General features: G+C 46.3%; 57 protein-coding genes and 3 tRNA genes (2 of these 60 running past the window's edge). 42 read left to right on the top strand and 18 right to left on the bottom strand.

Features of this window, described 5'->3' with window-relative positions:
- Positions 1-813, bottom strand: partial view of an amidohydrolase family protein gene (locus tag XMG59_RS00830; protein WP_173480899.1) — the 5' portion only. 195 nt of this gene lie to the left of the window's left edge; only the first 813 of its 1008 coding nucleotides appear in the window; it begins with the start codon at positions 811-813; its stop codon lies beyond the left edge, outside the window.
- 143 nt (positions 814-956) lie between these two features.
- Here XMG59_RS00830 and XMG59_RS00825 point away from each other — a divergent pair, with 143 nt between their 5' ends.
- Positions 957-2168, top strand: coding sequence for a LysR family transcriptional regulator (locus XMG59_RS00825; protein ID WP_173498054.1), 1212 nt, complete (start codon positions 957-959; stop codon positions 2166-2168).
- A 126-nt stretch (positions 2169-2294) separates the two neighbouring features.
- Positions 2295-3239 carry a Gfo/Idh/MocA family oxidoreductase gene (locus tag XMG59_RS00820; RefSeq protein ID WP_173482466.1) on the top strand — a complete coding sequence of 315 codons (945 nt, stop codon included), beginning with the start codon at positions 2295-2297 and terminating at the stop codon, positions 3237-3239.
- Between the two features lie 175 nt (positions 3240-3414).
- Here XMG59_RS00820 and XMG59_RS00815 read toward each other — a convergent pair whose 3' ends face one another.
- Positions 3415-4350, bottom strand: a complete 936-nt coding sequence (locus XMG59_RS00815; protein WP_173498053.1) for an AEC family transporter — start codon at positions 4348-4350, stop codon at positions 3415-3417.
- Between the two features lie 110 nt (positions 4351-4460).
- On the opposite strand from XMG59_RS00815, the gene XMG59_RS00810 reads away from it, so the two are divergent.
- The 3 genes from XMG59_RS00810 (at position 4461) to XMG59_RS00800 (ending at position 8456) form a co-directional block, all read left to right on the top strand.
- Positions 4461-6266 carry an EAL domain-containing protein gene (locus XMG59_RS00810; RefSeq protein ID WP_173498052.1) on the top strand — a complete coding sequence of 602 codons (1806 nt, stop codon included), beginning with the start codon at positions 4461-4463 and terminating at the stop codon, positions 6264-6266.
- An 80-nt stretch (positions 6267-6346) separates the two neighbouring features.
- Positions 6347-7972, top strand: coding sequence for an alpha-D-glucose phosphate-specific phosphoglucomutase (locus tag XMG59_RS00805; RefSeq protein ID WP_173488878.1), 1626 nt, complete (start codon positions 6347-6349; stop codon positions 7970-7972).
- Between the two features lie 43 nt (positions 7973-8015).
- Positions 8016-8456, top strand: a complete 441-nt coding sequence (locus XMG59_RS00800) for a VOC family protein (protein WP_173498051.1) — start codon at positions 8016-8018, stop codon at positions 8454-8456.
- 139 nt (positions 8457-8595) lie between these two features.
- Here XMG59_RS00800 and XMG59_RS00795 read toward each other — a convergent pair whose 3' ends face one another.
- Together XMG59_RS00795 and XMG59_RS00790 are read right to left on the bottom strand one after the other, a co-directional pair.
- On the bottom strand, positions 8596-9174 hold the full coding sequence (locus XMG59_RS00795) for a 2-hydroxychromene-2-carboxylate isomerase (RefSeq protein ID WP_173498050.1): 579 nt from the start codon (positions 9172-9174) through the stop codon (positions 8596-8598).
- Between the two features lie 63 nt (positions 9175-9237).
- Positions 9238-10446, bottom strand: a complete 1209-nt coding sequence (locus tag XMG59_RS00790) for an MFS transporter (protein WP_173498049.1) — start codon at positions 10444-10446, stop codon at positions 9238-9240.
- Between the two features lie 96 nt (positions 10447-10542).
- Between XMG59_RS00790 and XMG59_RS00785 the strand changes: the two genes are divergently transcribed.
- From XMG59_RS00785 to purK, 3 genes are all read left to right on the top strand, one after another.
- On the top strand, positions 10543-11436 hold the full coding sequence (locus XMG59_RS00785; protein WP_173480907.1) for an AEC family transporter: 894 nt from the start codon (positions 10543-10545) through the stop codon (positions 11434-11436).
- Between the two features lie 103 nt (positions 11437-11539).
- The gene (gene purE / locus XMG59_RS00780; RefSeq protein WP_173480908.1) at positions 11540-12028 is read left to right on the top strand and encodes a 5-(carboxyamino)imidazole ribonucleotide mutase; all 489 of its coding nucleotides are present in this window, start codon (positions 11540-11542) and stop codon (positions 12026-12028) included.
- A gap of 2 nt (positions 12029-12030) precedes the next feature.
- A complete protein-coding gene (purK, locus tag XMG59_RS00775; RefSeq protein ID WP_217363654.1) occupies positions 12031-13101 on the top strand; it encodes a 5-(carboxyamino)imidazole ribonucleotide synthase in 1071 nt (356 codons plus the stop codon).
- 75 nt (positions 13102-13176) lie between these two features.
- Here the strand turns inward: purK and XMG59_RS00770 are convergent, their stop codons facing one another.
- The gene (locus XMG59_RS00770; protein WP_173480909.1) at positions 13177-13674 is read right to left on the bottom strand and encodes a phasin family protein; all 498 of its coding nucleotides are present in this window, start codon (positions 13672-13674) and stop codon (positions 13177-13179) included.
- Between the two features lie 189 nt (positions 13675-13863).
- Here XMG59_RS00770 and murI point away from each other — a divergent pair, with 189 nt between their 5' ends.
- Positions 13864-14676 (top strand): glutamate racemase, encoded by an 813-nt coding sequence (murI, locus tag XMG59_RS00765; protein WP_173480910.1) that lies wholly within the window; start codon positions 13864-13866, stop codon positions 14674-14676.
- Positions 14673-14966: an HlyU family transcriptional regulator gene (locus tag XMG59_RS00760; RefSeq protein ID WP_173480911.1), complete on the top strand. Its 294-nt coding sequence runs from the start codon at positions 14673-14675 to the stop codon at positions 14964-14966. The genes murI and XMG59_RS00760 overlap by 4 nt, the downstream gene beginning before the upstream one ends.
- On the opposite strand, the gene XMG59_RS00755 is transcribed toward XMG59_RS00760, so the two are convergent.
- On the bottom strand, positions 14944-15924 hold the full coding sequence (locus tag XMG59_RS00755) for a diguanylate cyclase (protein WP_173488875.1): 981 nt from the start codon (positions 15922-15924) through the stop codon (positions 14944-14946). The genes XMG59_RS00760 and XMG59_RS00755 overlap by 23 nt on opposite strands.
- A gap of 142 nt (positions 15925-16066) precedes the next feature.
- Here XMG59_RS00755 and XMG59_RS00750 point away from each other — a divergent pair, with 142 nt between their 5' ends.
- From XMG59_RS00750 to XMG59_RS00730, 5 genes are all read left to right on the top strand, one after another.
- Positions 16067-17122 (top strand): efflux RND transporter periplasmic adaptor subunit, encoded by a 1056-nt coding sequence (locus XMG59_RS00750; RefSeq protein WP_173480913.1) that lies wholly within the window; start codon positions 16067-16069, stop codon positions 17120-17122.
- Entirely contained in the window at positions 17112-20327 is a 3216-nt protein-coding gene (locus XMG59_RS00745) for an efflux RND transporter permease subunit (RefSeq protein WP_173498048.1), read from the top strand. The genes XMG59_RS00750 and XMG59_RS00745 overlap by 11 nt, the downstream gene beginning before the upstream one ends.
- A gap of 110 nt (positions 20328-20437) precedes the next feature.
- Positions 20438-20686 carry a hypothetical protein gene (locus XMG59_RS00740; protein WP_173498047.1) on the top strand — a complete coding sequence of 83 codons (249 nt, stop codon included), beginning with the start codon at positions 20438-20440 and terminating at the stop codon, positions 20684-20686.
- Positions 20687-20882: 196 nt separating this feature from the next.
- Entirely contained in the window at positions 20883-21695 is an 813-nt protein-coding gene (locus XMG59_RS00735) for a sensor histidine kinase KdpD (protein ID WP_173498046.1), read from the top strand.
- Positions 21696-21749: 54 nt separating this feature from the next.
- A complete protein-coding gene (locus tag XMG59_RS00730; protein WP_371743715.1) occupies positions 21750-22115 on the top strand; it encodes a response regulator in 366 nt (121 codons plus the stop codon).
- A gap of 118 nt (positions 22116-22233) precedes the next feature.
- Here XMG59_RS00730 and XMG59_RS00725 read toward each other — a convergent pair whose 3' ends face one another.
- The gene (locus XMG59_RS00725; RefSeq protein WP_173495650.1) at positions 22234-22590 is read right to left on the bottom strand and encodes a phasin family protein; all 357 of its coding nucleotides are present in this window, start codon (positions 22588-22590) and stop codon (positions 22234-22236) included.
- A gap of 169 nt (positions 22591-22759) precedes the next feature.
- Here XMG59_RS00725 and XMG59_RS00720 point away from each other — a divergent pair, with 169 nt between their 5' ends.
- Entirely contained in the window at positions 22760-23488 is a 729-nt protein-coding gene (locus tag XMG59_RS00720) for an RluA family pseudouridine synthase (RefSeq protein WP_173495651.1), read from the top strand.
- Positions 23489-23539: 51 nt separating this feature from the next.
- Positions 23540-24328 (top strand): 5'-methylthioadenosine/S-adenosylhomocysteine nucleosidase, encoded by a 789-nt coding sequence (gene mtnN, locus XMG59_RS00715; protein WP_173480920.1) that lies wholly within the window; start codon positions 23540-23542, stop codon positions 24326-24328.
- A 19-nt stretch (positions 24329-24347) separates the two neighbouring features.
- Here mtnN and XMG59_RS00710 read toward each other — a convergent pair whose 3' ends face one another.
- Positions 24348-24839, bottom strand: coding sequence for a TlpA disulfide reductase family protein (locus tag XMG59_RS00710; protein ID WP_173480921.1), 492 nt, complete (start codon positions 24837-24839; stop codon positions 24348-24350).
- Between the two features lie 40 nt (positions 24840-24879).
- On the opposite strand from XMG59_RS00710, the gene XMG59_RS00705 reads away from it, so the two are divergent.
- Both XMG59_RS00705 and XMG59_RS00700 read left to right on the top strand, forming a co-directional pair.
- Positions 24880-25755 (top strand): NAD(P)-dependent oxidoreductase, encoded by an 876-nt coding sequence (locus XMG59_RS00705; protein ID WP_173480922.1) that lies wholly within the window; start codon positions 24880-24882, stop codon positions 25753-25755.
- An 81-nt stretch (positions 25756-25836) separates the two neighbouring features.
- Positions 25837-25977 (top strand): hypothetical protein, encoded by a 141-nt coding sequence (locus tag XMG59_RS00700; protein ID WP_173480923.1) that lies wholly within the window; start codon positions 25837-25839, stop codon positions 25975-25977.
- A 39-nt stretch (positions 25978-26016) separates the two neighbouring features.
- Here XMG59_RS00700 and XMG59_RS00695 read toward each other — a convergent pair whose 3' ends face one another.
- On the bottom strand, positions 26017-26883 hold the full coding sequence (locus XMG59_RS00695; protein ID WP_173498044.1) for a DUF1853 family protein: 867 nt from the start codon (positions 26881-26883) through the stop codon (positions 26017-26019).
- Positions 26884-26981: 98 nt separating this feature from the next.
- Here XMG59_RS00695 and XMG59_RS00690 point away from each other — a divergent pair, with 98 nt between their 5' ends.
- The 7 genes from XMG59_RS00690 to XMG59_RS00660 all read left to right on the top strand — a co-directional run bounded on the left by XMG59_RS00690 (position 26982) and on the right by XMG59_RS00660 (position 30573).
- Positions 26982-27302, top strand: a complete 321-nt coding sequence (locus XMG59_RS00690; protein ID WP_254445616.1) for an excinuclease ABC subunit C — start codon at positions 26982-26984, stop codon at positions 27300-27302.
- Positions 27303-27306: 4 nt separating this feature from the next.
- A complete protein-coding gene (uvrC, locus tag XMG59_RS00685; protein ID WP_173488868.1) occupies positions 27307-29130 on the top strand; it encodes an excinuclease ABC subunit UvrC in 1824 nt (607 codons plus the stop codon).
- Between the two features lie 14 nt (positions 29131-29144).
- A complete protein-coding gene (gene pgsA, locus XMG59_RS00680) occupies positions 29145-29711 on the top strand; it encodes a CDP-diacylglycerol--glycerol-3-phosphate 3-phosphatidyltransferase (RefSeq protein ID WP_173480926.1) in 567 nt (188 codons plus the stop codon).
- Positions 29712-29820: 109 nt separating this feature from the next.
- A tRNA-Gly gene (locus XMG59_RS00675) sits at positions 29821-29896 on the top strand.
- Positions 29897-29900: 4 nt separating this feature from the next.
- A tRNA-Cys gene (locus XMG59_RS00670) sits at positions 29901-29975 on the top strand.
- Between the two features lie 57 nt (positions 29976-30032).
- Positions 30033-30119, top strand: a tRNA-Leu gene (locus XMG59_RS00665).
- A gap of 82 nt (positions 30120-30201) precedes the next feature.
- Positions 30202-30573: a response regulator gene (locus XMG59_RS00660; protein ID WP_173498043.1), complete on the top strand. Its 372-nt coding sequence runs from the start codon at positions 30202-30204 to the stop codon at positions 30571-30573.
- 22 nt (positions 30574-30595) lie between these two features.
- Here XMG59_RS00660 and XMG59_RS00655 read toward each other — a convergent pair whose 3' ends face one another.
- The 3 genes from XMG59_RS00655 to XMG59_RS00645 all read right to left on the bottom strand — a co-directional run bounded on the left by XMG59_RS00655 (position 30596) and on the right by XMG59_RS00645 (position 36826).
- A complete protein-coding gene (locus tag XMG59_RS00655; protein WP_173498042.1) occupies positions 30596-32317 on the bottom strand; it encodes a GGDEF domain-containing phosphodiesterase in 1722 nt (573 codons plus the stop codon).
- A 66-nt stretch (positions 32318-32383) separates the two neighbouring features.
- The gene (locus tag XMG59_RS00650; RefSeq protein ID WP_173498041.1) at positions 32384-34156 is read right to left on the bottom strand and encodes an EAL domain-containing protein; all 1773 of its coding nucleotides are present in this window, start codon (positions 34154-34156) and stop codon (positions 32384-32386) included.
- A complete protein-coding gene (locus tag XMG59_RS00645) occupies positions 34157-36826 on the bottom strand; it encodes an ATP-binding protein (protein WP_173498040.1) in 2670 nt (889 codons plus the stop codon).
- Positions 36827-36949: 123 nt separating this feature from the next.
- Between XMG59_RS00645 and XMG59_RS00640 the strand changes: the two genes are divergently transcribed.
- The 6 genes from XMG59_RS00640 to XMG59_RS00615 all read left to right on the top strand — a co-directional run bounded on the left by XMG59_RS00640 (position 36950) and on the right by XMG59_RS00615 (position 41841).
- Positions 36950-37819, top strand: coding sequence for an NAD(P)-dependent oxidoreductase (locus XMG59_RS00640; protein ID WP_173482491.1), 870 nt, complete (start codon positions 36950-36952; stop codon positions 37817-37819).
- 30 nt (positions 37820-37849) lie between these two features.
- Positions 37850-38185, top strand: a complete 336-nt coding sequence (locus XMG59_RS00635; protein ID WP_173480932.1) for a hypothetical protein — start codon at positions 37850-37852, stop codon at positions 38183-38185.
- 57 nt (positions 38186-38242) lie between these two features.
- On the top strand, positions 38243-39733 hold the full coding sequence (locus XMG59_RS00630; RefSeq protein ID WP_173498039.1) for a hybrid sensor histidine kinase/response regulator: 1491 nt from the start codon (positions 38243-38245) through the stop codon (positions 39731-39733).
- A 42-nt stretch (positions 39734-39775) separates the two neighbouring features.
- A complete protein-coding gene (locus XMG59_RS00625) occupies positions 39776-40423 on the top strand; it encodes a DNA-binding protein (protein WP_173495570.1) in 648 nt (215 codons plus the stop codon).
- A gap of 14 nt (positions 40424-40437) precedes the next feature.
- Positions 40438-40869 (top strand): response regulator, encoded by a 432-nt coding sequence (locus XMG59_RS00620; RefSeq protein WP_173480935.1) that lies wholly within the window; start codon positions 40438-40440, stop codon positions 40867-40869.
- A 648-nt stretch (positions 40870-41517) separates the two neighbouring features.
- Positions 41518-41841 carry a zinc ribbon domain-containing protein YjdM gene (locus tag XMG59_RS00615; RefSeq protein WP_173480936.1) on the top strand — a complete coding sequence of 108 codons (324 nt, stop codon included), beginning with the start codon at positions 41518-41520 and terminating at the stop codon, positions 41839-41841.
- Positions 41842-41887: 46 nt separating this feature from the next.
- On the opposite strand, the gene XMG59_RS00610 is transcribed toward XMG59_RS00615, so the two are convergent.
- On the bottom strand, positions 41888-42739 hold the full coding sequence (locus tag XMG59_RS00610; RefSeq protein ID WP_173498038.1) for a sulfurtransferase: 852 nt from the start codon (positions 42737-42739) through the stop codon (positions 41888-41890).
- A gap of 92 nt (positions 42740-42831) precedes the next feature.
- Here XMG59_RS00610 and XMG59_RS00605 point away from each other — a divergent pair, with 92 nt between their 5' ends.
- Both XMG59_RS00605 and XMG59_RS00600 read left to right on the top strand, forming a co-directional pair.
- Positions 42832-44358, top strand: a complete 1527-nt coding sequence (locus XMG59_RS00605) for an FMN-binding glutamate synthase family protein (RefSeq protein ID WP_173498037.1) — start codon at positions 42832-42834, stop codon at positions 44356-44358.
- 87 nt (positions 44359-44445) lie between these two features.
- Positions 44446-45843, top strand: a complete 1398-nt coding sequence (locus XMG59_RS00600) for a dihydrolipoyl dehydrogenase (protein ID WP_173480939.1) — start codon at positions 44446-44448, stop codon at positions 45841-45843.
- On the opposite strand, the gene XMG59_RS00595 is transcribed toward XMG59_RS00600, so the two are convergent.
- Positions 45840-46232, bottom strand: a complete 393-nt coding sequence (locus XMG59_RS00595; protein ID WP_173480940.1) for a hypothetical protein — start codon at positions 46230-46232, stop codon at positions 45840-45842. The two genes, XMG59_RS00600 and XMG59_RS00595, sit on opposite strands and share 4 nt — an antisense overlap.
- 138 nt (positions 46233-46370) lie before the next feature.
- Between XMG59_RS00595 and XMG59_RS00590 the strand changes: the two genes are divergently transcribed.
- The 5 genes from XMG59_RS00590 (at position 46371) to XMG59_RS00570 (ending at position 49604) form a co-directional block, all read left to right on the top strand.
- Positions 46371-47006 carry a TetR/AcrR family transcriptional regulator gene (locus XMG59_RS00590; RefSeq protein ID WP_173498036.1) on the top strand — a complete coding sequence of 212 codons (636 nt, stop codon included), beginning with the start codon at positions 46371-46373 and terminating at the stop codon, positions 47004-47006.
- Complete coding sequence (locus tag XMG59_RS00585) at positions 46987-47964, top strand: MDR family oxidoreductase (protein WP_173498035.1); 978 nt, start codon at positions 46987-46989, stop codon at positions 47962-47964. The genes XMG59_RS00590 and XMG59_RS00585 overlap by 20 nt, the downstream gene beginning before the upstream one ends.
- 3 nt (positions 47965-47967) lie before the next feature.
- Complete coding sequence (locus XMG59_RS00580; RefSeq protein ID WP_173498034.1) at positions 47968-48582, top strand: DsbA family protein; 615 nt, start codon at positions 47968-47970, stop codon at positions 48580-48582.
- Positions 48583-48693: 111 nt separating this feature from the next.
- Positions 48694-49134, top strand: coding sequence for a YeeE/YedE family protein (locus XMG59_RS00575; protein WP_173498033.1), 441 nt, complete (start codon positions 48694-48696; stop codon positions 49132-49134).
- Positions 49134-49604: a YeeE/YedE family protein gene (locus tag XMG59_RS00570; RefSeq protein WP_173498032.1), complete on the top strand. Its 471-nt coding sequence runs from the start codon at positions 49134-49136 to the stop codon at positions 49602-49604. Before XMG59_RS00575 ends, XMG59_RS00570 begins: the two co-directional genes overlap by 1 nt.
- A gap of 7 nt (positions 49605-49611) precedes the next feature.
- Here XMG59_RS00570 and XMG59_RS00565 read toward each other — a convergent pair whose 3' ends face one another.
- On the bottom strand, positions 49612-51441 hold the full coding sequence (locus XMG59_RS00565; RefSeq protein WP_173498031.1) for an ABC transporter ATP-binding protein: 1830 nt from the start codon (positions 51439-51441) through the stop codon (positions 49612-49614).
- A 122-nt stretch (positions 51442-51563) separates the two neighbouring features.
- On the opposite strand from XMG59_RS00565, the gene XMG59_RS00560 reads away from it, so the two are divergent.
- The 3 genes from XMG59_RS00560 (at position 51564) to XMG59_RS12240 (ending at position 54283) form a co-directional block, all read left to right on the top strand.
- Positions 51564-52190: a TetR family transcriptional regulator C-terminal domain-containing protein gene (locus tag XMG59_RS00560; RefSeq protein ID WP_173482499.1), complete on the top strand. Its 627-nt coding sequence runs from the start codon at positions 51564-51566 to the stop codon at positions 52188-52190.
- A gap of 76 nt (positions 52191-52266) precedes the next feature.
- Positions 52267-52923 carry a response regulator transcription factor gene (locus tag XMG59_RS00555; protein ID WP_173480948.1) on the top strand — a complete coding sequence of 219 codons (657 nt, stop codon included), beginning with the start codon at positions 52267-52269 and terminating at the stop codon, positions 52921-52923.
- Position 52924: 1 nt separating this feature from the next.
- Positions 52925-54283: an ATP-binding protein gene (locus tag XMG59_RS12240; RefSeq protein ID WP_173482500.1), complete on the top strand. Its 1359-nt coding sequence runs from the start codon at positions 52925-52927 to the stop codon at positions 54281-54283.
- 1 nt (position 54284) lies between these two features.
- Here XMG59_RS12240 and guaD read toward each other — a convergent pair whose 3' ends face one another.
- The 3 genes in view from guaD to xdhB are tightly spaced (each overlapping or abutting the next) and all read right to left on the bottom strand, a layout consistent with a single transcriptional unit that may run on beyond the window.
- On the bottom strand, positions 54285-55571 hold the full coding sequence (gene guaD, locus XMG59_RS00545; protein WP_217363653.1) for a guanine deaminase: 1287 nt from the start codon (positions 55569-55571) through the stop codon (positions 54285-54287).
- On the bottom strand, positions 55568-56347 hold the full coding sequence (xdhC, locus tag XMG59_RS00540) for a xanthine dehydrogenase accessory protein XdhC (RefSeq protein ID WP_173483962.1): 780 nt from the start codon (positions 56345-56347) through the stop codon (positions 55568-55570). The genes guaD and xdhC overlap by 4 nt, the downstream gene beginning before the upstream one ends.
- Positions 56344-57671, bottom strand: the 3' portion of a protein-coding gene (gene xdhB / locus XMG59_RS00535; protein ID WP_173483963.1) for a xanthine dehydrogenase molybdopterin binding subunit. 949 nt of this gene lie beyond the right edge of the window; only the last 1328 of its 2277 coding nucleotides appear in the window; its start codon lies beyond the right edge, outside the window — the gene reads right to left on this strand; it ends in the stop codon at positions 56344-56346. Before xdhB ends, xdhC begins: the two co-directional genes overlap by 4 nt.

Raw genomic sequence — 57671 nt, 5'->3', positions numbered from 1 at the left:
AAGAAGGCAGTCGATCCCTTTCTGGTGGTAGACACAGGTATCAAAGAAGACGTTATTCAAAACGCGCTCTTCAAGCTCAAAACCTTTATCCAATGCCATACCGCGGAAACGTCCCCAGTGGTAAGGAACTGCACCACCACCGTGAGGGATGATGATCTTAAGCGTTGGGAAGTCTTTAAATACATCAGACATCATCAGTTGCTGGAATGCAGTGGTATCTGCGCCTAGGTAGTGTGAGCCTGTCGTATCGAAGTTGTGGTTACAGGCAGCTGATACGTGGATCATTGCTGGAATGTCGTACTCACACATCTTCTCGTAGATAGGGTAGAACTCACGAGCCGAAAGACGACTGCCGTTCCAGTGGCCACCTGATGGATCTGGGTTAAGGTTAATACCAATAAAGCCCATCTCTTCAACGGTACGTACGATCTCTGGTACAGACTTAGCAGGATCAACACCCGGTGACTGAGGAAGCTGTGCCACAGGGACAAAGTTCTCTGGGAATAGGTCACAAACACGACGAATGAGGTCGTTTTGGTTTTCAGTCCAGAACTTAGAGGTGTGTTCATTACCCACATGATGAGCCATCCAGCTGGCACGCGGTGAGAAGATAGTCAGATCAGTGCCACGCTCTTGCTGAAGTTTTAACTGATTATTGATGATCGACTCGCGGATCTCATCATCAGTAACACCAAAGTCGCCTTTTTCACCGACAAAATCTGGATTCTTTTCTACTTCTGCTTTTTGAGCTTCACGCCAAGCGCCAACACCAGGTGGTGTGGTTGTGTAGTGACCATGGCAATCGATAATCATGTCTCAAACGTCCTTTTATAATGAATTGGATTTCTATGTTTCTATCCTCTCTATATCGTCTTTTTTAAGCTATTTAGTTTTTACTTTTTAGGTATTTGTTTTTGATATAGGTATTTAAATCACATCAGGTTACAATGACCCTTATGTTCAAGAATCTTCCTAACATACGACATCTTCGGGTATTCATTGAGGTCTCCAATGCAGGAGGCATAAGTCAGGCTGCAGAGCGTGTCTTTCTCTCTCAACCTGCGATGACTCAAGCCATTGCGAAGTTAGAACGCTTGCTGGGTGTAAAGCTGTTTGAACGCCAGTCCAGCGGGATGTATCTGACGGAAGCGGGTGAAATCTGGGAGGCTAGGGTGAATAGCGCCTTTGCTGTCCTAAGGCTGGGTCTGGCCGATGCGCTGTCGTCTATGTCGAATCGTCGAATGGAGACCATTGAACGCATCATGACCCAGCTGACGACGACCCAATTAAAAGCACTTGTCGCGGTTACTGATGCACAAAACTACAGTGTGGCCGGTCGAAATCTGGGTGTCTCACAATCGTCACTTCATCGATCAGCTCGTGAACTTGAGTCACTCATGGGGCTGTCGCTGTTCGAAAAGACCAGTACCGGCATTGCGGCAACACGAGCGGCCAAAGTGTTCTCTAAATCAACCAAGTTGGCCATTTCAGAGATTCATCAAGGACTTCAAGAGTTGTCAGGCCTTGGTGATGGTCGTGAAGTGGGGCGGATGCGCATCGGCAGCATGCCATTAGCACGTACCTCGCTGCTGCCCAAAGCGATAAATGAATTTACCAAAGCTTATCCTGGTATCACTTTAGAGTTGGTCGATGGGCCCTATGAAGATCTTTTAGCCCATATACTTCAGGGGGATGTGGATCTTTTGGTCGGTGCGTTGCGTTTCCCGATCCCAACCAGTGATATCGTTCAAGAAGAACTCATAGCGCCTCCATTAGCGATTGTGGCACGCAAAGGGCATCCCGCTCTTAATATCGATCAGATTACCCGTGAGGATCTTCTTAACTATGGTTGGGTTATCCCTAGAAGTGGTGCGCCAACTCGCAATCTTTTTGAGGAGCTCATCCTACAAGGTGAGGAGAGAGAAGGTCTATCCATCGTCGAAACCAGTTCCCATGTGTTAATTCGAGAGCTGTTACTTGGGGGTGATCGACTCACGTTAATCTCTCAGCATCAGTTGGAGTTTGAGTTATCCAAAGGGGATTTGGCGGTGCTGCCTTTTGAAATGTCAGGTACAAAACGCCCCATCGGCATTACCCGTCGCAGCTCATGGAACCCCACTAATGCCCAGCAAAAATTTATCGATCTACTGCGGCTGGCCGTATCTTAGAAGCGGTTTGCTCTAAACTTGCATTCACATTTTTGAATGACGTCTAGAATTTTTAACGGTTCTATGAAAGATCCATTTTGATAATCTTAGGGACAATATTTATCCATTCGAATTAGGGAGACACTAATGAGAGTTTGTGTTGCAGGCGCTATGGGCGCTTTTGGTCTAAAACACTTAGATGCATTGAGTAACATTGAAGATGTTGTTGTGACGTCAGTGGTTGGTACTAAACCTGATGCCATTGCTGAGTTTGCTAAAGAGCGTGGAATCGCACACGCAACAACAGATCTTGCTGAATCACTGGCACGTGATGATGTTGATGCGGTCATTCTTGCAACACCGACTCAAATGCACGCTTCACAGTCTATTCAGTGTCTTGAAGCAGGCAAGCACGTCATGGTTGAGATTCCGATGGCGGATAACATTGAAGACTCAATCAAACTGGTTGAGACACAAAAGCGCACGGGTTTGGTAGCCATGTCGGGTCAGACTCGCCGCTTCAACCCAAGCCACCAGTGGATTCATAACAAAATCCAAGCGGGTGAGCTGAAGATTCAACAGATGGATGTTCAAACTTACTTCTTCCGTCGTTCTAACAAGAACGCTCTGGGTAAGGCGCGCTCATGGACGGATCACCTGCTTTGGCACCACGCTTGTCACACCGTGGATCTATTCCAGTACCAGACTGGCGAGAAGTGTACAAAAGTACAAGCGATGCAGGGCCCAATTCACCCAGAACTTAACATTGCAATGGACATGTCGATTGGTATGAAGTCAGAGAGCGGTGCACTGTGTACACTCTCTCTATCTTTTAATAACGACGGTCCATTTGGTACTTTCTTCCGTTACATCTGTGACAAGGGTACATACATCGCCCGTTACGATGATTTGGTAGATGGTAACGAGAACCCAATTGATCTCTCTGGCGTTGCTGTTTCGAACAACGGCATCGAACTTCAGGATCGTGAATTCATTGCGGCGATTCGCGAAGGTCGCGAGCCAAACTCAAGCGTTCAGCAGGTATTGCCAGCAATGGAGACACTACACCAGCTAGAGCAGCTTTTGGATTAAGTGTTAGCTTATCGTTAAAAAGGCCGCTGTTGCGGCCTTTTTGTTGTCTTCTGTTTCTGGAAGACGCTGAGAGAGCAGGTGACAGGCTGAAGGCCAGTCACTGGCACGAAGATGTCAAGGCAAGCACCGGTGACTGGCTATCAGCCTGTCATCCGCCCTCAAATTACGCTCCGGTCTACAGCACAAACGCCAAAACAGTGTTCAGCGTCGCATAGGACGCTACCGTAGTCAGCAGCAATGAGCTGGCAGCCGTCTTTGCAGCGCCATAAGGTGCAGCGAGAATAGGGTAGATGGTGAACATGGGTGAAGCGGTGATGACCATCAGAGCTATCTGCCACTGACGATCGAAGTCCCACCAGAGGGTAATCAGCAGAAGGGCCAGAGCAGGTTGAATCAACAGTTTTGCCCCTGCAATCATTCCTAAAGTACTCAAATCATCGCGAATAGAGTTTCCTACTAAAGAGCCTCCAATAACGATCAGTGCTGCGCCACCAGCCGCTTTTGCGAGCACCCCTAAGCTTTCGTCGATGAACAACGGCAGTTGAAAGCCGCTCAACGATAAAATTAAGCCAACCGCTATTGCGATGAGTATCGGGTTGTTGATCAGGCGTTTAAAAATTGAGCTTAGTGAGCCTAACAGCGTTTTGTCTCTATGATCAGCTGAGAAGTACTCAGTAGTCAGGAGCGCTAAAGGCAGCACCACTAGATTTTCGACCAGTATACAGACAACCAATACTTGAGCGGCCATATCGGGCATGACCTGCAGCAGAATAGGGTAGCCAACAAAAATACTGTTGGGCATAGCGGCCCCAATGGCTAATGCTGATGACTGTTTAGCGTCACCCTGTCTGACGCTCCGAATCAGACCCAACGAAATGAAGAAGGTAGCGACTGCGGCAATAGCGTAAATCGATACGTAATCGCTATTAAAGATATCAGCAGGGCTATTCTTAGATAAATTGCCCACAATGATCGCCGGTATGCAAAAAACCAAAACAAAGCGGGCTATCCCAGGGATAGCCTCCTTAGACAGTGCGTTATATTTAACGGCTAAAAACCCAAGAGCCATTAACGTAAAGAGCGGTGCGGTAATCCCGAGAACGTTCATCATCTAAACCTGTCATCAAAGAGGTTCTATCTTATCGAGCCCTGAGACTTGGTGGTAGCGATTCGCCCCTGATTACCATAAAATCAATAATCTATTCGAAAAAGTGATGGCTAATGCAAGTTCGAGATTACAACCGCAATAACTGGTTCAAGAACCGTCGAAGCCTGTTTAGGTTGCTGATTAATGCGTTGCTGTTGATATCATTAGCACTTTCACTTTTAACTCTGCTTCAGCAGCTTTTCACAGATTCATTGACGGGCTCCTACTTTTACCCGCTCACTCTCTCTTTGTTAGTCATCCAATATTTTGTGCACCGTATTCATTTAAGCTGGGGAGGAGCTGTAGCTTTCCTTACTATGGGAGCGGGTTCAATATCGCTAGCCTTAGTGTCGGATGATATAGCATTAGCCTATTTGTCAGGTGCGCTTTTGCCAGTATTGCTTCGCTTTGTATTGGCTCAAAAATGGGTATTACTCTTCATACCTATCTGGCTCTCTCTCCTCTTATTTATTCACTCCTATCGAGTACAAGAGGAGCTGATTTCTGAGCTCTATACCCATCTAATAACGCTCTCTTACTCCTTGCTGGTCTATGGTTCAGTAGCGGTGCTGTTTAATCGTATCTACTCTCTTGTTTTTTATAAAGAGTGTAAAGAAAACAGCGACTTAACGTCTGAATTTATAGACAATTATCAAATTCATCAGCATTTTGATTGGCTCAAAAATAAGAATCCTGACGGTGTTGTAAGAGTCTATGGTGTCTACATTAAAAATATCTTGGATAGTGTAGGAAAAAGTTCAGAAAGTTCGATTGAATTTAAAGAGAGCGTTACTCAATTTAATCAGTTGTTAAGGGAAGTTTGTCCTGCAGGTGCATCCATTGGCAGGCTTGATAACGGGGTTTACGTTCTGATGTCAGAGCGACGGTTTTGGGACGCATTTGAGCGTGGACTTCGTCAGTTAAAAAAAGAGGCAACGGATCTCTCGCCGATTGTTGTTTCAACCGATACCCCTAATGACTCAACTGATCTGGATAGTGCACTGCATAACTTGGATACAGTATTTGTGCGTGCCACCAAAGAGAAGACAGATTTTGCTCGATTCAATTTGAAAGATCGTGATCATCTTAACGGCCAAACAGATATTCAATCTTATGAAGTCTCTCAGGCATTTGCTAACCATGAGATACAGATGTTCTTTCAGCCTAAGGTCGATATTAAAGATAACAATAGACTGGTAGGTGCGGAGGCACTGGTCCGCTGGATTCACCCTGAGAAAGGTTTGCTAACACCAAAAGATTTTGTCGATCTTCTTGAGTCCTCCCCATACAGGCTTACATTTATAAACAGTGTCGTTGAGCAATCCGCACATTTTTGTGAAACGATGAAACAGTCGGGTCTACCGATCTCGGTTTCATTTAACTTAAGCGCTAATGATCTTCAGGATTTGCGTGTCACCTACGAGTTGAGTCAGGTCCAAGAAAAGTACGGTTTTAGTGCCGGAGAGTTACAGATTGAGCTATCTGAACAGGAGACAGACGTCTCTTTGGATAACTTAAAGCGCTCCTTAGATGCCGTGAAAGAGCTAGGTTATTCAATCGCTTTGGATGATTTCGGTACCGGTATGAGCTCACTCGCCTATTTTCAAAACCTACCCGCCGATACCATCAAACTAGATAGAGCCTTTATCAAAGACATTCATCTAAACCCCTCGTCTGAGCATTTAACGAAAATGGTCGTATATTTGTCCAAAGCGGAGGGGCTGACAGTCGTAGCAGAAGGGGTTGAGAACGCCTCGGAGGCAGATAGACTGCTTAAATTAGGTGTTGATCAGGTGCAGGGGTTCCTATTTGGTAAACCGATGCCGGCTACTGAGTTTCTTCAATACTACGGCTTAGAATTAGTTGAAGATGATGTTTAAAAAGCGGCATATATCTTGCTAGTTTTTATCTAACTCTTTCCAATCGTTAATGGTTTAAACCTAATCTATATGTGGTCTTAATGAATAGAAAAGTCATCACAACAACACCTTACTCTGGTCAGAAACCAGGTACGTCTGGCCTTCGAAAAAAGGTTAAAGTATTTCAACAACCTAACTACTTAGAGAATTTTGTTCAGGCTGTTTTTGACTCATTAGAGAGCTGTCAAGGCCAATCACTCGTGATCGGCGGTGACGGTCGCTATTTCAACCGTGAGGCGATTCAAACCATTATTAAAATGGCGATCGCCAATGGCTTTGAAACCTTAATCGTGGGTCAAGCAGGAATTCTTTCAACGCCAGCAGCCAGCTGTGTGATCCGTAAATATGGTGCAATCGGTGGATTGGTGTTGTCAGCCAGTCACAACCCAGGTGGTCCTGATGAAGACTTTGGCATTAAATTTAATCGTGCCAACGGTGGCCCTGCAAGTGAGACCCAGACGGACAGTATTCACCAAACGACGGAAACCATTACTCGATACTTTACGATTGATGCTGAACCTGTAGATCTTGATAGTGTTGGAGAGGTTAGCATTGGAAATGCGCTGATTAAGGTGATTGATCCTGTCACAGATTATGCCGATCTGATGGAGGAGTTGTTTGATTTTAAAATCATGAAACAGCTCTTGAGCGGTTCAAATTTCACATTTCGTTTCGATGCCATGCATGCCGTGACTGGGCCTTATGCACAAGAGATATTCATCAACCGGTTGGGTGCACCAAAAGAGAGCGTTATTAACGCGATTCCAAAAGAGGATTTTGGTGGTCATCACCCCGACCCCAATCTTGTTCATGCAGCCGAACTGGTCAAACAAGTCAATGAACAAGGGTTAGATTTCGGTGCCGCTTCGGACGGGGACGGCGATAGAAATATGATCATTGGCAACCATTTTTATGTAAACCCTTGTGACAGTTTGGCTGTTTTAGCCGCGAACGCACAAAAGATTCCCGCCTATGAAGATGGATTAAAGGGTGTCGCTCGCTCAATGCCAACCAGTCGTGCAGTTGACCGTGTGGCTGAAAAACTCGGTATCAACTGTTATGAGACTCCTACCGGTTGGAAATTCTTTGGCAACCTGATGGATGATGGCCGTATCAGCTTCTGTGGTGAGGAGAGTTTTGGTACCAGTTCAGATCATGTTCGCGAGAAAGATGGACTTTGGGCTGTTCTATGCTGGATCAATATTCTGGCCGCGACCGGTCAATCGGTCTCTGAACTGGTTAAGGATCATTGGTCTCTATTCGGAAGGGATCTATTTACTCGCCATGACTATGAATCAATCGATTCAGACAGTGCAGCCAATATGATGCAGCAGCTAACAGCCTCTTTAGGTAGTCTTGCAGGAGGGGCATTTGATGGCGTTACCGTGACTCTGGCAGATCAATTCAGCTACTCAGACCCTGTTGACGGCTCCGTCAGTCATAATCAAGGTGTGCGTATATTGTTCGATAACGGAGGTCGTATCGTTGTTCGGCTATCTGGAACCGGCACGGCCGGTGCTACGCTACGTGTCTATCTTGATCAGTTCACTCAGGATGAGTCGATTACTGACACACAAGCAGCTTTGAAACCTTTAATCGAGTTGGCGAATCAGTTGATCGGTATTAAGCAATTTACAGGACGCACAGAACCTGACGTTATTACTTGATAGGCAGTTAGAGCTCATAACCACATATAAAGAGAGTAAACAGATGAAGTATCTCCACACCATGGTTCGAGTAAGTAATATTGAAACTTCTTTAGCTTTCTACTGCGATGCATTGGGCATGGTTGAGATATCACGCAAAGAGAGTGAGAAGGGTCGCTTTACATTGATCTTTCTAGCGGCAAATGAGGATGAGCAGCAGGGTAGAGCTGAGCAGACGCCATTGCTGGAGTTAACCTATAACTGGGATAAAGAGGTTTACTCAGGTGGTCGCAATTTTGGTCATCTGGCCTACAGTGTGGAAAATATCTACGACACCTGTGCGCATCTGGAGAACATGGGTATAACAATCAATCGACCGCCAAGGGATGGTCGCATGGCATTTGTTCGCTCACCTGATGGAATCTCGATTGAGTTATTGCAAAAGGGTGAAGCTTTGCCGGCTCAAGAGCCATGGTTGAGTATGACTAACGTGGGTGAGTGGTAGGGTTTGTAGTGTAATTATAAAGTGGGGTCAGACCAGAGGTCAGACCCCGTATCCCTGGGGTTAGTATATTTCCAGGGTCTGACCTATGGTCTGACCCTACCGTATCGGCAACTTCCAGAGACCCAGCCCTGAAAATAGACTACCCTTTGGCTCTTTCGATCGCTTGTTCTAGACGATCTTGTCCCCAGAACGGCTCATCATCAACGATGTAGAAGGGGCTACCAAACACACCGGCTTCAATCGCTTCATCGGTCTCTTTGTCCAGTTGATTATCTAAGTTTTTAGACTGCTCAAGTAGAGCAGAATCGATGTTCAGCTCTTCCAGTATTTGTGCTAGAACTGACATATCAGCAATATTCAGATCCCGTTGCCAGACAGCTTGTAAAAGCGCCTGTGACAAGCTGGCAATATCTTCACCACTGTCACGGACCGCAAGCATCAATTTGGCAGCAGGTCGGCCATCTACGGGGAAGAACTGAGGCTTAAGATTGATGGTTATGCCACGTTGCTTTTGAATTCGGCCAAGTTCAGCTAAACGATAAGCTTGACGCTGTGGCGAACGCTGAGGAACAGGTACACCGCCTGTCGCAGCAAACAGGCGACCAATATCGAATGGGTGATAGACCACCTCGGCAGGAGCCTCTCTCTCTAATAGATTGCCTGCTAGACAGGTAAACGGCGAGATTGGTGATAGGTAATAATGAATGGTATGACTCATAAACGAATCCTTTTGTTTTACTGAGTTACGAATAGCAAGTCGTTGCGGATCTTAATTTAACCCTTAGCTCTCTTTAGCCACAAATGCAGGGTGTGGTTTTTCATCAATCGGCCAGTGAAGAATAACCGCCATCAAACCAAAGAAGATACCGGCCCACCAGATGTACTCATAATGACCATAAGTTTCGTAGAGATAGCCGCCTAACCAGACTCCAGAGAAACTCCCGACCTGATGACTAAAGAAGACGAAACCATACAGGGTGGCCATGTATCGTGTACCAAACATGTTCATAACGATACCGGACGTAGGTGGAACGGTTGCTAGCCACAGCAGCCCCATGACTGCACTGAAGATAAGCACCGATGTCAGCGTGATTGGGAAGATTAAGAAGAGGGCGATCGCAATCGTTCTACCACCATAAATGGCCACCAGCAGCTTCGATCGCGAGTGCTTGCGACAGATATTACCAGCCCAAAAGGCACCTGCGATATTGAACAGACCGATTAAAGAGAGAGACCAGGCACCAACCTGATGCGCAAATCCTAAATCGGACAGATAGGCTGGCATGTGCGCCGTAATAAAGGCGACGTGAAAGCCACAAACAAAAAAACCAAAAACCAGAAGCCAGTAAGATTTGTGACCAGCGGCTAATCGCACTGTTTCAGCGAATCCTTGATCGCTCTCTGTAATGACAGAGCTCTTCTTGGCATTCAGAGGAATGGCTAACAACATCATCAATATGGCGATAGCCGTTAGAATATGCAGTGAGTTGATCCAGCCAAAATCAGAGATAAACATCTGAACCAATGGAACAAGCGCAAATTGACCAGCAGAGCCACAAGCGGTGCCCAAACCGAGTACCCAGTCACGTCGTTCTGGTGGAACGGATTGAACTAAAGCAGGAAGAACGATGCCAAACGAAGTGCCGGCGACGCCAGCACCCACGAGAAACCCTAATCCTGCATTAAGCGTGAAAAGATCCGACACACCAGCTGTTAGATAAACACCTAGGGCATAGACCAGTGCGCCACCAAACAGGACGTTGCGATTTCCGAAACGGTCGGCAAGCCCGCCAGTGAAAACCGACATAATTCCCCAGCTCAGGTTTTGCAAGGCTAGGGCAAAGCCTATGATGTCACGCCCCCAGTCGGTTGAAGCCTCAATAGGACGCATGTACAAACCATAACTCGACCGTATACCAAAGGAGATCATCAATAATAGGCAGCCACTGGCGATCAGGAAAATCGTTGAAGGGGAGAGTCTCTGAGTCATGTTTGATCCAGCTTAAAGAAGAATCGCTCAATGATAGTTGCCTATCTATTTGCGGACAACTGTATAATCATCATCCAACATTAAGATAGTGACTCCATGTTTACAGCTTTTATCTCTGCTATTACTCCGGTTTTTTTGATCGCCGTCCTTGGTTTCTTTCTGGCACGAAAAACGGACTACCTAGAACACCCTGGTTTGGCCATGCTCTCCAGCCAGATCGCCTTGCCCGCTCTGGTGTTTACCTCGGTGACTCAGATGAAAGTTCCCGTCACAGAGATGGGGTATTTGATGGGAGTGACCGCTCTCTGCTTAGCGGTCGGTGCTACTCTGATCGCCATTTTTTGCAAGCTGCTTAACACCTCACCGCGCTTCTATCTCTCGACACTGGTCAACCCCAATACGGGCAATTTAGGTATTCCACTGGTCTTTGCACTGTTGGGGCCTGAGGCTCTGGCATCTGCGGTCATCATTTCAACAACTGTGACGCTTAGTCACTGGACATTAGGGACCACCGCCATGTCAGGCCAATACAATTGGCGCTCACTGGTCACCAATATGCCTCTGTTAGCACTCTTGTCAGGTGCAATCGTGGTATCGATGGATTTGACGATTCCTGTGCCTATCAGTCGTGCTTTAGATTCTATCTCCGGTATAGCCATACCGATTATGGTCATGTTGTTAGGCCGCTCATTAGCCCGTTTAAAGATAGGGGGTGCCCGTCAGGTTGGCATCATTGCAGGTTTATCCATCTACCGACCCTTGTCGGGTTTTTTGATTGCCTGGCTGGTTGTATCCCTAATTACTATCGATACCACTGCAGCGCTCTCACTGCTTATTCAGATGTCGATGCCGGTTGCTGTGATGAGTTATGTTCTAACGGTTCGATATGGCGGTCCTGTCGATCGTATTGCCGCTCTTACCATTACCAGTATTCCTGTTAGCCTTGTAATACTGGTGTTGATCTTCAACTTTCAGTCAGCACTGGTTTAAAAGGGTAGGTCTGGCTGACTCTTTCTTGCTATAATTTCACGCTTATTTTTTTGTCGATACCGACTGCCTATTTTTCGAGATCAAACTCGATATGGAGAAATGAATGAGCGCCCGCGTTGCAATAGTTATGGGGTCTAAATCAGACTGGCCAACCATGGAAGAAGCCGCCAAGATGCTAGATGTACTGGGTGTCGAGTACACCGCTGAAGTGGTATCGGCACATCGCACCCCAGATAAGATGTTCCGCTTTGCTGAACAAGCTGCCGACAATGGCATCAAAGTTATTATTGCCGGTGCTGGTGGTGCGGCTCACCTCCCAGGTATGATTGCTGCTAAAACCATTGTGCCTGTGCTGGGTGTGCCTGTGCAGAGCAAGGCATTGAGCGGCCAAGACAGTCTTCTATCCATTGTTCAGATGCCACGTGGTATTCCTGTTGGAACCCTGGCTATCGGTGGAGCAGGTGCATTTAATGCCGCGCTACTGGCCTCTCAGATGCTAGCAACAACAGATGCAGAGCTCGCCGTTCGTCTGCAAAATTGGCGTAATGAACAGAGCCAAACGGTTCTAGATAATCCAGATCCACGAGGTTAAGCATGCAGTTGCCACGTATTGTCATTGCCGGTAATGGTCAACTAGGTCAAATGCTTCAGCAAGCAGGTGCACCCCTGCAGCTTGAAGTACAACCTATTCACCCGATAGGTGATCAACTGGTCGAGTTGAATGACGACGACGTTATCTCGGTAGAGATTGAGCACTGGCCTGAGAACCCTGTCGGTAATCAGCTTAAATCTCACCCAAACTTTCGCAACGATGCGGCTCTATATCAGGTCATTGATCGTTTTCGTCAGAAATCGACCTTAGATCGCCTTAATGTCCCAACGGCCCCTTGGGTTGATTTAAACAGTGCCGATGCATCCATTGCCGAGTCGCTATCCTCTCTGGGTGAGCGTGCCGTCGTAAAGGCTCGTATGGGTGGTTACGATGGGCGTGGTCAATGGCGCTGGAAGCAGGGTGATGAGATTCTTGCTGAATGGGATGGCATTGCCATCGCTGAAGCGATGATCCCGTTCTCACATGAGGTGTCGTTAGTTGGCGCACGAAATGCACAGGGTGAGAAGGTCTTCTACCCATTGACGCGTAACTGGCACCAAGACGGCATTTTGCGTGCGAGTATTCCTGGGTTAGATAATGACCCTGCGATGCAAGCAAGTGCTGAAGGTTGGCTGGGATCGATCATGGATGACTTTGACTACATCGGCGTCATGGCGATGGAGTGTTTTGTTGTCGATGGTGAATTATTGGTTAATGAGTTAGCGCCACGTGTCCATAACTCCGGACACTGGAGCCAAGAGGGTGCTAGTGTCAGTCAGTTTGAATTGCACCTAAGAGCGCTTGCTGGTTTACCTTTGATCACCCCTGAGTTTCGTGGTGTCTCTATGATGTATAACTTGCTTGGACGAGACTGGAAAGCAGAGTGGCTGGCGGTACAGGGCGCTCATGTGCACTGGTATGGTAAAGAGATCCGTCCTGGTCGTAAGGTAGGTCATCTCAACATCGTTAGACCGACTGTTTCCGCACTAGTTGAAAGCTTGTCCGAACTCGAGCCTCACTTGGATGAGGGTGAAGCAGTGGTGGTTGAGTGGGCAAAAGCTCAGCTTAGCTAATTTAACAAGCTAATCTCTAAAACTAAAAAAGCCGCTTGAGGTATCTCAAGCGGCTTTTTTGTATCGACTGATCGATTAAGCAGTTGCTTTTGGAGCAGCCGCTTTACGAGTTGTTTTTGCAGCTGGTTTAGCCGCTTCAACTGAAGGCATGAAGTTTGAAAGATCAAAGTTTTTCATGTCGAATTTAGAAAGGTCGAACTGTGCTAGATCGAATTTCGCTAGGTCGAACTTAGAGAACTGAGCCATCGCTTCTTCTGTCATCTCTTGAGTAGACTTTTCGAAGATTTCAGTCAGTTCAGCTTTTGCAGCCATTAGAGCAGAGATCTCTTCTTCAGCAACAGTGTTTAGTTTTGCTTCCATCTCTTTAAAGAAAGCAACCTGAAGTTCTAGAGCAGCTTTTGGCTCTTTTGATTCAGTCAATGCTTTAACATGCTCAAGACCACGGTTTAGCATCTCTGTAGCAACAGTTTGCTGCATGCCGAATAGTTTTTCAGCAGTTTGTTTGTTGATTTCAGCTGCTTTAGTGAAAGGAGCCATCTGTGCTTTGAACTGGTTCATCATTTCGTTGTACATGGTGACCTCCGAGGTCTTTAAGTTTCTATCTAAAAAGTTTGTTGCACTGCAACATTTGACGCCATATTAGACATTGACTAAAAAACAATCAACACTTTTTTGTGCATTGCACAAAAATAATTATTCTGACCATCTCATATCATTCTGCGTTAAACTTATTCGTAACTTTAGATCTGTATTTGACGATTAATGAATCCATATGAACACGCTCCGATTGGAGTCTTTGATTCAGGAGTGGGCGGGTTAAGTATCTTATCCGCTTGCCTTAACAACCTACCCAATGAGTCCTACCTGTATATCGCTGACAGTGGCTATGCACCCTATGGTGATAAGAGCGATGCAGTGATCCGTGAGAGGGTGGTTCAGATCGTCTCTTACCTCATCGAGAAGGGCGCCAAGGCGATTGTGATCGCGTGTAATACAGCAACCGCTGCTGCTGTTCACGAGTGCAGAGAGCTATTCTCCTTACCGATCATTGGTGTTGAACCCGGACTAAAGCCTGCCATTAAGATGAGTCAGTCAAAACGCGTTGGCGTTCTGGCAACTCAATACACGGTAGAGAGTCAGAAGTTCCAACGATTGGTCTCCCAGCTTAAACAGCAAGCAGAGTCGATTACAGCACTTGGCTGCCCTGGATTGGTCGAATTAATTGAAAACCCAAACACCACCAATCAACAACTCAGCACACTACTAACCACTTATATTGATCAGTTTGAAGCAGCCGATATTGATACCTTAGCGCTTGGATGTACGCATTATGGATTTGTTGAGAAAGAGATCAGCGAGTTGTTCAGTCATCCAGTTAAGGTGATCGACACATCGGAATCGATCGCGCTCGAAGTTAAACGTCGTTTAACTGAACAGAAATTACTCTCTCTCTCCAATCAAGCGGGTAAATTAGAGATACTGACCACAGGACGAGACAGAGAGGCTCTCTCTGAGTTATCTAAACGTTTAATCCAATTTGAGGGGGTCGTCACCCCTGTAGAGGTATCCAAGTGATTGAGTTTATAAAAAAACTTCTCCGTTCAGACCCTGTTGAAGAGCCGGTGGCTTCGGAGTTTGAATACAAAGGGTTCAAGGTTTCAGTCAAACCGAGAAAAGTGGATGGCGGCTATGGTGTGGGTGGCATGATCTCCAAGGAGATTGATGGCCAATGGTTGGAACAGCCGTTTATTCGTGCTGACAGCATGGCATCAAAAGAGATCTGTGTAGAGGTCACCATGAACAAAGCAAAAATGACGATTGATCAGATGGGGGATGCACTGTTTAGCAAATCTGGCCATCGGTAAGGGCTTCTTCAGATTTTTCAGAGTCAGAGTGTATTACAGAATCATACATCACGACCTGATTTCGGCCTGAGTGTTTGGCTGCGTAAAGTGCTTTGTCACTATCGCTGATCAGCCCCAGCATGATCTCTTTTGTTGTCATTGTGCTGATGCCATCAAAGGTCGCAATTCCGACACTGACGGTTACTCCTAAAGAAAGATCGCTCTCTAAGAAGGTCGTTGATTCAATCACCTCTCTGAATCGCTCGAAAATCGCTTTAGGATCTGATTCAAGCGCCGTACAGCAGACAACAAACTCTTCACCGCCGTATCGTGACACTAGATCATAGGGTCTAAATGTCTCTTTCATTCGATCAGCAAACTCTTTAAGCACTCTGTCGCCAACGGGGTGTCCATAGGTATCGTTTACCCGTTTAAAAAAGTCGATATCGCAAATGGCCAGTGCTAATGGCTCACCGGTTCGTTTAGTTCGTTCAATTTCATTATCAAGATGCTCGATCAGAGAGGCGCGATTTTGCAAACCGGTCAGCTCATCATGCTCTGCCTTGTAGGCGAGCATCTCATTGGCAATATTGAGTCGATTTTGCAGCTCTAAAGTTCGTAAACCAACGCCCAGTCGTGCGCGCAACTCAACGGGTTTAGTAGGTTTGCTGATGTAGTCGTTAGCTCCGGCTTGCAGTGCAGTTGCCAAGTGCTCTTGATCGGAGTGTGCAGTGACCAACACAATGTAGGGTGGGTCATTACTCTCAAGCGCTCTGATTTTACGACAAAGCTCTATGCCATCCAGATTGGGCATCTCCCAATCAAGAACGAGCATACGTGGAGGTTCTGCTTCTGTTGTCAGAATTTCAAATGCCTCTTCACCATCCTGCGCGGTCATTACGTCAAAGCCCCAACCCTCAAGTTGGCGCTCCATCAGCATTCTTAAGACTTTATCGTCGTCGGCAATCAGTACTTTCATAATCTCTGTTAATAGATTGAATTTCATTCAGTGTAGCAGGGCATTCAGAAAGTACAGAAAATATTAAAAAATCTTTTATATTAGTTTTGCCTAATATATTATTACCGGAACTTAACCCTTATAAACGAATAGAGTGTTTGATATGCAGATCAGAAAGGCCGTTAACCTAGCAGTGACCGCGTGCACCCTAGTGACAACCATTTCACTAACGCAACTGGCTTCAGCCCAAGAGCTAGCGTTTACTGAGACCAAAATTATTCAGCAACCGATCAAGGTCGAATTCGACGGGACTGTGGAAGCGGTTAATCGAGCTATTGTTGCCGCACAAACTTCTGGTCGAATTCTAGAATTACCTTTTGATTATGGCGATTTTGTTGAGCAGGGCAGTGTGATAGCTCGCCTAACACAGAGTGAACAGCGCGCAGGGCTGGATGCTGCAAGAGCTTCTCTCAATGAAGCACAAACCGCTTTTGATGAAGCTACTCGTCAATTGGATCGTTTAACCGCACTGTTTGAGCGCAAATTGGTCGCGATCGCGCCTGTAGACAGCGCTCGCCAACAACGTGATGCAGCCAAAGCAAGACTCGATGCAGCAAAAGCTCAGGTTTCTAATGCCCGTGCTCGTTTTGATTACACTGAGGTAATCGCGCCCTATTCAGGTGTAGTGGTTAACAAGCTAGTTTCTGAAGGGGAGACGGTACAACCAGGTACACCATTGATAGAGGGGATTGCACTGGATAGATTACGTGTTCGAGTTCAAATCCCGCAAGCCAACCTGGTCGATGCCAAACAGAGTCAGTTTGTTAATGTTGTGTTGGGTGATCAGGTTGTAGAACCTGTCGATCAACGCTTAATTCCGACAGCCGATCCACTAAGTCATACCTTTACACTGCTTCTAACGTTACCAGCGGGTGACCCTGCTCAAATGCCGCTTCCAGGTGAGTTAGCACGTGTTCAATTTACCATTGATGAAGAGCCTGTGCTGACTCTGCCTAAGTCATCTATAGCGACTCGTGGTGAAGTGGAAGGTGTTTATGTGGCTTCAGGCGATTCAGCTCTCCAATTTAGATACATCAGAACCGGTCAAACTGCTGGTGAACAGGTAGAAATTATCTCTGGTCTCGCAGAGGGCGAAACCGTAGCACTTGATCCTATTAAAGCGGCCTCAATTTATAAGGAGGCGAATCGTGCAGAGTAATGACACTCAAACACTGGGCATATCGGGACGAATTGCCAAGAGTTTTTTAACGACTGAAATTACCCCGCTACTGGCGATCGTGGGTCTTCTGCTAGGTCTTTTTGCCGCGCTGGTGACACCGCGTGAGGAGGAACCACAGATCAACGTCACCTTTGCCAACGTGATGATTCCTTTTCCAGGCGCAAGTGTTGCTGAAGTAGAGTCGCTTATCACCACATCTGCAGAGCAGGTGGTGTCAGAGATCAGTGGCGTCAAAAACATCTACTCTGTTTCCAGCCCAGGCATGGCGCTGTTGACGGTTCGTTTTGAGGTCGGCGAGCCAAGAACCGATGCGATTGTCCGTCTCTATAACGCCTTCTACTCGAACAGAGATATCTTCCCGCCGAATATGGGTATTGGTGAACCGGTCATCAAACCTAAGGGCATTGATGATGTACCAGTTCTAGCTGCGACCTTATGGAGTCGTGATGAATCAGTTAGCAGTGCCGATCTATTGAACGTCGCTCATACGATTCAGTCTGAGCTTCAGCGAGTTGAAGGAACCCGCGATATCACTGTGATTGGCGGCGCTAACCGTGCCATTCAGATCGACTTCGATCCAGTCAAGATGGCGGCACTCTCGGTTACTTTGGATGATGTTCGCGCTAAGTTGCAATACGCTAATGTGACAGCCGATACTGGTGATCGCGTCAAAGCGAACAGCGCCATTCGAGTTCAAGCAGGTCAACTACTTCAGGATGTCTCAGAGGTTAAAAACCTAGTGATAAACGTTCGAAATGGCGCACCGGTTTACCTTCGCGACATTGCTAATATCTACGATGCTCCAGAACAACCGAATCAATACGTCTCTTTTGGTACTGGGCAGGCTGCAGCAGATCAGACTGCATTGACCCCTGCAATCACCATTGCCGTGGCAAAGAAACCGGGTGAGAACGCGGTTGAAGTCGCTGATGCATTGATCGATCGATTTGAAGCGATTCAGGGTATCTATGTTCCGGATAACATCGAGACAACGATTACCCGTAACTATGGTGAGACAGCTGATGATAAGGCGCAAACCCTAATCAAAAAGCTGATTTTCGCTACGCTGTCGGTCATCGTCCTAGTGCTATTTGCACTGGGTGTTCGTGAAGCTATTGTGGTGGGCATTGCCGTTATCGTCACCTTGGCTATTACACTCTTTGCCTCATGGGCATGGGGCTTTACCCTTAACCGAGTGTCGCTATTTGCGTTGATCTTCTCGATCGGCATTTTGGTTGACGATGCCATTGTCGTTGTAGAAAACATACACCGTCATATGTCGATGGGTGTTAAATCACTACGTGAAGCGATTCCCCTTGCAGTCGATGAAGTGGGTGGCCCAACAATATTGGCAACCTTTACTGTCATTGCAGCCCTACTGCCTATGGCCTTTGTCAGCGGCTTGATGGGCCCTTACATGTTGCCGATTCCGATCAACGCCTCAACAGGTATGCTGATCTCACTAGCCGTCGCCTTCATCTTGACCCCTTGGCTCTTTTTGAAGCTGTTTAGACGTCATGTTGAAACAGGTCATTCAGCGGACCATGGCCACTCTGAATCTCGCTTCAAAGGTCTATTTGTTAAGCTACTGACACCGATGCTGCGTCAGGGTAAAGGGGCGTTAAACCGCTACCTATTGCTGGTATCGATTCTGGCGATGATCGGTGGATCCGTCTACTTGGTTGTTAATCAGTCGGTCATTCTTAAGATGCTGCCCTTCGATAACAAGAGTGAGTTCCAGGTCATCGTTGATATGCCAGAGGGAACTTCTCTAGAGCAGACGCAGCGTGTCTTAACTGAGTTGGCAGATGATCTACAGGCACTTCCTGAACTGAAAGATTTCCAAATCTACTCAGGGTCTGCCTCGCCGATTAACTTCAATGGCTTAGTTCGTCAGTACTACCTGCGTTCAGCACCTCATATGGGTGACATTCAAGTGAACCTCAGTGATAAGGCGTTACGTGATCGTAAGAGTCACGAAATAGCGCTTGAAGCACGTGCTCTGCTTGCCGACACGGCTAAGCAATTCAACGCCAACGTGAAGGTCGTTGAGATGCCGCCAGGGCCTCCGGTTATGGCACCTCTAGTGGCAGAGATCTATGGTCTGGATAAGCAGGGTCAAATTGACCTAGCCAAACAAGTTCGCGCGCAATTTGAGTCTACCGAAGGGGTAGTCGATGTCGATGACAGCATTGAAGCCCAACAGACTAAAGAGATCTTCACGATTGATCGCGTTCGTGCCGCGCACTTTGGTGTAGCAGATGCGACCATTGTTGCGGCACTAAACAGTGCGATCCGCGGTGAAAGCCTGGGATACCTGCATGATGACCACTCACGCGTTCCCGTGCCATTAACGCTTAAGCTGGGTGACCAAGATAAGGCAAACATCGCTAAGATTGAGTCTATTCAAGTTCGATCAGATAAAGGCACCTTGGTCTCTTTAGCTGATGTTACTCAGCGTATCGATACGCAAGTAGAGCAGAGTGTTTACCATAAAGATCTACTGCCTGTTGTTTATGTCACCGGTGATGTGGCAGGTGATACTGATAGCCCGCTCTATGGTCTGTTTGAGATTGAATCGAAGCTGGATGACGTCGCACCCAGTGGTAATCCTATTGATCGTTTCTTCTTCTCAGAACCTTCTGATCCCTATGAGTGGAGCTTGAAGTGGGATGGCGAATGGCAGATCACTTTTGAGACCTTCCGTGACATGGGTATTGCCTACTCAGTCGGTCTGATCATGATCTACCTACTGGTCGTTGCTCAGTTCCGTTCATACGGTATTCCATTGATCATTATGGCTCCGATTCCTTTAACGATTATCGGAATCATGCCTGGTCATGCGATATTGGGACAGCAGTTCACAGCGCCCTCTATGATCGGAATGATCGCACTCGCTGGCATCATTGTCCGCAACTCCATACTCCTGGTGGATTTCATTCAGCAACAAGTGAAAGAGGGCATGAGCTTCCAAGAAGCAACGATTAATGCGGCTGCAGTTCGCTCGTTACCCATTGCACTGACCGCAGTCGCTGCGATGATGGGTGGCTTCTTCATCATTGATGATCCAATCTTCGGTGGTCTTGCAGTTTCATTGATCTTCGGTTTGATGGTATCAACCATACTGACCTTAGTCGTAATTCCGGTGGTCTACTACCACTACCACTGGAAGAAACACGCTTAATTGATGTTTGAATTGAAAACCCGGCTTTTGCCGGGTTTTTTATTTTGCAAAAGTTGGCACGCCATTTGCTTTATCTAATCAATCGCACCAACAATAAGAAGGGGATTGGTATGCAACTTACACAAAACGAATCAAATTACTTAGCAAGCTTTGAACTGGAAACACTGATGATGGACGCTAAGGATCTGCAACAAGCCATGATTCAAGAGATCGCTATTCTTAGTGATAAAGGTAACTACTCAACCAGAGCCATTAAACGAAGCTCACTGCGTCTATTAGCTTATCAAACGGCTTTGTATAGCCAACAAAACTCTATAGAGCGATATGCACGAGTTCGTGCACCGCTTTTGGTTCATTAAACCTGTTGAACGATCAAAGTTTTCTATGCTGACACGATATGAAACCTAGAATGAACGTTTCGGAAATCACTCTGTGACAATCAATAAATACTTCAGCGACTTCTCCCTAACTCGGCGATCAAAGATAATTGCCGCGTGGATCACACTGGCTAGTGTCGTTACCTCAGTGGTAATTAACTACATAGCGAGAGATCTGATGGGCAAAACCCACGGGTTAGATTCGTATGTCATTCCAGCGCTGATTCCGTTGTTTATAGCACCTGTGTGCTCTATGTTCATACTTGCGACCTACGAGCGCCTGCTGAAATACAAAGACGAGTTGCGCATATCGAAGGAGCGGATGCTAGAACAGCAAAAAGAGCTGTTTGCCGTGGTTGGCCATGAACTCAGGACGCCCGTTGCGGCCATTAGCATGGTTGGGCAGGATTCTGATTTAGATGACAAGTCTGCTCGTGAGCAGATCGGAGAAATTAGTGAAAGCTTGCTTTCGGTTCTCGAAGATCTTCGCGTAGTCGTTGCGCCAGAACGCGCGCTGGAAACAAAAAATCAAGAGCGATGTGATCCAGTCCGAACAATCAATCGAGCACTAACCTCGCTTTCACAGCTAATGAAACAGAGCTCCGTAGAACTACGCTTGAACATCGACAAGCCTGAGGGCGTCAACTTTTTGCTTCACGCGCAACCGCTGCGTCAGGTCGTGACAAATCTTACCAAAAACGCGACCATCCATTCGGGCGGCAGTGTTGTCCAAGTGAGTTTTGATTATCAATCAGATGCGGATGGAACCATTCTCGGCGCTTTGATTGTTGAGGATGATGGTCGTGGTATCCCTGAAGTGCTTCGTGAGCAGGTTTTTGAGCCTTTTGGTCGAGGCGATACTGAGCGCGATGGATCGGGTTTAGGTCTGTTTATTGTCAAACAGATCGCTTCATTAATGAACGGCACGCTCGATTACTCCACCAGCAAACTCGGCGGAGCCTGTTTTACGCTGATCTTCCCGATGACATAGGTTGAAGCTGAGGAGAAACCGCAAGCTAGCGCTGTTTCGCTTGAAGGACTTCGAATCCTACTCGCTGAGGATGATGCCATGCTCAGGATGTTGACTGAAAAGTCGCTGGGTAAACTCGGTGCTCAAATAGCGAGCTTTGATAATGGGCAGAAAGCGTTGGCGGCTTTCGAATCTGATCAATTTGATCTGGTTTTGACGGACTTGATGATGCCCATGATGAACGGTCATGAGCTGACTAAGTCTCTGCGAGATCTTGGAGCGAAAATCCCAATTATTGGTGTGACTGCGGCTGTAATCGGTGATGAGACTGATGAGTGGCTAAAAGATGGCGCAAACGCGTTTATCTCGAAACCGATTACGCCAGAAAAGCTACAAAACGCTTTAGATATGATTGGATTTACTCCTGGCGGGGCGACCTGACAGGGTCATTAATCAATGGCGACTAAGTGCCGTCAAAATACAAAAAAGAGAGCCGTAGCTCTCTTTTTTAAAATGACTGCAATCTGCGATGCAAATTGCAGTGGTCTTTAAGTGCTGATTATGCTTTAGCAGACATGAACTTTTTAAGTTCTTCGAACATTGGAGCTGAAGCGTAATCTTCTACGCTCTGTTCCATCAATTCAGTCAATTCAGCTTTAGCGGCTGCAAGTGCTGCGATCTCTTTCTCAGCAACTTCAGTCATTTTAGCTTCAGCATCTTTTAGGTATTTAACTTGAAGTTCTAGAGCCGCTTTTGGATCTTTTACTTCAGTTAACGATTTCATCTGCGATAGAGAAGCGTTAACAACTTCTGTCACGTATGAAGATTGAAGGCCGATTAGGGCTTCAGCAGTCTTCTTGTTGATCTCAGCCATTGCCATCATTGGCTTCATGCTATCTTTTAGTTCGTTCATCATGAGATATACTCCTTAATTAATTTATTGTGCAGTGCACCATAAGCTCAATATATTGTGGTTTATCATAAGTGTCAAACATTTTTGTGCAGTGCAACAAAAAATTTTAAGGCTCTCACACTGCGGTTTCTGTCACGAATAGGTATCATGGCGCTAACATAAGGATACCTATATGCAACTCTCTATACTCTTTGAAGATGACTACCTAATCGCGGTGGATAAACCCTCAGGCCTATTGGTACACCCAAGCTGGATCAGTAAGCCGGATGAGCCAACCCTAATGGGTCTTCTAAAAGAGCATTACCAGTCCGATAAACTGCATACCATCCACCGCCTCGATAGGGCCACTAGTGGGGTTATGTTGGTTGGTAAAGAGCTTGAGTCATCGAAAACAATGCAAGAGCAGTTTCAGGCCAGAGGTGTAAAAAAAGAGTACGAGTGTCTTGTAAGAGGGTGGTTTAGTGAACCCCAGGGCAGAATTGATCATGCATTGGTGCCCAAATACGATAAATATGCAGATCCCCTAGCAAGCCAGGATAAAGAGGCCAAAGAGGCGGTAACCGACTTTGAAGTCATCGCGCAAACTGAGCTGGATATTCCGGTTGGGCGCTACTCAACATCCCGCTACAGCCTTGTAGCCTGTTTCCCGCACACAGGGCGTAAGCACCAAATTCGCCGTCACATGAAGCACCATCTTCACCCCATTATTGGCGATACCAAATACGGAGAGGGGCGTCATAATCGTATGTTTCGAGACCATTTCAACCTTCATCGATTGGTATTAATGGCGAGATCGATTCAGTTTTCCCATCCAGTGACTGATGAACTGATGACAATTCATGCCGATCTACCTGTTGATATAGAGCGGTTATACGAAGCGATAGGGCTGAATAAGTCCTAATAAATCGTGTTAGAATTTACACCTTATTAGTCCAAACCTTAAGAGTTTCAGATGAGCCGTCCTGACGATATCAATGCCAAGATCCAAACTGACAATGCCACTTCATCCAGTTTAGAGAGCGCACTTAAAAATAGCCCCGTCATCGCACTGATTGGTGCCATGGATCAGGAGATTGAACGCCTAAAAAACAGTATTCAATCTTTACAAGTAAGTGAAATCGCAGGCTTTACTTTTTTTTCAGGGCAGATCGACGGTGTCGACGTGGTGCTGCTTAAATCGGGCATCGGTAAGGTCAATGCTGCAGTGGGTACCACCTTGCTGTTAGATCACTTTAAACCAAGCTGTGTGATTAACACAGGTTCTGCTGGTGGCTTTGATCCAACGTTGAAAGTAGGGGATGTGGTGATCTCTGATGAGGTTCGTCACCACGATGTTGACCTAACCGTATTTGGCTACGAGATCGGTCAAATGGCTAGAATGCCAGCCGCTTACTTAGCGGATGAACTGCTACTTAAGGTGGCTGAAGAGTCTATAGCTCAGTTTGAAAACACCGCATGTCAGCGTGGTTTAATCGCGACCGGTGATGCCTTTATGAGCGATCCAGAGCATGTTGAGAAGGTTAGAGCCAACTTTCCTACGATGAAAGCTGCAGAGATGGAAGCGGCTGCCATTGCACAGACCTGTTACCGCTTTGAGGTTCCGTTTCTAGTTATTCGGGCGTTGTCGGATATCGCAGGCCAAGAATCTAATGTCAGCTTTGATCAGTTCATCGAAACGGCATCAGAAAATTCGGCTCAGATGGTTTTAGCAATTGTTGCCAGACTTGCAAAACTAAGCTGATCCGAAGAGTAGCTGGTTGCTATTCAGCAGCCAGCTCTTTCAGATAGTTGACGACCGATTCACTGTCCCATTCGCGCTCACCGATCACCTTATCAATCACTTCGCCCTCTTTATCGAGCACCAATGTCATGGGTAATCCCTCAAGACGCAGAGTCATAAAGGCCGCTCCCGGCTCATCCAGCCAGATTTCGGGTTCTGCGCCATCAAAGTTCTCCAATACGAAGGCCTCCACCTGATCACTCATATCACCTACATTGATAGCTACCACTCGCGCGTGACCTTCAACAGCCTCCTCTAAACGCCCTAATGCAGGCATCTCACGAATGCAGGGCGGGCACCAGGTTGCCCAGAAGTTAATCAAGCGTACTTCACCTTGGTACGCATCAAGCGTGATAGGGTCACCCTCTAGGGTTTTGAAATCCAGCGGTGGAAGTTGCGCGGCCTGTGAAGTGATCGAACAAATCGATAAAAACATTCCTAGCGTATAGGACTTAATAGTGTGTAAGCTCATAGTTATTAATACGAATCATATAGAGAATAAGGATCATATCATGGCAAACGTTGCTTTTATTGGCTTAGGTACAATGGGTTACCCAATGGCAGGGCATCTTACTAAGGCGGGACATGAAGTCACTGTATACAACCGAACCTTTGCTAAAGCAGAAGCCTGGGTCAGCGAATACGCAGGTAAAGCAGCTAAAACCCCACAAGCAGCCGCTGAAGGCTGTGACATTGTATTTGTGTGTGTCGGTAATGATGATGACCTATACCAGGTTACAACGGGCGACGAGGGTGCCATTAAAGGCATGAAGACTGGTGCAATTCTTGTTGATCACACCACGGCATCCGCTGAAGCGGCTAGAACACTCAATACGGTCTGCCGTGAACAGGGATTGGGATTCATTGATGCTCCTGTGTCTGGCGGACAGGCGGGCGCTGAAAATGGCGTGCTTAGTGTGATGTGTGGTGGTGATTCAGAGGTCTACAAACAGGTTGAACCAGTTATTGATGCTTATGCTAAATCACAAAGCTTGTTGGGTGATGCTGGAGCAGGGCAGTTGGCTAAGATGATGAACCAGATCTGTATTGCAGGTTTGGTGCAGGGGTTAGCTGAAGCGATCCACTTCGGCCAGAAGAGTGGCCTTGATGTTGCCGCCGTTATTGATGTTATACAGCACGGGGCAGCCGGTTCTTGGCAGATGGTTAATCGTCACCAAACAATGATCGATGAAAAGTATGACTACGGTTTCGCTGTTGATTGGATGCGTAAAGACTTAGGTATTGTCCTTAATGAAGCGCGCAGCAATGGCGCACGCCTTCCTGTGACAGCGATTGTGGATCAATTCTATTCGGAAGTTCAGGCGCTGGGAGGCAATCGTTGGGATACCAGCAGTCTGCTGAAGCGACTGCAGTCGATGGATAAATAGTTGTATATATCTTGCAGGAATTGATTTAGATCAATAAAATGCACTCTGTCTTAAACAAACAAATTAATGAGGTTTAGTCAGATGGGCTCAATCGATAAATACAACATGATTTCTCTAGCTCCAAGCCTAGTGATCATCGGTGCAATGCTTGTTATGACAGTTGTCGGCATTAAGCTTCTAAAAGGTGCAATTGCTAAAGATGCGGCGAAAGCTGGCGAATAAGCGACCTAGTTAAAAAAACCGCCTTCATTGGCGGTTTTTTTATCTCTGATTGATCATCGACTCTGCATTATCCACCCAGGCCTCTGGCACAACAAACAGCCTTTCCACTAACTGTCTTGAACGGCCTTTGCCCAACACCACGAACAGTTGTTGTGGTCGGTCGATCACACTCTTTGCTCTCTTTAACAGGTTGCTTTTACTCACTGCGATGTCATGGATATGTGAAGGGGAGGTCAACCATTCAGATCTCGATGGCATTAAAAAACGAACTGCGTCTGGGTATTCATCTAAAAAGCCTTCCAATTCGTTGATGCAAAGCCAGCGGCCACGAGAATGCTGCGGGTGAATGTTATCCGGTATCTTCGATTGGTTATCGCTGACATGGTAGAAGAGCCAGCCAAATATTTGTGCATAGCTCTCAACCGCCGAATCGACCCCTAACGATTGCAGAGTGCGTTTTGCTGGCTCAGACTCAAGAAGTTTTAACTGCTTGTTTTCTATATGTGTGATTTTTCTATCCAGAGAGTCCGTCAGACTAGGACCTAAATAGTCACTCATCTGACCGCTACTCCCAACACGAAGATAAAATTTTATGGCGACCTCTATATGCTGCCAAGCGCCATCTTTGCAGACTAGAAAATCTGCTTCGCCTAAGGTTTTCTTATCCCCAATTATTTGAATATGACTTTTTAAATCAGTTATTTGAGAAAATGTTTTAAGATGAAGCTCGAATAGGTCCTCAAAGTGAACACCTAGCCTGTGATGATGTTTAAGCTTCGGAATCAAGGAAGGTTTAATAGCGAGAGAGTCACGTCTAAACTTGTTTTCACCCACCAGTGTTTGGGCTTGGCTTAACCAGGCAAGTTCACTCGCTGTCTGCTCTGTTGTGTAGACGATCTTTTTCATAAAACACGCTGGCTGAATTTTAAATTCAAATTAACATTCTAGCGGCCAATACGGTACTCTATAGTCTCAATTTTAGTGAGCGAGTTAAGGAGCAGGGAATGGCTTTAATGACTAAACGTCAAGCTCTAGAAGCTGAAGCGGAAGCACGAATGGAGAAAACCACTCGTAGTCCACGTCTCTCTGATACGGATATTAATTACATCCTCATCAACGGTGCACAAATAGCACTGAGCAAAATGAAACGTGCCGATGCCTATGATGATCGTCTCTACTATCATGCGCAAATCAGTGCTTACCTTGAGGTGTCACTTTCACGTGGCGCAGGGATCACAGATGACACACGTGATGATCTAAACAACCTCTATAAAGAGGCTACTTACATCTACATGGAATCTAAGCGACACAGCACTAAGGATTAATTGATTGACGCCCTTTGATCCTAAAGCCTTCTTAGCAACACTCCCTAACAAACCTGGCTGTTATCAGATGTACGACAGTTCTGGTGAGCTGTTGTATGTCGGTAAAGCAAAGAACTTAAAGAACCGTGTCTCAAGCTATTTCAGAGAGACTGGACTCTCTATTAAGACCCAAGCATTAGTCAGCAAAATTCAATCCATTGAGATTACGTCAACCGGTTCTGAGACAGAAGCACTGCTGCTAGAGCAGAATTTAATTAAGCAGTATCGACCGCCTTACAACATATTGTTGCGTGATGATAAGTCTTACCCCTACATATTGATCACCGATAAAGACGAATTTCCAGCCGTTAGGTATCAACGCGGAAAACGTTCTCCCAACGGTTCACTATTTGGCCCTTTTCCTAGCGGTGGGGCGGTAAAAGAGAGTCTGAACCTTCTACAAAAGCTGTTTAAAGTACGTCAGTGTGACGACAGTTTTTTCCGTAACCGCTCTAGACCCTGCCTGCAGTACCAAATAGAGCGCTGCAGCGCTCCTTGTGTGGGTTTAGTTGACGATGCGGATTATCAGCGTGACGTGCGTCATACCAAGCTTTTTTTGCAGGGTAAAAATCCAAAAGTGATGAGTGAGCTCGCATCCGAAATGGAGGCTGCCTCTCGTCAATTAGCGTTCGAAAAAGCCGCTCAGCTTCGGGATCAATTGGCTCGCTTGCAGCACGTACAAGAGCAGCAGACCGTTATCGGTCAAAAAGGTGAGGCGGATGTCTTTGGCGTAGCCGTTCAACCTGGCGGCGTTTGCGTACACGTTCTTTTTGTCCGTCAGGGGCGAGTTATTGGCTCCAAAGTGTATTATCCCCGAATTGCTATCGAAGACAGTGCAGAGGATGTCTTAAGCGCTTTTATTGCTCAGTTTTACTTGGCTGGCGGGCGCGAGATACCAGAGTCTATTATTACGGCGATTGAACTGCCCGAGTCTAACCTTCTCAGTGAAGCTCTTAGTCAAATGCGCGAACGTAAAGTCTCTATTACTAGTAAAGTGCGTTCTGATCGCAACAGTTGGCTTAAGTTAGCTCAGCAAAATGCCGAACAGAATTTACAGTCACAGCTGGCCAATAAACAAAATATCTATAACCGATTCCTAGATCTTCAGTCAGCGCTAGGCATGGAGGAGATCCCCTCAAGACTTGAGTGTTTCGACATCAGCCACTCCAGTGGAGAGGCTACTGTGGCCTCTTGTGTAGTGTTTGATCGCAATGGCCCGCTGAAACGTGACTATCGTAAATATAATATCGAAGGTATTACTGGGGGTGATGACTACGCCGCCATGAACCAAGCCTTGCACCGTCGTTTTGAAAAGGCGACCAGTGCGGATGCAATACTCCCTGATATCCTGGTTATTGACGGGGGTAAAGGACAGGTAGCTCAGGCTGTTGAGGTGCTTAATGAGCTCAATATTCAAGGGATCAAGGTAATTGGTATCGCGAAAGGCCCAACACGTAAAGCGGGCTTTGAAATTCTGATTGATGCCGAAACAGGCAGCGAGAATATATTGCAGTCTGACTCTCTTGCGCTTCATTTGTTGCAACACATCCGTGACGAATCCCACCGATTTGCCATCACGGGTCACCGTGCGCGTCGTGCTAAAGCGAGAAAGCAGTCACTACTCGAAGGCATTGATGGCGTCGGCCCTAAACGCCGTAGAGAGCTACTGAAACATTTCGGAAGTGCGAAAGCGGTTGAGTCAGCAAGTGTTGAAGAAATCGCAAAAGTCTCTAGTATTAGTAATAGTCTTGCAGAGACGATCTATCTCGCTCTGCACCCCGATAGCTAAAGGTGCTTCTCTGCATGAATCTACCCAACGTATTAACTCTGTTACGTATTGTTTTAATTCCATTTTTCATCATTGCATACTACTGGCCGACACCTTTTGCCGGTTGGATATCAGCAGGAATCTTTGCCTTAGCGGCCGTTACTGATTGGTTGGATGGTTATCTCGCTCGCAAATGGCAGCAAGAGAGCAGCTTTGGGGCATTCCTTGACCCTGTGGCCGATAAGTTAATGGTCGCTGCGGCTTTGATTTTACTGGTCGATACCTATGGACGTCTCTTTTCTGATTGGCCTGCCATTCTCTCGATTCCAGCCATCATCATAGTCGGTCGTGAAATCGTGATCTCTGCATTGCGTGAATGGATGGCTGAAATAGGGGAGCGCGCTCAGGTTGCCGTCTCTATGATTGGTAAAGCTAAAACAGCCCTTCAAATGCTAGCCATCTTTATCATGATTGGTGCTGCGCCCGGAACGACTCTGGCCTGGATCGGGGTCGGTATTCTCTATGCTGCTGCGCTACTAACGCTATGGTCTATGTTTGTCTACCTGCGTGCTGCTTGGCCACACCTTAAACCTAATCAGTGATAGGCCTTAAAGTCGAGTAAGTGGTTATTTTTTAAGCAGATCTAATTTCAATCTAGCGATTGACAGGGTGGGTGAAGCGTCTATAATACGCGCCACTTGTTCAGCAAGTGCGGGAATAGCTCAGTTGGTAGAGCGCAACCTTGCCAAGGTTGAGGTCGCGAGTTCGAGCCTCGTTTCCCGCTCCAATATGGCGAGTTGGCAGAGCGGTGATGCAAATGATTGCAAATCATTACTAGGCCGGTTCGACTCCGGTGCTCGCCTCCATATTCTCTTCCTAAAGATCTCTCTTTAGGGATGTATCAAACGATACACATCATCAATGCCCTGGTGGTGGAATTGGTAGACACAGCAGACTTAAAATCTGCCGGCCGTTAGGCTGTACCGGTTCAAGTCCGGTCCGGGGCACCATTTTTATCTACTTTTTCTTGTCTACTTTCAACTTCTTGCTAAACTGAATTTACTTTTAACATTCTTATTAAGCAGTTGAGATATGTCCAAAAAAACCATCCTTTGCATTGACGATGACTCGTTTACCCTTGCTCAGATCCGTGATGCTTTGGAGTCTGATTATAAATTGGTCTGTGCAGTTGATCCTGAAGTGGGACTTTCGTTAGCGGTCAAACGCCAACCCGATCTGATTCTGCTTGATGTCAATATGCCGGGAATGAATGGATTAGAGTTGGCTGATCTGCTCGACAAAATCACTATGACCAGCAATATACCCGTGATTTTCCTGAGTGCATTTGCTAGCCCTGAGATACAGGAGCGTGCAGAGCAGTTAGATGCGAAGGCGTTTTTAACTAAGCCATGTAACGGTCGTTACATTAAAGAGATGGTCGCTAAGTTTTTAGAGACTGAGTAGACATCTTGTTAGATCGCACTCTCTAAGCTGAGTAGCGATCTAACATCTCCTGCGAGCTTAACGGTTTGCTGAAAAAGTAGCCTTGAATGTAATCGCAACCCAGCTCTTTGAGAGCAAGCAGTTGCTCCTCTTGTTCCACACCCTCAGCGATCACTTTGATACCCAATGATTTGGACATTTGAATAATGGCCTTACAGACGGAGAGGTTTCGTCTGTTTTCGGGTAGCCCGTCGATGAAAATTTTATCAATTTTCAGGTAATCAATTTTAAAGTCCAGAAGATATGATAACGCAGAGTAACCGGTACCGAAGTCATCCAACGCCAGCTCAATCTGATTTTGTGAACAGTACCCCATTAAATCATTGAGCTTTTCAGACGGAAGAAAGAGCGAGCCTTCCGTCAATTCAAGCCGTAACTTGAGTAGTTTTCCTTGGTTTAAGTTAGAGAGGAGATTGATGATATCTGAACTACTATCTTCACCTGTATTAAGGCTTCGTGCAGAGACGTTCACAGAGAAAACAGGCAAAGGGTCGATAACGGTTTGCCACTGCTGAGCGGCCTCAATCATCTTATGAAAAACTCGCTCATCCAACTGCGCAATAATACCTATCTCTTCTGCAATTTGAATAAACTCATCTGGTGAAATCTGGCCATAGTAGGGGTGATGCCACCGCGCTAAGGCTTCAACACTGTATAGCTGCTCTGTATCACAACTAATAATTGGCTGATACATCACCTCAATTTGTTCGTCTGCAACCGCCTGTTTTAGATCTGCGATCAGTGTTTGACGCCTAATCGAAGCGGTCGTCATTTCAGGTGAATAGAAAACAAATTGATTGTCTCCGAGCTGTTTTGCTCGATAGAGCGCCTGCTCAGTAAACTTCAGCAGGTCGGTTGCATCAAGCGCATCTGATGGAAATTCAGCCGCACCAATACAGCAGGAGATATCGTATTGCTGATTTTGATAGAAAAATGGTGCTTGAATGTTGGATCGAATTTTAATCGCTAAATCGACTATGTTGGTTTTATTCTTTTGATTATCGATGAGCAACAGGAACTCATCACTACCGACTCGCGCCACTATGTCATGGTCAGACACATTATTATGAATGCATTCAGCAACATGAATCAGTATCGCATCGCCGCAACCATGACCGTAACTGTCATTAAACGATTTAAACCGATCTATATCCAGTGCAAGTAGTGTGTAGCGGTGCCCAGTATTAGCCTCGTGAATAGATGAATTCAAACAACCCACAAAGTAATTACGATTAGGTAGTCCAGTCAGGGCATCATAGTTTGTGTGTTGCCAGATGAGCTTTTCACGACGCTTATCTTTGGTGATGTCTCGACCAAAACCAATCAACCCGACAATTTTTCCATCACTGTTCCTAAGGGGTAACTTTGAACAAAGATTAAATGTCTCACCGCCCTTAGGCCAGGTTTCAGTATAGAGTTTGGCAAGCAGTGGCTCACCAGTCTGCATAAGGTCCAACTCTTCCTGTCTCATCGCTTCTGCATGTTCAGCAGTGTAAAAGTCAAAATCACTCTTGCCCAGTATTTGGTCAACCTCTTTTAGCCCATAATGTAGGGCTAGGTTCCTATTTGCGTAAATCAAGGTTGACGAGAGATCTTTAATAAATACCTGATCGAAACAGTTTTCTAGTATCACGTTCAACAGTGGCTGATCCCTGAACCACTCAGTCGTTAGGGAATCCACAATTTGTGTTGTGTAGCGCGACATATAATCAGCCTTGATGGTTAACTACCTTAAGCATAGTCGATTATTAGAAAGTTGCTTACCTCTTTGCTAAGAGAAAGAATATTGTCTATTCGCGCTGGTCACTAATGGCTGCGGTGGGAACTCATTTGGTAGTAGGGGTGCATCAAATAGATAACCTTGTCCCTCTTCACACCCCATATTTACGAGCATTCTGTACTGCTCTTTAGTCTCTATACCCTCAGCGACTACCACCAGATCAAAGGTATGCGCTAAAGCAATGATTGCTTGAACTAAGCGTCGCGATTTTTCAGAAAAAGTCATCTGATCGATAAAGCATCGATCAATTTTTAACGTATCCAAAGGTAAATTTTGAAGATAAGAGAGAGAAGAGAAACCTGTCCCAAAATCATCCATCGCAATGGATATGCCTAATTGACGAATCTCATTAAGAACTGAGATTGCATAGTCGACATTAGAGATGAACATAGACTCTGTAATCTCAATTTGAATTTGAGAGGGTGAGACGCCATGTTTGACCAATGTTGATTGCACAAATGATATAAAGTTTGGGTTGAATAGCTGAATAGGCGATGCGTTTATCGCCAATGTAAAGTCCATGCCGACTCGTCCCGATTTAAGCCAGCTGTTAAGTTGTTTGACTGACTCATCAAACGCCCATTCACCAATTTCATTGATCATGCCAATTCGCTCCGCAATGGGAATGAACAGCTCTGGTGAAATTTTGCCAAGGTTGCTATTTTCCCATCTTAATAACGCCTCAGCGCCGATGACAGATCCTTTGCTGATCGAAACCTTAGGTTGGTAAGTTAGATAGAGCTCTTTATTGATGATGGCACGTCTCAATTCAGATTCAATCTTTGCTTCGTGATTGTTCGAGTCATCCATCTGTTGGTCGTAGGCATCATAATCTAGGCCGCTATTAAGACAGGGAACAGCCAGTACCGCTCTCCGGATTAATTCACCGGGTTGTTTAATCAGTCCTTTAGATACAGCGAATCCAATTCGGACAGAAAGTTTATAGTGCAGTGTGCCGATTTCATGAATACCGGTTAACAATCGATGCATGCGTCTTGCGAATTGCTCTTCGAAAGCAGGGTCAATTTCAGTCTCTTTAATCGCGATAAATTGATTGGCATTCCAAGCACCGATCATTGCGACCTGATTAGCAGCTGACTCCGATATAAGCTTGGCGAGCGTTTGCATGGCTCGATCGTATATCTCATAGCCGTACGTTTTTGCTAAAGCATCCGCTCCATCTATTTCAATAAAGTAGGCCGTTAAGTCCTTCTCTAGCGCAAACTCTTCAAAGATATGTTTCTGAATTGCTCTTCGGTTAGGCAATCCAGTGGTTTCATCGGTGTAACCCAGGGCTTTCAGAGAGGCAATATCATCATCCGCTATGTAAGCATTGATATAAGTTGAGTCAGAGGCTGTTCTAACCGAACCCAATGTCGTTTTTAGAATATTGCTGATGCGTTCAATAATCAGCTGATGATCAAAGGGTTTATTTAAAAACTCGACCGCCCCTAATGCCAGCGCTTTTGTGCGGGTCTCCATATCAGTTTGCGCGGTTAGCACTATGATGGGAGGCCGTTTGTTGGGCATTGCTTCGTCCAATTGTTGCATGACTTCAAAGCCATTCATGCCAGGCATTCGAATATCTAGAAGTATCAGGTCTGGCAGGCTCTGTTTTGTCTCTTGAAGAACCTGTAAGGGGTCTGTTAAAGACCTTAGGTGGGTAAAACCCTGATCCTCTAATAGATCTTCTAAAAGAAGTACGTTCGCTTCGTTGTCATCAACTATGAGGATATTGGCGTCAAGAATGTTTTCGCGGCTCATTTAATTTACCTCCTCAAAGTAGTCATCAATTAGGTCGTAAAATTTAGGTATATCGATCGGCTTGGTTAGGTAGTGATCAAATCCCTCGTTTAAGCCTCGTTTAACATCGTTTGGCATAGCATTGGCCGATAGCGCGATGCAGGGAGTGCCCTCCAAACTTGGCTCCTGTTTGAGGCGTTTTAATAACTGAAATCCATCCATTCCCGGCATATTGATATCAAGAATAATAAGATCAGGCCGATGGGTTTTAGCCATCTCTAAACCCAGGAAGGGCTCATGAGCAACGACAAGATTTATGCTTTCAAAATCTTCAAAAATATCCTGCATGAGTCGCTGATTGGCTGGATTATCTTCAACGTAAAGAACAACCTTTTCTGATTGGCTCGCTAGATCAGTATTGAGTTGATCATTTTGTACCTTGCCGGATGTGAATGAGTCACTCTTAACCTGGCAGTTAGCCAGTGGTAGCGTTACAGTGAAGGTACTTCCGGTGTGATCGCTTTTCACATCGATCGTACCATTCATATATTCGACAACCTTTCTTGTTAGCGCTAGCCCGACACCGGTTCCCTCTATGCCAGAGTTTTCTGCATTGCTTCGATTGAATGGCTCAAATATATGATCAATCTGATCATCGCTGATACCGATCCCGGTATCCTGAACATGCACGAGTACTGATTGGTCAACCACCTCCCAAGACAACTCAACTGAACCTTGTTGGCGGTTGTATTTAATGGCGTTGGAGAGCAGGTTGATCAGTACCTGTTTGAGTCTGGTGTAGTCTGCCATCGCCTCAATATGCTGTGCGTTAGCTTTAACCAGAATAGAGATACCACTCTTGTCCGCTAGTGGCTGCAGCACCTCTAGGGTTTCATTGGCAACGCTATCGACCAGCGTAGGTTCTAGTGAAATTGAGAGCTTACCCGCTTCAATTTTGGCAAGATCTAAAATGTCATTGATCAGTGTCAGAAGATGCTTACCACTCGAGTTGATTTGGTGCACATGTTTTGACTGCTTCTCATTGAGAGGGGTCTTTCTATTAGCTTGGAGCAGTTCTGAGAAGCCAATGATTGAGTTCAGTGGTGTTCTTAACTCATGGCTCATAGAGCTTAAGAATTCACTCTTAGCACGGCTTGCATCTTCGATTAGATCCTTCGCTGCTTCAAGCTCCGCTGTGAAACGTTCCCGCTCATTCATCTGACGGTAGAGCTGAATCAGTAAAGAGCAGGTGGCAACAAAGGGTTCTAACCAATTGACCAGCTCATCATTCAGCTCTGATTCTGAGTTGGCAATGGCGATCATGTCTAGCGTTTTATCACCTTGTTTAATAGGCATTCCTAGCAAATTATGCAGAGGAGGGTGTCCATCAGGTAGACCGCGTCGACCCGGTGCTGTGGCGGGTGATTCTGTTAAGACCACCTCGCCTTGAGCAAACACACGACCTAACAGGGATTTCGTGTTAGTTACCCGACTCGAACCTGCTAAGAATTTTTGCATCAAACTTTTCGACTCTTTACCCCAGGAGAGATCAGTTAAAGAGTGAACGATCAGTTCAGGTTCTGACTTGCTTGGATCCACCTCACCAATCAGCGCATATTCGCTATTGGTTAACTCGCGTAATGACTCCTGCAGAAAAGACCATATAGAGTTACCACTGATCAGCGCTTCATAATCAGTTAGACCTTTATGAAGCTTATCCAACAGCATGCTTTGTCGCTCTAACTCACGCTCTTTGCGCTTAGTTTCACGAAGATCCGTCACTATCCCAATGAACTCATTTTGAGATTGGTCATCAATAACCACTTCACTGACGGCCAGATGTATGGGTATCAGCTCGCCACTTTTACTGATGGCTGATACTTCACGACCTTCACCGATCACCGAACTGTTGTGAGTGGCATTTTGGCGCTTATCACGGTCGTAATGTTTTAGGTATCCATCATGGTGTTTAGCAATATCCTTAGGCATCAACATTGATATGTTTTGACCTACAAGCTCGTCGATAGAGTAGCCAAATAGAGATTCAGCTTTTTTGTTAGCATCCTCGATAATGCCGCGGTGACTGATCCGAATAACGGCAGCGGCTGCATTCGATACAAGGCTTGATTGCCTAGCCAATTCACGGCGAAGAAGATCACGTGAACTAATAATCTCTCTGTTTTTCTCTTCGTTATCTTTTTGTCGCACATGTAAGGCGATGAGAGCCTCAGCCTGCAGGGCAAAAGAGTTTAGAAGCTCCTTCTGCTCCTCAGTAAACTGGCGTGGCTTTGTATCAATGACACAGAACGAACCTAGACAGAAACCATTAGTGTCGTGTATTGGGGTGCCGCAATAGAAGCGTATGTTTGGCGCTCCGATCACCAGTGGATTATCATGAAAGTCAGGATGTTCAAGGGCATTACGCACCTCGAGTAGTTTGTGATCGTGAACCACATGGGAACAAAAAGCTTCATCACGACCGGTTTCACAAACATCTAATCCGTAAATGGATTTAAACCACTGTCGCTTACTATCTATTATTGAGACAGCGCAGATAGGGGTATTAAAAATATGAGCCGCCTGAGCTGTAAGCTGATCGAAATAGAGGTCACTGGGCGTATCGAGTAGACCAATGGATTTTAAGCTAGCAATGCGTTGAGTTTCATCTTCAGGGTGAGCGGCGATTCTCATAAAACACCTTTTATCAATCGGTTTAAAGTTCACCCAAACTGCATGTGTCGTAAATTCACATATAAGGTGTTTATTAACAAATTAGTACAAAAATAAAAAAGTGCTAAAAATTTTGAGGTAATTATGTCTAAGATCTCTCTTCTTGGGATTGGCCTAATGGGCTTGCCTATGGCAAAGCGCTTGTTGAGTGAGGGTGTAGAGTTAACCGTCTGGAACAGAACGCAAGAGAAATGCTTGTCCTTAAAAGAGGATGGCGCCGCTGTTGCCGAAGACCTTAGCGAAGTCGCACAGAGCGATATCATTATTACCATGCTAGCTGATGGCCAGGTCGTCGAAGAGGTTATCTCTATGCTACTGCCTCAACTCACGAAACAGCATCTGGTGATCGATATGAGCTCAACATCGCAAAAAGAGGTCATCAGCATCGCTGACAAAGTTGAATCAACCGGTGCACGTTTCATAGATGCACCTGTGTCAGGAGGAGTGAAAGGCGCCGAAGAGGGTACACTGGCCATTATGGCAGGAAGTCGTGATGAGCGAACATTCGAAGAGGCCAATGTCGTTTTTTCATCAATGGGGCGAGCCACAAGAGTAGGGGATGTAGGATCTGGTCAGCTATCTAAACTGGCCAATCAGGCTATAGTAGGCGGTACCATCGCTATTGTATCGGAGGCTGTATTGCTGCTGGAACGAGCAGGCGTTGATTCTGAAGCCTTTAGACGCGCACTGTCAGGCGGGTTTGCTGATAGCACCATCCTTCAGTTACACGGTAAGCGTATGAGCGAACGAACATTTGAACCGGGCGGCAAAGTCACAACTCAACTCAAAGATGAGAAAAATGTTCTCGAAGCTGCGCAATCATTGAACTTAGAGCTGCCTGTTACAAAAGCCATTTATGAGCGGTATCAAGATCTTTCTGAGAATATGGGTAAAGGTGACTTAGATCACTCTGCGCTTTTCCTACAGTTACTCAAAATTAATAATTTAGGCTAGAATGCAATAAAACACTCTAGGGGAAATAGCATGCAGGGCAGTAAAGTCGTAAGTAAAAGCGCTTTGAAAGTGTATGTCCGTATGCATGATGGGGCCCGTCTAGTCGGAGCATTCTATCTAGCCCCAGGGGAGCGACTTCAAGATATTATGAATGATGACCGCTCCTTCATCCCACTCTACCTAGACGACACCAAAGAGAACAACCCGGTTGTGATGATATCTAAACGTTATGTCTCTCAAGTTGAAGAGATAAAGGACAGTAGAGACAATTCATCAACAACCACGAACACCAATCGTCCGATGAACTTTACCCTAGCGGATGAGCAAAACTCGCCTGACTCATTAAAAAAATTAGAGCTCGAGTAGCGATTGGCATAATTCCTGCTATGTTTTAACTAAAGTTATTAGTTAAAGCAGTGACCATTGAAGCAGAATCGATCAAACAATCATCAAATCGAGTCAGACACGCAATATACAAAGTTGTGTAAAGCCTTTGATTCACTCGATGAATCTCAATTTGATATTGTCATAGACTCTAGTACTGAGAAGGTTCATTTAGATGCCAGGGCTCAGCAGTTTTTTGTCTTATCAACACCTCTACCTCTGAATCAGTTCGACGCTTATTTCACCCCAGCTAATAAACTCATTGAAACGGCACCAATACGGTCTGGCACCAACTTTCGATACAGAGGAATTGATAAAGAGGTGCATTATCTGTCAGCCTATGAAACGAGAACAGAAACTGCGCCTCATTTAAAACATATTCGCTTTAAGCGTATCGATCTCTTTGATCCATCAAAACTGACCGAAATCGAAGAGAAATTGATCAATCAGAGACAATTGTTCGCCATCATCTCTCACGAGATGAGAACGCCTGTCGCTACCCTGCAAATGCTTATTGAAGATCTAGAGCAGGGTGCTCCTAGTCCAAAACATACAGAACAGATGAAAAATACCGTTGATCATCTGATGTCTGTACTGCAGGACATGACGCAAGCCGTTAATCCTGAAAGGGCGCTGCCAATAAGCAAGACAGCATTCCATCCTAATCAGCTATTAATCGATGCTCACTCACAGTTGACAAGGTTAGCTGAGCTCAACGGCATGGTTGTGAAATTAGAGCTCATAGATAACAAAAATATAAGGCTTGAGTCAGATAAACAACGCATAAAAATCATAGCGTTAAATCTGATAAAGAATGCAATACATCACTCTAAAGGCAGCACAATTAATGTGAAGGTTGAGTGGATACAAAGAGTAGATAAGGGTTACTTGGTGCTCACTGTATCTGACGATGGCCAAGGAATACCGAAAGAGGCAACCAATAAGATATTTGAGCCGTTTGAAAGGCTGGGCACAAAGGTTGATGGCAGTGGCCTTGGTTTGTTTATTGTAAGGCAATCACTCAACGAGCTGCATGGCGACGTTGATGTCGATCGAAATGAGCAGGGTGGCGCTCGTTTTGTTGTCAAGATACCTATGGTTGATCTTAATGCAAAGCAGTCTGAGCCAGTGTTTAGACAAGAATCTAAAGATACTGGAGATCTGCTTAAGCGCCTTAACCTACTGGTCGTTGAGGACGACCCCATCATAAGAATGGTCTCTAAAAACCTACTGGGTAAATTAGTAAACCAGGTGGATGTCGCGGAAAATGGCCATCTAGGATACGAAATGGCGACTCGCAAAGAGTATGACCTCATTCTAAGTGATTTCTTTATGCCGGTACTGGATGGCCGGCAAATGATCCAAAAGCTAAGAAAAGAGGGTGTGTCTGTACCCATAGTGGCAGTGACTGCCGCCGTCATGGGGCAGGAGTCTGAGGCACTACTCGATGCCGGTGCGAATAAAGTCATCGCAAAACCCATATCAATGAATACCTTTCTGGAAGTTGTTGAGCAGTGTGTTGCTAGATAACAGCTCGTCTTATCTATATAGTACGTATTTTAAATATGTATTATGTATCAAATGACCAGTATAAAACGCGAACAAGTCTACGAAATTGCCGACGAACTGCTAAGGCAGGGCATCAAACCCACCCAACAAAATGTCAGAGACAGACTCGGGTCTGGCTCATTAACCACAATTAACAAAGCACTCAATGAGTGGTGGAGCGGGTTAGGGCAGAGATTAGACGCGCAAGCCAGTGGCTACGATCTTCCAGAGCCTGTTATTAAGCTCGCCAGCAAGATCTGGACGGATGCGATTGCCTACGCAAACCGAGCCAGTGAAAGCAAGCACAAAGAGGCTGACGAAGAGCGCAAGAAACTCACAGAAGAGCTGTCAACAATTGACAGTAAATATACCCAACAAATAGTTGATTTAAATACTATTATTAGCGAAAGAAATAACGAGATCAGCAAGCTTAAAATGGAATTGAACCAGGCTGTAACCAATCTTGGTAATGAGCGAGATCAGTCATACAGGGCAGCCAAAGCCTTAATGGATGCTGAGACCAAGCTAAAGCAATCCGAAGCGGGCGTACACAACAATGAGGGCTTGCTTGAAGCACAAGTACGGTTGAAAATACAGGCCGAAGAGATTGCGCGCCTTAATGCTGAAGTGTTGAGATTATCGACAGAAAACGCGCAGCTGAAGCTTAAATAGAGACCGGAAATAGCATGCTCATTCACGTTAAACCCTGTGCGGACACCGATAAGCTCAAGAAAATTGTTACGAACAGCAATCCTGGAGACAATATCAATGTCTCTAGCTTGCAGCAATTTGAGCAGCTCAAAGGTCTAATCATTGATGCAAGGGCGATAGATCTTAAGCTATCACTGATTGATGATGATGGTTATGTGCTAAAACAGATCTCCACTAAGCGTCGAGATATCCAGAGTAGCGCCGCAAAGAGCCCAGGCTTCACAGCACGCCAAATGTCCGTTATCTCTGCGCTAGAGCGCGTCATGACGCTTCTCGACAAGGAGGGGATCAACCTAATCGGCTACAGTGACGAGCTGGTCGCAACCATTGCAGATGACTCATCATTGCAAACTGGTGAGCTTGCTATCGACATAGACACCAAGGGCATCTACAAAGGCGCTTTGTAAGGTTCTTATTCGCTTTGTGGCAAAAGATAGAGGTAGGGATCTCCTGCCTTTTATTTATAATACTATATTTAACATAATATATATTATACGTATCTTTATATATGGTTATTGCAGTAGCTATGTTTAGGTAATTATTCGCTAACCTAATACTGAAAGACCGATAAAAACCATCAGATCAACACATCTAATAGCGCCTAAAAAGAATCAATCACCACCCTTAAGGCTTAATAAGCACTGAAAACCGATTGACCCCAACCAAACCATTGGCTGTTGATAGTTGTGTTAATCAATCTGAGGATCACTTGTGTGCAAACAATCACATTCAGAGCTTGTAGCGCCTTCCGTCATATATTTGCGTAAGGGTTAAAAACAGTTGAGCTTATCTAACCTTTAACGAAAATTGCCTTATCTCCTTTATTTAAATATTTAAAAACAGCTGTTTACCGAACAAAACAATAATCAACCTTATTTTTATACCCCTTTATCTTCGCGCGTATCTAAGCCTGCTAACCGCCGTTATTTGGCTCTATTAAAATGATTCATGATGCTTTTAGGTGAGGATTGATACGGTTTTTCAGTGTGGATAACTTTTATGAACTGCTTTAAATCAGGTATGATTAATCCCTTATTTTTATTAAGGAATTTCCGATGTCAGACTCATACCCAGCTTGCCCTGAATGCTCCTCTCCATATGCCTATGAAGATCAAGGACAACTTGTCTGCCCTGAATGCGGATATGAGTGGGATCCCAATGCAGCGGCTGAGTCTGAAGACCTGCTGATTGTTAAAGATGCAAACGGTAATCAGCTGCAAGAAGGTGATTCTGTAACCTTGATTAAAGATCTTAAAGTCAAAGGTGGTGGTACAGAGAAAGTTGGCACTAAATTCCAAGTTCGACGTTTAGTAGACGGGGATCACAATATCGATTGTGGCAAATTGATGCTGAAATCAGAGTTCGTTAAAAAGGCCTAAAGTATTAAGGTGTCAGGCTTTTGGCCTGACACCCTGCCCTGACTGTTTAATTCCCAGTTTCAACACCCCTATTGGGATCTCTAATCCACTCAGACCAGGATCCTGGGTAGACACTGACTGGTGGCAGTCCCGCCAACTCAATGCAGAAACGACTTAAACAAGCGGTTACACCAGAACCACACATCAGGATTGGATCCTGCGCTTTATAGTCACCCAGCTTGTGGCGATAGATCTGTTGTAGTTGGTCTGCAGATAGAAATTGTCCTTCAGCGTTGTAGTTATCAGACAGTGGAATGTTCTTTGCATTTGGTACATGCCCAGCAACCGGATCAATGGGCTCTACCTCACCTCTGAAGCGCTCTGCAGCACGGACATCGGCAATAATACGATCCTGCAGTTTAGAAGCCTTAATAACATCATCAACATCAACAACGGATTCCAAGCTCTCCTTAACCGTTAAATCACCCTTTTGATTTCTAGGTGGCGCTTCTGTTGTGACCTTTCCGCCCTGCTGTTTCCAAGCGTTAATGTCACCTTCAAGAATGGCTACAGACTCATGACCTATCCATCGACACATCCACCAGAAACGAGCCGCAAACAGACCAGCCGAATTATCATAGGCAATCAGCTGTGTATTCTCAGAAACACCACAGGACCTTAGAAACTGTGCAAACGACTCCTTTGATGGCAATGGGTGTCTTCCGCTTGTGGCCGTGATTGGAGAGGACATGACCTCATCTAAGTTAACGTAGAAAGCACCTTCAATATGCTCTTCATCGTACTCTTGCTGCCCTGCTTCTGGATTCATCAGATCAAAACGGCAGTCAAAAATAACCGTTTCACAATCCAACGGAATCAACTCTTTCGTACTCATTAACGTCGTCAAAGGGTTAGTCACTTTCTGTTCCCTGCTCTATGATAAATGGATAAGAAATTTAACATTTGATTAATCTCTTCGTGTTAAGTTAAAGCAAATAGATTGAGGTGTATATGGGTATTATTGCTGGATTTTTTGATTTCATTCTGAGCTATCTACCAGGCGTCATTCTTCTGATTTTTGTCTCTGGTCTTATCTTGCTTTATGTCAGTGATCGTCATCAGGTTGACCACACCATTCGTCGTAACTACCCCGTTGTTGGGCGACTACGTTACATGTTTGAGGAGATGGGCGTCTTTTTCAGGCAGTATTTCTTTGCTCAAGATCGTGAGGAGATGCCCTTTAACCGTGCCGATAGAACTTGGGTGTATCAGGCGGCAAAGCAGGAATCTACTCTTCAAGCCTTTGGTTCTACGCGCCTTCAACATGAAGGGGATGTTCTCTTTGCGAACTCGATCTTTCCCTACACGGGCAATGAAGAGCCTCAACAACAGGTATTTGGCCCCTACTGTCCCAACCCCTACGCCACAGACAAGGTGTTTCATATTTCAGGTATGAGCTTTGGTGCTATTTCAAAACCCGCTGTCAAAGCGCTCGTTGCAGGCGCACGTGAAGCCGGTATTTGGATTAACACGGGTGAAGGAGGAGCTTCCACAGAGCATCTTCAAGGTGGAGCGGATGTGGTCTACCAAATTGGTACCGCAAAGTATGGCGTACGTAACTCAGATGGCTCATTAAGTGAAGAGAAGCTGAAGGTCGTTGCAGAAAACTCAAATGTTAAAATGTTTGAGATTAAGCTCTCTCAGGGCGCCAAGCCCGGTAAAGGCGGCATACTCCCGGCTGACAAAGTGACTGCTGAGATTGCTGCACAGCGAGGCATTCCTGAGGGTAAAGCCAGCATTTCCCCGCCTACCCATCAAGAAATTCAGAATTATGACGACCTTTACAATTTCATTAGGCACGTCAGATTAGTGACCGAAAAACCCGTAGGCATCAAACTCTGTGTGGGTAATATTTCAGAGTTCAGGGAGATGCTTACCGCCTTAACGAGTAGAGCTTCGGCGGCTGCCGCAGATATAGCTGATAGCCAATCAAAGCAAAGCGCGTTTGATGATGTGATTAACGCCTATGCCCCTGATTTTATCACTCTAGATGGGGGTAACGGCGGTACAGGGGCAGCGCCCATGTCTCTTATCGATGCCGCGGGTATGAACTTGCAAGAATCACTCCCCTTAGTCTCTAACATTCTGACTGAGTTAAACCTAAAAGAACGGATAAAATTGGTCGCCTCAGGCAAGTTGATTACTCCTGTTGATGTAGCTTGGGCCCTTTGTGCCGGTGCAGATGCTGTCACAACAGCCCGAGGCTTCATGTTCTCGTTGGGATGTATACAAGCTTTGCAGTGTCATAAAAACTCCTGTCCAACCGGAATCACGACGCATGATAAGCGACTTCAAGCGGGTCTAGATCCCGTCAACAAATCAGTTCGTGTTGCTGCTTATGCTAAAGAGATGCACAAAGAGCTTGAGACCATCGCTAAGAGCTGTGGGGTCTCTTCCCCCTCTAAACTGAGCCGAAAAAATGCTCTGATCTACACCTCTAATCAACACGCTAAGCCAATGGATGAAGTGTATCGATAGTTTTTGACCTGATATTGATTTTGATCATACATCTAATCCTTGATACACATTAGAATTATCTAATATTAATCAATTAAAGGGGCTTTCATGTCGAATCGCAAAGTCGATACCGTCATCATTGGTGCTGGAACGGCTGGTTTATACGCTCTTTCAGAAGTCAAAAAGAGCGGTCGTTCCTGGCTGTTGATTCAGGGTGGTGAAGATGGAACCACTTGCGCTCGCGTTGGCTGCATGCCTTCGAAAGTACTGTTAAAAACCGCTGAGTTATTCAGTAGTAGAGATCAGTTTGAAAGCCAAGGTATTTTAGGCAGCTCGCATCTTGAGTTGGATCCTGTCGCTGTAATGACGCACCTTAGGAAGATGCGCGACATGTTCACAAATGGTGTACGCGGACGCACCACTGAGAGAATGGATGATAACCATTTAATCCGTGGTTATGCTGAATTCACAGGTAAAAATAGCCTTAGGGCTAACGGCCAAGATATCACGTTTAATAATGCTATCGTCGCTACTGGGTCATCCCCTGTTATACCTAAACCTTGGCAGGACTTTGCTAACCTATACACGACAGACACTTTTTTTGAGATCGAGAAACTCCCCTCATCAATTGCCATCATAGGGATGGGTGCTATAGGCCTAGAAATGGGTCAAGCTTTAAGTCAATTGGGTGTTCGTGTTGCAGGTTTTGATCAAGCTCAAACGGTTGCCGGAATTCAAGATAATGAACTACTCGAGGATGCACTAGAATCACTATCCACGTATTTCCCAATCCACCTTGGGGAGCCCGTGACCCTTAATCAAAATGATTCTGGCGGTGTCAATGTTATATGCAACGGCATTGAAGAGTCGTTTGATGCGGTCTTGCTCGCACTGGGTCGACGCTCAAACAGTTTGAAAATGAACCTTGAAGCAGCGGGAGCAGCTATCTTAGATGGACAGGTGAGCTTTAATGAGCAGACAATGGGCGTCGAGGGTACATCACTTTATATTGCAGGTGATGCAACCTCAGAACGCGCGGTTATGCATGAAGCTGCTGATGAAGGTCTGATTGCAGGCTATAACGCTAATCAAACAACCGCTAAAAGGTTTAAACGCAAAACAGCGCTTGGCATTGTCTTTACACAGCCAAACATTGCACGTGTCGGCAATTTAGTCGAGGATGAAACGACTCTCTCTTCTCTCGTTAAACTGACAGCTAACGGGCGAGCAAAGGTTAAACACGCCACTGTTGGCGGTATAAAGATAATCGCAGATAGAGAGACAGGGACTATTAGAGGGGCCGAGATTGTCTCGGTTGATGGTGAGCATCTGGCCCATTTAATGGCCTGGGCGATTGAGCAAAAACAGACAGCAATGCAGCTATCCAAAATGCCGACATACCATCCTGTGGTCGAAGAGGCTCTATCAGCCTGTATCGACTCACTCACTCATCAATTAAATCCTAACAAGAGCATAGCCGAGCAAAAATTAAGCATTTTGGATTAATGGGTTGTTCTATGCAGTTCAGATACCCTCTCCTCTAGGGTTTGGGTATCTATCTGCATCAACAGATCCCAGCTTAAGCGGCGGTACTTGTAAGTCGGTAGTTTAAAGCCATATTCATCAAGAATGTGCCCATTCATAATCGATGGCTGTGAGCGGTAGTCGGCCCATATTTTACCGGGGCAGTTTGGATCAAAACGAAAATTGATCTGAAGTGCGAATTTCGCTCCCTCGCCATTCACCCATGAAGATATAGTCGTCAGGATATCTTTACCATCTTCATCGATCTGCTCCGTGATCCATACATCGTTCAGGTTACATTGGCTGTTAGTTAAGCTATCAACATTAAAAACCGCTTGATCCGTTAGCGACTCACAGATTTGTCTATTCATAAGCACCTCTAAATTCGTCCAATATCTCTGTTGATCAATTTAGCCAATCATTAAGCAATCAGCGTGCCAACTTTATTCATTTAAAGAGGGATAGAACTGATTGACGCTCTAGACCGATCGGTCTAGTATGGTTAAAAAATGGCCAAACACTTTGATATGAACGATTTAAGCGCTAAAGAGAAACTGCTACGTATAGGCACCGAGCTAATGACCTCACAGGGTTTTGCTTCAACGCCGCTCGACAAGCTACTTAAACAGTCCGGGGTACCAAAGGGCTCTTTCTATCACCACTTTGGTTCTAAAACTGGCTTTGGGTTAGCGGTAATCGAAAGTTACAACGAATTCTTTAAGCATAAACTGAATAAGCAGTTTCTAAATGCCGATCTATCCCCTATTGAGCGATTAAAAGCCTTTGTTACCTCCGCCGCTAATGGGATGCAGAAGTACAACTTTCAACGAGGCTGTTTGATTGGCAATTTAGGGCAAGAGATCAGCGCGTTGGATGATGATTTTCGAAATGCGATTGAATCGATTTTTAATCAATGGGCTGGCTTAACACGCGATCTATTTGAACTAGGTAAACAAGCGGGCCAAGTTGATCGAAGTGCCGATTCTTCTCAACTCGCCCAAGCGTTTTGGATCGGTTGGGAAGGTGCTGTGTTGCAAGCAAAACTTCAGCAGTCAGCCACCCCGCTCTACCTGTTTTTTAATCAATTTATATCCAGTCGAACCTTTCTAGAGGAGTATCCATTCGATGAAAGCCATTCTCATTAACAAAGACGAAACAGCTGGTTACACCTGCAAACTCTCTGAGGTAGATGAAGCGCAGCTTCCAGAGGGTGATGTTCTGGTGCAAGTTGAGTACTCAACCCTTAACTATAAAGATGGTTTAGCCATTACGGGTAAAGCGCCTGTAGTCCGTCGTTTTCCAATGGTTGCCGGAATTGATTTTGCTGGCACAGTTATCGAAAGCACAAACAGTCGTTTCCAAGCCGGCGATCAAGTCATTTTGAATGGCTGGGGTGTTGGCGAAACCCACTGGGGTGGTCTAGCAGAGAAAGCGCGAGTGAAAGCCGATTGGCTAATCAAGAAACCTGAAGCACTCAGCGCAGCCCAAACAATGGCCATTGGCACGGCAGGTTACACTGCAATGCTCTGTGTACAAGCGATTCAATCAGCAGGTATTACACCCGAGTCGGGTACGGTGCTAGTGACCGGGGCGAATGGCGGTGTCGGTAGCTTTGCGCTTCGCATTTTGAAACAACTTGGGTACACCACCTGTGCATCAACAGGACGCTCTGAAGAGGCCGAGTATCTTAAAACGTTGGGTGCATCTGAAATTATTGATCGTGCCGAGCTCTCTGAGCCGGGAAAACCTCTGCAAGCTGAACGCTGGGCAGCGGTTATCGATAGCGTGGGCAGTCATACTTTGGCGAATGCCTGTGCTCAAACCCAATGGGGTGGCGCTGTGGCTGCCTGTGGCCTGGCACAGGGCATGGATCTGAAAATGACCGTTGCACCGTTCATCTTACGTGGTGTATCTCTATTGGGTGTCGACAGTGTGATGCAACCCATCGCTCAGCGTGAATCCGCTTGGGCGGCTCTTGCAGAGATTATCAATCAAGATGACCTTAACACCATGACCAACGAGATCACTCTAGATCAGGTCATCGAAACAGGGGCTGCTCTACTGGAAGGTAAAGTGCGTGGCCGCGTTGCAGTGAAGATTTAAATCATGGAAAACAGATCACTCATCTATGTTATGGACCCCATGTGCTCCTGGTGCTGGGCCTTTTCAAAGACGTTAGAAAACTGGCTGCAACAGCATCCCGATCTCGACGTACTTTGGGTGATGGGTGGTCTGGCACCAGACTCTGATGAGCCTATGCCGCAATCGATGCGTGAGGCGATCGCATCGACCTGGCAACGGATTGAGTCTCAAACAGGTACTCGCTTCAACTACGATTTTTGGACTCGCAATACACCAAGACGTTCAACCTACCCTAGCTGTCGAGCCGTCATAGCGGCAGGTGAGCTTCATCCAGAGGGTCGGCAATTGATGAGCCAAGCCATTCAAAAGGCCTACTATTTGGATGCTAAAAACCCCTCTGAAACAAGCACCCTGCTTGAGTGCGCAGAATCGATTGGGCTTGATGCTAGCCAGTTCGCTGAATTACTCAGCAGCGATAGGATAGAATCAAAACTGAACAGTGAACTGGAGTTTTGTAGAACCCTTGGCATTCAAGGATTTCCTGCCCTACTTCTGGTCAACGACGAGGCGGTAATACCCTTAGCCTTAGGTTATTCAACCCTCGATAAAATCGAGAAGCGTTTCCGAGAGACGCAATAAGCGTTCAATATCATCTAAGACTCTAACCCTTTAATCTACCAAACTTCTAGCTAAAACGACTCATCTCCATTAGCATTATCGATCGCGAAATTTCAGACTCTTTTATTACCCATGGAAATTATTAATTTCACACCTTACAGTGCACTCCTTGGTGGTGCCTTAATTGGCCTGTCGGCTGCCGTTCTTCTGCTTTTTAAAGGGAGGATAGCGGGTATTTCAGGGATAGCCGGTGGTGTTATTCTTCCCGAAAAAGGTGATATCCCATGGCGTATTCTATTTTTAGTCGGCTTAGTTGTAGGCGGGGTGCTTTACCAATTATTGGGCATCTCACCTGGTGTAGAGAGCATTCAGCCCGTTACTGGAAAAGTGGGTTTGATCCTTGCCGGTCTTTTGGTCGGCATCGGCTCAGCACTTGGCACTGGCTGTACCAGCGGCCATGGCATATGTGGTTTGGCTCGTAGAAGCTTTAGATCTCTTGTAGCAACGCTGATCTTTATGCTGACAGCGATGATAACAGTGTTCATTGTTCGCCATCTTGTAGGGGGCGCTTAATGAACATTAAATCCTTACTAGTCGCTTTGATATCAGGCACCCTATTTGGTCTTGGTCTCTCTGTAGCCCAGATGATCGATCCCGCCAAGGTGGTCAACTTTCTTGACGTTACAGGGCAATGGGACCCCTCATTAGCCTTTGTCATGGCAGGAGCCTTAGCTGTAAACATAGTGGCTACACCCTTGATTCTAAAGCGAAATAAACCGGTCTGCGACACACTATTCAGAACACCACTTAAGGAACAGATTGATCGCCGCCTGATACTTGGCGCGGCTCTGTTTGGCGTGGGTTGGGGAATCGCTGGCTACTGCCCAGGCCCAATGATCACCGCGGTCAGCTTTGTTAACAGTGATATTTTGATCGTGTTAACAGCTTACGTTATCGGCACACTGTTAACACGCCTGTGGATGCGCAAACGAAAATCACACCTGTCTGAGCAAGAGCGACAAGCTCAATCCTGTATTGAGTAGTAGATATTTACTCTAAACCCAGGAAACCGCCGGTTTGATGGGCCCAGAGTTGCGCATAGATCCCACCGGAATTGAGTAGCTCTTGGTGTGTCCCCTGCTCCACAATTTGCCCTTCATCGATCACAATCAGTCGATCCATTGCTGCAATGGTTGATAGACGGTGCGCAATGGCGATGACGGTCTTACCTTGCATCAATTGGTAAAGACTCTCTTGAATAGCGGCCTCCACTTCAGAGTCCAAGGCGGACGTTGCTTCGTCTAGGACCAAAATAGGCGCATCTTTAAGCAGCACACGCGCGATGGCGATGCGCTGACGCTGCCCGCCGGACAGTTTGACGCCACGTTCACCCACTTGCGCATCCAAACCACGATTACCCTCAGGGTCTGTTAGGTCATTAACGAACAGATCCGCTTGAGCCTGCTTTAAGGCTTTCAACAGCTCCTCCTCACTGGCATCAGGGCGTCCATAGAGAATGTTCTCGCGAATCGTTCGGTGCAGTAGAGATGTATCTTGAGTGACCATGCCAATCTGCGCTCGAAGCGAGTCTTGCGTCACATCGGTAATGTCGACACCGTCAATTTTAATCTGACCAGAATGCAGGTCGTAAAACCTCAACAGGAGATTAACCAGCGTTGATTTACCGGCACCTGAGCGCCCCACAATACCGACTTTCTCTCCCGGATTGATGTGTAAGCTCAATTTATTCAGCACAGGCTTTTCGACATCATAGTTGAACTGAATCGCATCAAACTCAATCTCGCCATTCACGAGCGCCAATTCAGACGCGTCAGGCTTGTCAATGATATCGATCGGTTTAGAGAGCGTTCTCATGCCGTCAACTGAGCTTCCGATATTCTCAAACAGCATGCTGATCTCCCACATAATCCAGTGAGAGATGCCACTTAATCGCAGAGAGAGACTCACCGCGATCGCTATCGCACCCACTGTAACAATTGAGTCTGACCAGAGATAAATGGAAACGCCGGCAACACTAAAGGTCAGAAGGTAATTGATGAGGTTAACCAGCACGTTAAACCCGGTCCCTAAGCGCATTTGGCTGTAGACCGTTTTTAGGAAGTCATCCATGCTCTCTTTGGCATAATCTGACTCACGCTGAGTGTGGGCAAACAGCTTTACCGTGCTTATGTTGGTGTAGCTGTCGACAATACGGCCTGTCATCACTGAACGAGCATCGGCCTGCTCAGTCGCAACCCGCTTTAACTTAGGAATAAAAAAGAGTTGAATGCCGATGTAGCAGATCAACCAAACCAGCATGGGAATCATTAGGCGCCAGTCTGATTGAGCCACCAGCACCAACATACTGATAAAGTAGACCAGCACATAGACCATCACATCCAAGAGTTTCATCACTGCTTCCCTAACGGAGAGCGCTGTCTGCATCACTTTGGTCGCTATACGACCCGCAAAGTCATTCTGATAGAAGCTGACACTCTGTTTAAGCAGGTATCGGTGAGACAGCCAGCGAATCGCCATTGGATAATTACCCAACAGTGATTGGTGCATCACCAAAGAGTGGATTAGCGTTAGCAACGGGAACAGGATCAATAGCACAGCTGCCATCATCCAGAGTTCTGAGCTCTTTTCAGAGAGCAACTCAGCTGGTGTCATGGTCGAAATCCAGTCAACCAAATCACCCATAAAACTGAATAGAACCGCCTCTAGAATCGCAATGGAAGCGGTACTTAACGACAGGATTAACAGCGGAATCTCAAACCCTTTGGTATAAAAACGCATGAACGCAAACAGCGTTGAAGGGGGCTGTAATTCACCCTGTTCTGGGTAGGGCTGAGTAAAACGCTCAAAGAGTCGAAACACAGTAAAAACCTTAAGCTAACAGATTGAGATCGGTAAAAACTTGACCCACAAGATCAAGTCGTTAGAGTAACAGAACAGCCCATCAAACGGGTGGTATTTATACCCTTCAGTAGAGATCTACTATGAACCAAGATTCAAACACCGGCGCCATTCGTCAACGTAACCGCCAACTCATTATTAACGCTGCGGTACGTGAATTTGCCCAAAAAGGATTTTCAGGCACCACCGTTCAATCCATAGCGGATAGAGCCGAGCTTCCAAAGCCCAATGTACACTACTACTTTGGCTCTAAAGAGGCTCTCTACCAAGAGGTGTTAACACACATTCTTTCACTTTGGGATGGATCCCTCGATCTACTGGTCGCCGAAGATGATCCTAAAGCCTTCATCACGGAATATATCTCTAAAAAGATCACCTTTTCACGCGAAAACCCAGAAGCTTCGCGTATCTTTGCAGCGGAAGTGATCAACGGCGCACCGCATATGAAAAAACGCTTCGGTAAGCAGTACCATGAGTGGTTTACCGGCCGTTGTGACATCATCAAACAGTGGCAATCAACAGGCAAGGTTAATCCTGACCTCTCTGCAGAGCATCTACTCTTTATCATCTGGGCATCTACCCAACACTACGCCGATTACGAACTTCAAGTGAAGGCCGCTCTGGGGCAAAGACGACTCAATTTAGAGGTCTATGATCAGGCTGAGAAAACGCTAACGGCATTGGTTCTTGCAGGTATGCAGATCAGCTAAACGCCTTAGTTAAGGTTGTTTTCATTCTCTTTTGGCCCAATAACCAAATTGAGCATTCACTACCAGGGAGCTGGCCATGCGCGTACTACTCGTCGAAGATGAATTGGCATTAGCTAACGCTTTAACAGAGCATCTGGAGCTGTCAGGCATGGCAGTTGATGGTTTCGATCATTTGCGCCAAGCCGAAACCGCTCTACTAACAACAGAGTACGATATTGTTCTTCTCGATCTACAGCTGGTAGACGGCGATGCCATCCCATGGCTTAAAAAGCGTCGCCAAGCAGGCCTTACAACCCCTGTCATCATCCTGACAGCGCGTGATCAAATCAGCGATCGAATTGCCGGTCTTGATGCCGGTGCCGATGACTATGTGATCAAGCCTTACGATTTGGATGAGGTCAATGCCAGAATTCAGGCGGTAACACGCCGAGGAGCCGGATTAGCGACCAATGCGGTCACCTTTGGTCGAATCACAGCCGACCTTCAAAAACACTCACTGCAGGTCGACGAGCAAGATGTCGAGCTGACGGCTCGTGAGTGGAGTATCTTAGAAACACTGATTAAACGACCCGGACACATTGTCAGCAAAGAGCAGATCGAAGATCGTCTCTACGCCTTTGGACATGAGGTAGAGAGTAATACCGTCGAGGTCTACATCAGTCGTTTACGCAAGAAACTGGGTAAAGAGCTGATTAAAACGGCACGTGGCCTTGGCTACCGTTTAGAGGCCTAGCGTGTTTCTAAAACCCAAAACCTTAGCCGCTCAGCTCGGCGTACAAATTGCACTGAGCTTGGTGCTGGTTTGGTTATTGGCAACGGTGGTCGCGCTATGGGTACTCGTTAAGGAGCTCAATTCAACCTACGATCAAAGCCTAAAAGAGACCGCACAACGTGTTTTGCCTCTCGCTATATCCGACTACCGACTTAACCAATTCGGCCTGCTTGATCTAAGACCTGAGCTAAGCTTACTGGGCACGCTCAATCTAAGCGTTGGTCCAAGAATTTTGGGCGATCAACCCGAATACCTGATGTATCAACTGCGTGACTTTAAGGGGCGAATACTGGTGCGTTCGAATAATGCGCCCATGACGCCAATGCTTGATAGTTTGCAGACAGGCTTTACCCATGGCAAAAATTTCAGCATTTATACAGCTTCATCGCTAGATGGTCGCTACCATCTTCAGGTCGCGGAGACCGTCGATCACCGCTACGGCGTCCTATTTGATACCGCCCTGCTCTTTTTACTGGTCTTTACCATTGCGCTACCATTGAGCGTTTTGCTGGTCTACATCGCAGTGAGACGACGTTTAGTGCCCGTTCAACAGTTTGCTGAGAATATGGCGACACGTAGCGGCAGTAATTTAGAGCCAATCGCACAAGCTGAGCTACCACAGGACTTTTTAGAGGTTCAAAGGGCCACTAATGCCCTACTTGATCGACTTAGAACCGCTCTGGTAGCGGAGCGTGAGTTTGCGGCCAACAGTGCACATGAGTTAAGAACCCCACTGGCTGTAGCGTCCGTTCAACTGCAGAGACTCTCTGATGAGCTTGGTTCGACGGATCAAGCTGAGCGACTCAAGATTGTTCAATCCAGCTTAGCACGCCTAACTCGTCTGATTGATAAGCTGCTTCAATTAGCGCGCGCTGAATCGGTAACCCTATACAAGGGTGAGCCAACCAATCTTGAGCTCATCGTTAAGATGATTGCCCGTGAGCTAGACCCTCGTAATGATCGAGTCGAAATCATCAGCGAATCACCGCCACTGTTAGATATCGATCCTGACGCCTTAGCCGTCATACTCAGTAACCTAGTCGAAAACGGCTTGAAGTATGCGCCCAATGAGAGCCCTGTCATCATCCGATTAGAGTCGAACGGTGCCTTTAGTGTTGAGAATTTGGCACCCGATTTAGCGCCAGAAGATCTAAACGGATTGAAGCAGAGGTTTGTTCGCGGTAATCAGAGATCTCAACCAGGCAGCGGCTTAGGCTTGGCCATAGTCGGTGCTATGGTTGATCAGTTAAATGGCGATCTGGATTTAAAAATCGCTGGAGAAGGTCGCGGCAAGCGGTTGATAGTAAAAGTAAAGATATAACCTAAAGGGCAGGCTCGCCCATCACATAGGTCTGTGCGATTGATCGATCATCCCCCAGAATAGAGAGTGCAAATAAGACATCTTCAATCTGATCAGCCCGTTTCATCCGCTCTTCGATCACCGGTGTAGAGGCCAAGTCGAGCAACACCATATCGGCCTCAAACCCTTCTGCTAAAGCGCCAATTCGATCATCCAGCCCCAATGCCTTAGCACCGGCCAGAGTGGCCATATAGAAGGCTTCTAAAGGTTTAAGAAGATGTCCCGCCATCTGCTGAATTTTATAGGCGTCACCTTGGGTGCTCAGCATAGAGAGCGACGTACCACCCCCAACATCAGTACCCATAGTCACATTAACGCCAGCCTGTTGCAGACGCTTCAAAGGAAATAACCCCGATCCTAAGAAAAGATTGGAGGATGGGCAGTGACAAATAGCGGAGCCACAGTCATGAAGACGTTGCATCTCAGCGTCATTGAGGTGAATGCCGTGAGCAAACACCGAACGATCGGTCACGAGTCCAAAGTGATCATAGGTATCTAAATAGCCCTGGCGATCAGGAAATAACTCCCCTACCCATGCGATCTCATCGACATTCTCAGAGAGATGGGTGTGTAGGTAGACATCACTATTCTCTTTCATTAGAGCACCAGCGACCTCTAATTGCGCGTCGGTCGATGTGGGTGCAAAGCGAGGTGTTACCGCGTAACCCAACCGTCCACTACCACGCCATTTGTCAATTAACGAACAGGAGTCGTCATAGGCCGATTGAGGGGTATCACACAGATCATCTGGTGCATGCCGATCCATTAAAACCTTGCCGCTGACCATACGTAGATTACGACGCAGGGATTCTGCAAAAAAGGCATCCACTGAGTTAACCGAAGAGGTCGCAAACACCAGTGCGGTTGTCGTGCCGTTCGCCAATAACTGATCGAGAAACCGTCCAGCCTGCTCAGTCGCGTAATCGATATCGCGATACTTTAATTCAACAGGGAAGGTGTATCGATTCAACCAATCCAAGAGTTGAGTCCCGTAAGCACCGATCATTTCAAGTTGTGGGTAGTGAACATGGGTATCGATAAAGCCAGGAATCAGCAGATGCCCAGGACGATGCTCGATTTGAAGATCAGAGGGGATATGCGCTCTTAGATCAGTGTAACAGCCTACCCGTTTAATCAACCCATCGACTATCCAGATAAGCCCATCTGAGTGATAGAACCACCCTTCATCCTCTTTAGGTTGAGAAGTACAACTCAGGATCTGACAACGTAAGGCCCAGGATTGACTCATAATTCACCCCGCTGTTGCTGCAGCCGAGTCATGACATCAGCCGCAACTGAAATCGCAATCTCTACCGGCAATTTAGTATGCAAATTGTGCAAGCCTATAGGCGAGTGAATGGAGTCAATGACTTCCTGAGCAATACCCCGCTGAGCAAGACGCTGTCTGAATTTCAATGCCTTAGTTTCTGAGCCTATCATGCCAGTATAGGTCGGCAGACCTCCATCGATAGCTGCCAGTAGAAGATCCAGATCCAGTTGATGATCATGGGTCATAATCAACATCCACGCATCATTCGGAATATCTCGCGCCACATCAATTGGATCTCGTTCAATGCGGGTCACACCATCAGGAATAGGCTGAACAAAGAGTTCATCTCGGTCATCGACCCAGTTAACGGCAAAATGCAGCTGCGCGAGCAAGGGCACTAACGCTTGAGCTATGTGACCGGCACCAAATAGGTAAAGAGGCTGTAGAGAGGTATTAAAAACCTCAAACAGCACCCTAACCTCTCCACCGCAGCACTGCCCAAGATTACCGGCCAGAGTGTACTCAAGTTCGTGCAGACCATCTTTCTGCTCTGTCAGTAGCTGTCGTGCGAATTCAATCGCCTGATGCTCAAGATTACCACCACCGAGTGAATCCACAGTGGCGTTACTGGTGACCAACATCTTGGCACCTGACGAACGTGGACTGGAGCCTCTCTCACCGACCTGTGTGATTAAAACAACCGGTTGCCCCCGCTTTAACAGCTCAGCAAGTTTGTAGCTCCAACGTTGAATCACAGAGAGTCCTCAAGGGTAGTAATGGCGTTTAAAATGGCCTCAGGGGTTGCCGGTGCATCTAAGGTAGGCGATATACCATAGCCGGAAATACTCGAAATTGCATCGCGAATTGCACACCAGACAGAGATGCCAAGCATAAAGGGTGGCTCACCGACTGCTTTAGATCTTGCTATGGTTGCCGCACTGTTCGGTTTATCCAGCAGTTCGATACTTAGCTTAGTGGGTCGATCACTAATCGCTGGGATCTTATAAGTAGCTGGGGAGTTTGTCAGTAGACGCCCTTCGTCATCCCACTTAAGCTCCTCACTGGTTAACCAACCCGCTCCCTGAATAAACCCTCCCTCTATCTGACCCTTGTCCAAGGCTGGATTCAATGAGTTACCCGTATCGTGCAATATATCGACACGCTCGATATGAGTGGCGCCCGTTAATCGGTCAATAATGACCTCCGAACAGGCGGCCCCATTAGCGTAGTAGAGAAATGGGTTGCCTTGTGCAGAAGCTCTGTCATACCAGATATTGGGCGTTTTGTAGAAGCCTGTGGCAGAGAGCTGAACACGATCCATATAGGCCGCTTTTACAGCCTCGGCAAACGTGATTGAACTGGCACCCCAGCTCAACAGCCCCTGTTTGAATTCAATCTCTTCGGCATTAATCGATTCGCGATTGGCAATGAATTCTGCAATCCGACTTTTCAGTGTGGTCGCTGCGTCATGGGCTGCCATACCATTCATGTCGCTACCGCTTGAAGCAGCCGTCGGTGACGTGTTGGGAACCTTGTCAGTTCGAGTGCTGCTCATCTTCACTCGATCGATCTCAATGCCCAATACTGAGGCAACCACTTGAGCCACTTTAGTGTAAAGTCCCTGCCCCATCTCAGTACCCGCCTGACTGACCAGAACGGAACCGTCTGTATAGATGTGAACAAGCACGCCCGCTTGATTGAGATGCTTAACGGTAAAGGAGATACCAAACTTGACCGGGGTTAACGCCAGCCCTTTAAGATAACGAGATGAGGCTAAGTTATGTTTAGCAATTTTCTGTCGACGACGGTCATAGTCAGCACTCTCTCTAAGGCGGGTCATGATCTCCCGCAGCGTTGTTCCGTCGACGGTTTGACCATAGTGTGTCTGCTGACCTGAATAGAGGTTCTTAAGCCGTGTATCTAAAGGATCCTGTTTACAGGCGCGTGCAATATCATCCAACATCGCTTCAGCCGTGATGACCCCCTGAGGCCCACCAAAGCCACGAAACGCCGTGTTAGAAACCTTATCGGTTCGCCAACGCTCACCACTGATTTTAGCAGCTGGGTAATAGTAGGCGT

This window comes from Marinobacterium sp. xm-g-59, assembly GCF_013283315.1.
Lineage (GTDB): Bacteria > Pseudomonadota > Gammaproteobacteria > Pseudomonadales > Balneatricaceae > Marinobacterium_E.
This window is presented reverse-complemented; position numbering and strand designations above follow the sequence as displayed.

What these genes read in the sequence shown, in the direction of transcription:
- XMG59_RS00825 (WP_173498054.1), top strand. Translation starts at nt 957, where the DNA reads ATGTTCAAGAATCTTCCTAACATACGACATCTTCGGGTATTCATTGAG.
- XMG59_RS00820 (WP_173482466.1), top strand. Translation starts at nt 2,295, where the DNA reads ATGAGAGTTTGTGTTGCAGGCGCTATGGGCGCTTTTGGTCTAAAACAC.
- XMG59_RS00815 (WP_173498053.1), bottom strand. Translation starts at nt 4,350, where the DNA reads ATGATGAACGTTCTCGGGATTACCGCACCGCTCTTTACGTTAATGGCT.
- XMG59_RS00810 (WP_173498052.1), top strand. Translation starts at nt 4,461, where the DNA reads ATGCAAGTTCGAGATTACAACCGCAATAACTGGTTCAAGAACCGTCGA.
- XMG59_RS00805 (WP_173488878.1), top strand. Translation starts at nt 6,347, where the DNA reads ATGAATAGAAAAGTCATCACAACAACACCTTACTCTGGTCAGAAACCA.
- XMG59_RS00800 (WP_173498051.1), top strand. Translation starts at nt 8,016, where the DNA reads ATGAAGTATCTCCACACCATGGTTCGAGTAAGTAATATTGAAACTTCT.
- XMG59_RS00795 (WP_173498050.1), bottom strand. Translation starts at nt 9,174, where the DNA reads ATGAGTCATACCATTCATTATTACCTATCACCAATCTCGCCGTTTACC.
- XMG59_RS00790 (WP_173498049.1), bottom strand. Translation starts at nt 10,446, where the DNA reads ATGACTCAGAGACTCTCCCCTTCAACGATTTTCCTGATCGCCAGTGGC.
- XMG59_RS00785 (WP_173480907.1), top strand. Translation starts at nt 10,543, where the DNA reads ATGTTTACAGCTTTTATCTCTGCTATTACTCCGGTTTTTTTGATCGCC.
- purE (WP_173480908.1), top strand. Translation starts at nt 11,540, where the DNA reads ATGAGCGCCCGCGTTGCAATAGTTATGGGGTCTAAATCAGACTGGCCA.
- purK (WP_217363654.1), top strand. Translation starts at nt 12,031, where the DNA reads ATGCAGTTGCCACGTATTGTCATTGCCGGTAATGGTCAACTAGGTCAA.
- XMG59_RS00770 (WP_173480909.1), bottom strand. Translation starts at nt 13,674, where the DNA reads ATGTACAACGAAATGATGAACCAGTTCAAAGCACAGATGGCTCCTTTC.
- murI (WP_173480910.1), top strand. Translation starts at nt 13,864, where the DNA reads ATGAATCCATATGAACACGCTCCGATTGGAGTCTTTGATTCAGGAGTG.
- XMG59_RS00755 (WP_173488875.1), bottom strand. Translation starts at nt 15,924, where the DNA reads ATGAAAGTACTGATTGCCGACGACGATAAAGTCTTAAGAATGCTGATG.
- XMG59_RS00750 (WP_173480913.1), top strand. Translation starts at nt 16,067, where the DNA reads ATGCAGATCAGAAAGGCCGTTAACCTAGCAGTGACCGCGTGCACCCTA.
- XMG59_RS00740 (WP_173498047.1), top strand. Translation starts at nt 20,438, where the DNA reads ATGCAACTTACACAAAACGAATCAAATTACTTAGCAAGCTTTGAACTG.
- XMG59_RS00735 (WP_173498046.1), top strand. Translation starts at nt 20,883, where the DNA reads ATGGGCAAAACCCACGGGTTAGATTCGTATGTCATTCCAGCGCTGATT.
- XMG59_RS00725 (WP_173495650.1), bottom strand. Translation starts at nt 22,590, where the DNA reads ATGATGAACGAACTAAAAGATAGCATGAAGCCAATGATGGCAATGGCT.
- XMG59_RS00720 (WP_173495651.1), top strand. Translation starts at nt 22,760, where the DNA reads ATGCAACTCTCTATACTCTTTGAAGATGACTACCTAATCGCGGTGGAT.
- mtnN (WP_173480920.1), top strand. Translation starts at nt 23,540, where the DNA reads ATGAGCCGTCCTGACGATATCAATGCCAAGATCCAAACTGACAATGCC.
- XMG59_RS00710 (WP_173480921.1), bottom strand. Translation starts at nt 24,839, where the DNA reads ATGAGCTTACACACTATTAAGTCCTATACGCTAGGAATGTTTTTATCG.
- XMG59_RS00705 (WP_173480922.1), top strand. Translation starts at nt 24,880, where the DNA reads ATGGCAAACGTTGCTTTTATTGGCTTAGGTACAATGGGTTACCCAATG.
- XMG59_RS00700 (WP_173480923.1), top strand. Translation starts at nt 25,837, where the DNA reads ATGGGCTCAATCGATAAATACAACATGATTTCTCTAGCTCCAAGCCTA.
- XMG59_RS00695 (WP_173498044.1), bottom strand. Translation starts at nt 26,883, where the DNA reads ATGAAAAAGATCGTCTACACAACAGAGCAGACAGCGAGTGAACTTGCC.
- XMG59_RS00690 (WP_254445616.1), top strand. Translation starts at nt 26,982, where the DNA reads ATGGCTTTAATGACTAAACGTCAAGCTCTAGAAGCTGAAGCGGAAGCA.
- pgsA (WP_173480926.1), top strand. Translation starts at nt 29,145, where the DNA reads ATGAATCTACCCAACGTATTAACTCTGTTACGTATTGTTTTAATTCCA.
- XMG59_RS00660 (WP_173498043.1), top strand. Translation starts at nt 30,202, where the DNA reads ATGTCCAAAAAAACCATCCTTTGCATTGACGATGACTCGTTTACCCTT.
- XMG59_RS00655 (WP_173498042.1), bottom strand. Translation starts at nt 32,317, where the DNA reads ATGTCGCGCTACACAACACAAATTGTGGATTCCCTAACGACTGAGTGG.
- XMG59_RS00650 (WP_173498041.1), bottom strand. Translation starts at nt 34,156, where the DNA reads ATGAGCCGCGAAAACATTCTTGACGCCAATATCCTCATAGTTGATGAC.
- XMG59_RS00645 (WP_173498040.1), bottom strand. Translation starts at nt 36,826, where the DNA reads ATGAGAATCGCCGCTCACCCTGAAGATGAAACTCAACGCATTGCTAGC.
- XMG59_RS00640 (WP_173482491.1), top strand. Translation starts at nt 36,950, where the DNA reads ATGTCTAAGATCTCTCTTCTTGGGATTGGCCTAATGGGCTTGCCTATG.
- XMG59_RS00635 (WP_173480932.1), top strand. Translation starts at nt 37,850, where the DNA reads ATGCAGGGCAGTAAAGTCGTAAGTAAAAGCGCTTTGAAAGTGTATGTC.
- XMG59_RS00625 (WP_173495570.1), top strand. Translation starts at nt 39,776, where the DNA reads ATGTATCAAATGACCAGTATAAAACGCGAACAAGTCTACGAAATTGCC.
- XMG59_RS00620 (WP_173480935.1), top strand. Translation starts at nt 40,438, where the DNA reads ATGCTCATTCACGTTAAACCCTGTGCGGACACCGATAAGCTCAAGAAA.
- XMG59_RS00615 (WP_173480936.1), top strand. Translation starts at nt 41,518, where the DNA reads ATGTCAGACTCATACCCAGCTTGCCCTGAATGCTCCTCTCCATATGCC.
- XMG59_RS00605 (WP_173498037.1), top strand. Translation starts at nt 42,832, where the DNA reads ATGGGTATTATTGCTGGATTTTTTGATTTCATTCTGAGCTATCTACCA.
- XMG59_RS00600 (WP_173480939.1), top strand. Translation starts at nt 44,446, where the DNA reads ATGTCGAATCGCAAAGTCGATACCGTCATCATTGGTGCTGGAACGGCT.
- XMG59_RS00595 (WP_173480940.1), bottom strand. Translation starts at nt 46,232, where the DNA reads ATGAATAGACAAATCTGTGAGTCGCTAACGGATCAAGCGGTTTTTAAT.
- XMG59_RS00590 (WP_173498036.1), top strand. Translation starts at nt 46,371, where the DNA reads ATGGCCAAACACTTTGATATGAACGATTTAAGCGCTAAAGAGAAACTG.
- XMG59_RS00585 (WP_173498035.1), top strand. Translation starts at nt 46,987, where the DNA reads ATGAAAGCCATTCTCATTAACAAAGACGAAACAGCTGGTTACACCTGC.
- XMG59_RS00580 (WP_173498034.1), top strand. Translation starts at nt 47,968, where the DNA reads ATGGAAAACAGATCACTCATCTATGTTATGGACCCCATGTGCTCCTGG.
- XMG59_RS00575 (WP_173498033.1), top strand. Translation starts at nt 48,694, where the DNA reads ATGGAAATTATTAATTTCACACCTTACAGTGCACTCCTTGGTGGTGCC.
- XMG59_RS00570 (WP_173498032.1), top strand. Translation starts at nt 49,134, where the DNA reads ATGAACATTAAATCCTTACTAGTCGCTTTGATATCAGGCACCCTATTT.
- XMG59_RS00560 (WP_173482499.1), top strand. Translation starts at nt 51,564, where the DNA reads ATGAACCAAGATTCAAACACCGGCGCCATTCGTCAACGTAACCGCCAA.
- XMG59_RS00555 (WP_173480948.1), top strand. Translation starts at nt 52,267, where the DNA reads ATGCGCGTACTACTCGTCGAAGATGAATTGGCATTAGCTAACGCTTTA.
- guaD (WP_217363653.1), bottom strand. Translation starts at nt 55,571, where the DNA reads ATGAGTCAATCCTGGGCCTTACGTTGTCAGATCCTGAGTTGTACTTCT.